This window comes from Tersicoccus phoenicis (assembly GCF_001968835.1).
GTDB lineage: Bacteria > Actinomycetota > Actinomycetes > Actinomycetales > Micrococcaceae > Tersicoccus > Tersicoccus phoenicis.
The window spans coordinates 1-57,671 of record NZ_MRDE01000053.1 but is presented as its reverse complement, the minus strand read 5'-3'; the positions used below and the strand labels follow the sequence as shown (position 1 = coordinate 57,671).

At 68.9% G+C, this 57,671-nt stretch carries 52 protein-coding genes, 1 tRNA gene and 1 rRNA gene (1 of these 54 running past the window's edge); 21 read left to right on the top strand and 33 right to left on the bottom strand.

Going from position 1 to position 57,671, the window contains the following annotated elements; translation table 11 throughout:
- The 3 genes in view from BKD30_RS08325 to BKD30_RS08315 are tightly spaced (each overlapping or abutting the next) and all read right to left on the bottom strand, a layout consistent with a single transcriptional unit that may run on beyond the window.
- Positions 1-10, bottom strand: the start of a protein-coding gene (locus BKD30_RS08325; protein WP_076703921.1) for an MFS transporter. Its footprint begins 1,244 nt before the window's first position; the window shows 10 of its 1,254 coding nt (coding positions 1-10); it begins with the start codon at positions 8-10; the stop codon falls past the left edge of the window.
- A complete protein-coding gene (locus tag BKD30_RS16500) occupies positions 7-873 on the bottom strand; it encodes a DUF3027 domain-containing protein (protein WP_076703920.1) in 867 nt (288 codons plus the stop codon). The genes BKD30_RS08325 and BKD30_RS16500 overlap by 4 nt, the downstream gene beginning before the upstream one ends.
- A complete protein-coding gene (locus BKD30_RS08315; protein WP_076703918.1) occupies positions 866-1,249 on the bottom strand; it encodes a cold-shock protein in 384 nt (127 codons plus the stop codon). The genes BKD30_RS16500 and BKD30_RS08315 overlap by 8 nt, the downstream gene beginning before the upstream one ends.
- A gap of 269 nt (positions 1,250-1,518) precedes the next feature.
- On the opposite strand from BKD30_RS08315, the gene BKD30_RS08310 reads away from it, so the two are divergent.
- From BKD30_RS08310 to BKD30_RS08285, 6 genes are all read left to right on the top strand, one after another.
- Positions 1,519-1,797: a hypothetical protein gene (locus tag BKD30_RS08310; RefSeq protein ID WP_076703917.1), complete on the top strand. Its 279-nt coding sequence runs from the start codon at positions 1,519-1,521 to the stop codon at positions 1,795-1,797.
- The gene (locus BKD30_RS08305) at positions 1,794-4,214 is read left to right on the top strand and encodes a helicase-associated domain-containing protein (RefSeq protein WP_076703915.1); all 2,421 of its coding nucleotides are present in this window, start codon (positions 1,794-1,796) and stop codon (positions 4,212-4,214) included. Before BKD30_RS08310 ends, BKD30_RS08305 begins: the two co-directional genes overlap by 4 nt.
- Before the next feature lie 52 nt (positions 4,215-4,266).
- Positions 4,267-5,913, top strand: coding sequence for a DNA repair helicase XPB (locus BKD30_RS08300; RefSeq protein ID WP_076703913.1), 1,647 nt, complete (start codon positions 4,267-4,269; stop codon positions 5,911-5,913).
- A gap of 73 nt (positions 5,914-5,986) precedes the next feature.
- On the top strand, positions 5,987-6,697 hold the full coding sequence (locus BKD30_RS08295; RefSeq protein WP_076703912.1) for a response regulator transcription factor: 711 nt from the start codon (positions 5,987-5,989) through the stop codon (positions 6,695-6,697).
- A 12-nt stretch (positions 6,698-6,709) separates the two neighbouring features.
- Positions 6,710-8,302 (top strand): sensor histidine kinase, encoded by a 1,593-nt coding sequence (locus BKD30_RS08290; RefSeq protein WP_076703910.1) that lies wholly within the window; start codon positions 6,710-6,712, stop codon positions 8,300-8,302.
- Between the two features lie 243 nt (positions 8,303-8,545).
- Entirely contained in the window at positions 8,546-8,839 is a 294-nt protein-coding gene (locus BKD30_RS08285; protein ID WP_076703909.1) for a WXG100 family type VII secretion target, read from the top strand.
- A gap of 125 nt (positions 8,840-8,964) precedes the next feature.
- Here BKD30_RS08285 and BKD30_RS08280 read toward each other — a convergent pair whose 3' ends face one another.
- The 4 genes from BKD30_RS08280 to BKD30_RS08260 all read right to left on the bottom strand — a co-directional run bounded on the left by BKD30_RS08280 (position 8,965) and on the right by BKD30_RS08260 (position 13,688).
- Positions 8,965-9,978 (bottom strand): ribonuclease HI family protein, encoded by a 1,014-nt coding sequence (locus BKD30_RS08280; RefSeq protein ID WP_076703907.1) that lies wholly within the window; start codon positions 9,976-9,978, stop codon positions 8,965-8,967.
- Between the two features lie 75 nt (positions 9,979-10,053).
- Positions 10,054-10,938, bottom strand: coding sequence for a DUF4031 domain-containing protein (locus BKD30_RS08275; RefSeq protein WP_076703906.1), 885 nt, complete (start codon positions 10,936-10,938; stop codon positions 10,054-10,056).
- Between the two features lie 393 nt (positions 10,939-11,331).
- On the bottom strand, positions 11,332-12,960 hold the full coding sequence (gene groL / locus BKD30_RS08270) for a chaperonin GroEL (protein WP_076703904.1): 1,629 nt from the start codon (positions 12,958-12,960) through the stop codon (positions 11,332-11,334).
- 431 nt (positions 12,961-13,391) lie between these two features.
- Positions 13,392-13,688, bottom strand: coding sequence for a DUF3263 domain-containing protein (locus BKD30_RS08260; RefSeq protein WP_076703901.1), 297 nt, complete (start codon positions 13,686-13,688; stop codon positions 13,392-13,394).
- Positions 13,689-13,871: 183 nt separating this feature from the next.
- Between BKD30_RS08260 and BKD30_RS08255 the strand changes: the two genes are divergently transcribed.
- Entirely contained in the window at positions 13,872-14,546 is a 675-nt protein-coding gene (locus BKD30_RS08255; protein WP_076703947.1) for a uracil-DNA glycosylase, read from the top strand.
- Positions 14,547-14,862: 316 nt separating this feature from the next.
- On the opposite strand, the gene BKD30_RS08250 is transcribed toward BKD30_RS08255, so the two are convergent.
- Together BKD30_RS08250 and BKD30_RS08245 are read right to left on the bottom strand one after the other, a co-directional pair.
- Positions 14,863-16,401, bottom strand: a complete 1,539-nt coding sequence (locus BKD30_RS08250; RefSeq protein WP_235861569.1) for a threonine/serine exporter family protein — start codon at positions 16,399-16,401, stop codon at positions 14,863-14,865.
- A 70-nt stretch (positions 16,402-16,471) separates the two neighbouring features.
- Positions 16,472-17,545: a lipid II:glycine glycyltransferase FemX gene (locus tag BKD30_RS08245; RefSeq protein ID WP_076703900.1), complete on the bottom strand. Its 1,074-nt coding sequence runs from the start codon at positions 17,543-17,545 to the stop codon at positions 16,472-16,474.
- Positions 17,546-18,037: 492 nt separating this feature from the next.
- Here BKD30_RS08245 and BKD30_RS08240 point away from each other — a divergent pair, with 492 nt between their 5' ends.
- Positions 18,038-18,688 (top strand): LysR substrate-binding domain-containing protein, encoded by a 651-nt coding sequence (locus BKD30_RS08240; RefSeq protein ID WP_076703898.1) that lies wholly within the window; start codon positions 18,038-18,040, stop codon positions 18,686-18,688.
- A 21-nt stretch (positions 18,689-18,709) separates the two neighbouring features.
- On the opposite strand, the gene BKD30_RS08235 is transcribed toward BKD30_RS08240, so the two are convergent.
- Complete coding sequence (locus tag BKD30_RS08235) at positions 18,710-19,126, bottom strand: arsenate reductase ArsC (RefSeq protein ID WP_076703896.1); 417 nt, start codon at positions 19,124-19,126, stop codon at positions 18,710-18,712.
- 155 nt (positions 19,127-19,281) lie between these two features.
- Here BKD30_RS08235 and BKD30_RS08230 point away from each other — a divergent pair, with 155 nt between their 5' ends.
- Positions 19,282-19,632 (top strand): ArsR/SmtB family transcription factor, encoded by a 351-nt coding sequence (locus BKD30_RS08230; protein WP_076703894.1) that lies wholly within the window; start codon positions 19,282-19,284, stop codon positions 19,630-19,632.
- Positions 19,633-19,697: 65 nt separating this feature from the next.
- Here BKD30_RS08230 and BKD30_RS08225 read toward each other — a convergent pair whose 3' ends face one another.
- Both BKD30_RS08225 and BKD30_RS08220 read right to left on the bottom strand, forming a co-directional pair.
- Complete coding sequence (locus BKD30_RS08225) at positions 19,698-20,210, bottom strand: GNAT family N-acetyltransferase (protein ID WP_076703893.1); 513 nt, start codon at positions 20,208-20,210, stop codon at positions 19,698-19,700.
- Positions 20,207-20,491, bottom strand: coding sequence for a type II toxin-antitoxin system TacA family antitoxin (locus tag BKD30_RS08220; RefSeq protein ID WP_076703944.1), 285 nt, complete (start codon positions 20,489-20,491; stop codon positions 20,207-20,209). The genes BKD30_RS08225 and BKD30_RS08220 overlap by 4 nt, the downstream gene beginning before the upstream one ends.
- A gap of 127 nt (positions 20,492-20,618) precedes the next feature.
- On the opposite strand from BKD30_RS08220, the gene BKD30_RS08215 reads away from it, so the two are divergent.
- The gene (locus BKD30_RS08215) at positions 20,619-21,671 is read left to right on the top strand and encodes an ATP-dependent DNA ligase (RefSeq protein WP_076703891.1); all 1,053 of its coding nucleotides are present in this window, start codon (positions 20,619-20,621) and stop codon (positions 21,669-21,671) included.
- Between the two features lie 3 nt (positions 21,672-21,674).
- Here the strand turns inward: BKD30_RS08215 and ligD are convergent, their stop codons facing one another.
- Positions 21,675-22,715, bottom strand: coding sequence for a non-homologous end-joining DNA ligase (gene ligD / locus BKD30_RS08210; RefSeq protein ID WP_076703890.1), 1,041 nt, complete (start codon positions 22,713-22,715; stop codon positions 21,675-21,677).
- A complete protein-coding gene (locus BKD30_RS15595; protein ID WP_083956146.1) occupies positions 22,663-22,971 on the bottom strand; it encodes a type II toxin-antitoxin system Phd/YefM family antitoxin in 309 nt (102 codons plus the stop codon). The genes ligD and BKD30_RS15595 overlap by 53 nt, the downstream gene beginning before the upstream one ends.
- Before the next feature lie 184 nt (positions 22,972-23,155).
- On the opposite strand from BKD30_RS15595, the gene fdhA reads away from it, so the two are divergent.
- The 6 genes from fdhA to BKD30_RS08180 all read left to right on the top strand — a co-directional run bounded on the left by fdhA (position 23,156) and on the right by BKD30_RS08180 (position 30,084).
- The gene (fdhA, locus tag BKD30_RS08200) at positions 23,156-24,370 is read left to right on the top strand and encodes a formaldehyde dehydrogenase, glutathione-independent (RefSeq protein ID WP_076703888.1); all 1,215 of its coding nucleotides are present in this window, start codon (positions 23,156-23,158) and stop codon (positions 24,368-24,370) included.
- 215 nt (positions 24,371-24,585) lie between these two features.
- The gene (locus BKD30_RS08195; RefSeq protein ID WP_076703887.1) at positions 24,586-25,935 is read left to right on the top strand and encodes a UDP-glucose dehydrogenase family protein; all 1,350 of its coding nucleotides are present in this window, start codon (positions 24,586-24,588) and stop codon (positions 25,933-25,935) included.
- A gap of 135 nt (positions 25,936-26,070) precedes the next feature.
- A complete protein-coding gene (locus BKD30_RS15890) occupies positions 26,071-27,246 on the top strand; it encodes a hypothetical protein (RefSeq protein WP_143588122.1) in 1,176 nt (391 codons plus the stop codon).
- 128 nt (positions 27,247-27,374) lie between these two features.
- On the top strand, positions 27,375-27,941 hold the full coding sequence (locus BKD30_RS08190) for a YdcF family protein (protein ID WP_076703885.1): 567 nt from the start codon (positions 27,375-27,377) through the stop codon (positions 27,939-27,941).
- An 86-nt stretch (positions 27,942-28,027) separates the two neighbouring features.
- Entirely contained in the window at positions 28,028-29,275 is a 1,248-nt protein-coding gene (gene wecB, locus BKD30_RS08185) for a non-hydrolyzing UDP-N-acetylglucosamine 2-epimerase (RefSeq protein ID WP_083956143.1), read from the top strand.
- Between the two features lie 20 nt (positions 29,276-29,295).
- On the top strand, positions 29,296-30,084 hold the full coding sequence (locus tag BKD30_RS08180) for a hypothetical protein (protein ID WP_143588121.1): 789 nt from the start codon (positions 29,296-29,298) through the stop codon (positions 30,082-30,084).
- Between the two features lie 45 nt (positions 30,085-30,129).
- Here the strand turns inward: BKD30_RS08180 and BKD30_RS08175 are convergent, their stop codons facing one another.
- The 17 genes from BKD30_RS08175 to BKD30_RS08095 form a co-directional block, all read right to left on the bottom strand.
- The gene (locus BKD30_RS08175) at positions 30,130-30,768 is read right to left on the bottom strand and encodes a hypothetical protein (RefSeq protein WP_076703882.1); all 639 of its coding nucleotides are present in this window, start codon (positions 30,766-30,768) and stop codon (positions 30,130-30,132) included.
- The gene (locus tag BKD30_RS08170) at positions 30,765-32,651 is read right to left on the bottom strand and encodes a glycosyltransferase family 2 protein (RefSeq protein ID WP_408033369.1); all 1,887 of its coding nucleotides are present in this window, start codon (positions 32,649-32,651) and stop codon (positions 30,765-30,767) included. Before BKD30_RS08170 ends, BKD30_RS08175 begins: the two co-directional genes overlap by 4 nt.
- Before the next feature lie 266 nt (positions 32,652-32,917).
- Positions 32,918-33,361 (bottom strand): hypothetical protein, encoded by a 444-nt coding sequence (locus BKD30_RS15885; RefSeq protein WP_143588120.1) that lies wholly within the window; start codon positions 33,359-33,361, stop codon positions 32,918-32,920.
- Positions 33,362-33,401: 40 nt separating this feature from the next.
- The gene (locus BKD30_RS08160; RefSeq protein ID WP_159440560.1) at positions 33,402-35,579 is read right to left on the bottom strand and encodes a glycosyltransferase; all 2,178 of its coding nucleotides are present in this window, start codon (positions 35,577-35,579) and stop codon (positions 33,402-33,404) included.
- Between the two features lie 121 nt (positions 35,580-35,700).
- On the bottom strand, positions 35,701-36,420 hold the full coding sequence (locus BKD30_RS08155; RefSeq protein ID WP_076703871.1) for a hypothetical protein: 720 nt from the start codon (positions 36,418-36,420) through the stop codon (positions 35,701-35,703).
- Entirely contained in the window at positions 36,417-37,670 is a 1,254-nt protein-coding gene (gene wecC / locus BKD30_RS08150; protein ID WP_076703869.1) for a UDP-N-acetyl-D-mannosamine dehydrogenase, read from the bottom strand. Before wecC ends, BKD30_RS08155 begins: the two co-directional genes overlap by 4 nt.
- Before the next feature lie 8 nt (positions 37,671-37,678).
- On the bottom strand, positions 37,679-39,367 hold the full coding sequence (locus tag BKD30_RS08145) for a CgeB family protein (protein ID WP_159440559.1): 1,689 nt from the start codon (positions 39,365-39,367) through the stop codon (positions 37,679-37,681).
- A gap of 227 nt (positions 39,368-39,594) precedes the next feature.
- Positions 39,595-40,491, bottom strand: coding sequence for an ABC transporter ATP-binding protein (locus tag BKD30_RS08140; RefSeq protein ID WP_076703866.1), 897 nt, complete (start codon positions 40,489-40,491; stop codon positions 39,595-39,597).
- Positions 40,478-41,365: an ABC transporter permease gene (locus BKD30_RS08135; RefSeq protein ID WP_076703865.1), complete on the bottom strand. Its 888-nt coding sequence runs from the start codon at positions 41,363-41,365 to the stop codon at positions 40,478-40,480. The genes BKD30_RS08140 and BKD30_RS08135 overlap by 14 nt, the downstream gene beginning before the upstream one ends.
- Complete coding sequence (locus tag BKD30_RS08130) at positions 41,352-42,731, bottom strand: glycosyltransferase family 4 protein (RefSeq protein ID WP_235861568.1); 1,380 nt, start codon at positions 42,729-42,731, stop codon at positions 41,352-41,354. Before BKD30_RS08130 ends, BKD30_RS08135 begins: the two co-directional genes overlap by 14 nt.
- Before the next feature lie 410 nt (positions 42,732-43,141).
- A complete protein-coding gene (locus BKD30_RS08125; RefSeq protein ID WP_076703863.1) occupies positions 43,142-44,395 on the bottom strand; it encodes a glycosyltransferase family 4 protein in 1,254 nt (417 codons plus the stop codon).
- A gap of 3 nt (positions 44,396-44,398) precedes the next feature.
- A complete protein-coding gene (locus BKD30_RS08120; RefSeq protein WP_076703862.1) occupies positions 44,399-45,214 on the bottom strand; it encodes an OCRE domain-containing protein in 816 nt (271 codons plus the stop codon).
- On the bottom strand, positions 45,207-46,253 hold the full coding sequence (locus tag BKD30_RS08115) for an LCP family protein (RefSeq protein ID WP_083956139.1): 1,047 nt from the start codon (positions 46,251-46,253) through the stop codon (positions 45,207-45,209). Before BKD30_RS08115 ends, BKD30_RS08120 begins: the two co-directional genes overlap by 8 nt.
- Before the next feature lie 93 nt (positions 46,254-46,346).
- Positions 46,347-47,138 carry a glycosyltransferase family 2 protein gene (locus BKD30_RS08110; protein ID WP_143588119.1) on the bottom strand — a complete coding sequence of 264 codons (792 nt, stop codon included), beginning with the start codon at positions 47,136-47,138 and terminating at the stop codon, positions 46,347-46,349.
- A 141-nt stretch (positions 47,139-47,279) separates the two neighbouring features.
- On the bottom strand, positions 47,280-48,071 hold the full coding sequence (locus BKD30_RS08105; protein WP_076703859.1) for a glycosyltransferase family 2 protein: 792 nt from the start codon (positions 48,069-48,071) through the stop codon (positions 47,280-47,282).
- Between the two features lie 50 nt (positions 48,072-48,121).
- Positions 48,122-48,195, bottom strand: a tRNA-Thr gene (locus BKD30_RS08100).
- 97 nt (positions 48,196-48,292) lie between these two features.
- Entirely contained in the window at positions 48,293-49,186 is an 894-nt protein-coding gene (locus BKD30_RS08095) for a DsbA family protein (RefSeq protein ID WP_076703857.1), read from the bottom strand.
- Positions 49,187-49,348: 162 nt separating this feature from the next.
- On the opposite strand from BKD30_RS08095, the gene otsA reads away from it, so the two are divergent.
- The 5 genes from otsA (at position 49,349) to BKD30_RS08070 (ending at position 56,253) form a co-directional block, all read left to right on the top strand.
- Positions 49,349-50,791: an alpha,alpha-trehalose-phosphate synthase (UDP-forming) gene (gene otsA / locus BKD30_RS08090; RefSeq protein ID WP_076703856.1), complete on the top strand. Its 1,443-nt coding sequence runs from the start codon at positions 49,349-49,351 to the stop codon at positions 50,789-50,791.
- 1 nt (position 50,792) lies between these two features.
- Positions 50,793-51,614 (top strand): trehalose-phosphatase, encoded by an 822-nt coding sequence (gene otsB / locus BKD30_RS08085; protein ID WP_076703854.1) that lies wholly within the window; start codon positions 50,793-50,795, stop codon positions 51,612-51,614.
- 176 nt (positions 51,615-51,790) lie between these two features.
- Positions 51,791-52,924, top strand: coding sequence for an ABC transporter ATP-binding protein (locus BKD30_RS08080; RefSeq protein ID WP_076703853.1), 1,134 nt, complete (start codon positions 51,791-51,793; stop codon positions 52,922-52,924).
- Positions 52,925-53,028: 104 nt separating this feature from the next.
- The gene (locus tag BKD30_RS08075) at positions 53,029-54,489 is read left to right on the top strand and encodes a DUF4032 domain-containing protein (RefSeq protein WP_083956138.1); all 1,461 of its coding nucleotides are present in this window, start codon (positions 53,029-53,031) and stop codon (positions 54,487-54,489) included.
- Between the two features lie 264 nt (positions 54,490-54,753).
- A complete protein-coding gene (locus BKD30_RS08070; protein WP_328586899.1) occupies positions 54,754-56,253 on the top strand; it encodes a sugar porter family MFS transporter in 1,500 nt (499 codons plus the stop codon).
- 88 nt (positions 56,254-56,341) lie between these two features.
- Here BKD30_RS08070 and BKD30_RS08065 read toward each other — a convergent pair whose 3' ends face one another.
- Together BKD30_RS08065 and rrf are read right to left on the bottom strand one after the other, a co-directional pair.
- Positions 56,342-57,502 (bottom strand): permease, encoded by a 1,161-nt coding sequence (locus tag BKD30_RS08065; RefSeq protein ID WP_235861567.1) that lies wholly within the window; start codon positions 57,500-57,502, stop codon positions 56,342-56,344.
- An 86-nt stretch (positions 57,503-57,588) separates the two neighbouring features.
- Positions 57,589-57,671, bottom strand: a 5S ribosomal RNA gene (gene rrf / locus BKD30_RS08060); the annotation flags it as partial.

Below are 57,671 nucleotides of genomic sequence, written 5' to 3'. Positions count from 1 at the left end.
TCGACCTCACGCTTCGGTGGCCTCCGCGGCCGCATCGGCGACGGCGTCCTCGGTGTCCGCTTCGGCACGGACGTCCTCGGCCTCGGCGGAGAGGTCCGCGGCAGGCTCGTCGTCCTCCTCGCCCGGCAGTTCCCGGTGGTCGACCTCCGGCCGGGACAGCAGGGTGGCGTCGTCGTCGACGATCTCGGTGCGGTCCACCCCGGCCCCCGGCGTCGCCGCGTCCGGATTCGCTTGGTCCGCGGACCGGTCCCCGGTGTGACCCGGCGCTGTGCTCTCCGGCTGCGGGTGCTCGGCTTCTGGGATGTCCGATGCCGGTTGCTCGGCTTCGCTAGTTCCCGGTGTCGTGTGCTCGGCGTCGGGAGCCGCTGCGGCTTCCTGGTCCTCGGGGCGTAGCCGGTCGGCCCACGGCACCCACGGCGGGGCCAATAAGGCGCCTTCCCCCGGCGTCAGCCCGATCTCGCAGACCGTGACCGTCCGGGACCGGGGCGTCCGGGCGAGCACCGCGAACCAGTTCCAGCCGACGTAGCCGGGCAGGAGGGAGGCGAAGGCGTGGGTCACGAGGCGGTCGCCGTCGATCGTCGTGCCCCGGTGCGCACCGATCTGCTCGTCCCGGGCGATGTCGGCCAGCGCGGCGCGGGCGACGTCCCGCGCCTCCATCAGGACGGCGTCCGGACGGGCACGACGGCGCGAGGCCACCCGGACCGACGCGGCCGCCGGCGTGCCGGTGGCGTCGTCCACGGGCGCGGCGTCAATGAGGTCGTCCACGGGCTCCACGGGAGCGAGCGTGTCGACCGGTTCGGGTGAGGCGACGGCCGCGGCGCCGGTCGGGTCGTCGGCGATGTCCGGCCGCTCCGGTTCGTGCGGCTCAGGCATCGAGGTCGTCAGCGACCTTGCGCAGCAGGGAGGCGACCTTGGTGGCGGACCCCTTCTCGGGATACCGGCCGCGACGCAACCCGTTGGAGACCTGGTCGAGCACCTTGATCAGGTCCTCGATGATCACCGCCATGTCCTCGGCGGACTTGCGCGACGCGCGGACCACCGAGGGCGGTGCGTCCAGGACCCGGACGGAAAGCGCCTGCGCACCCCGCTTGCCATCCGCGATCCCGAACTCCATCCGGGTGCCCGGCTTGACGTCCTTCCGGTCCGCGGGCAGCGCCGACGCGTGCAGGAACACCTCCTGGCCGTCGTCCGTGGCCAAGAACCCGAAACCGCGGTCCGCGTCGAACCACTTCACCTTGCCGAACGGCACGTCTACCTCACTCCTTCGGCGCACGTCCCCCGCACACCCGATCGTCGACGCCGGTACGCGTCACACGCGCACCGGCGGTAGCGGCCGCGCGTCCGGGATGGCGGACCCGAAGCCCGCTGCTGGCTGCGGGAGCCCCCGCAGCCCGTCCACCGACGGCGGCCCGCCGGATAAAGTCTGTGCTTCTACAGTAGCCGCTGTGACCGCCGGCACCGTAGCCGGCCACTGATAGCGTTACCGGCATGTCCTCGCGTTCTTCTGCACGCCGGACGATGCCGAGCACGGCCACCACCCCGGCACCGCCCCGGCCGGCGCGTCACGCCGTCGCAATCAGCGCGGCCGTCGTCGCTCTCGTCTCCGTCGCGGCCCTGCTCACCCTCCTCTTCACGACGATGGCGGGTGCCCAACCCTGGGCCGGCCTCACCTGGATCACGATGATCGGACTACCGATTGCCTTCCTGCTCGGGGTCGCCCTGGTGGTCGACGCCGTCGCCGGTCGCCGCAGCACCGCCGCGCGCGGCAGCACCGCCGGGAGGCGCGACCGGCCGTGAACGAGGTCACCGACCTCGCCGCCGACCTCGCGGCCTCCCCGGACCCCGAGTTGGTCCGGCTGCTCGAAGCCCGTCCCGATCTGCTCGCCGGAGCCACTGACGTTGCTGCGCTAGCGGCGCGAGCCCTGTCCCGCCTGTCCCTGCAACGCGCTGTCGAAGCGCTGGACCGGCCGCATCTGGGCGTGCTCGAGGCCGTCGTCGTCCTCTCCGACCTGCACGATGGCGCTCCGGTCGCCCTCGACGTCCTGGCCGACGCCCTGCCCGGAGTACCCGCCGATGCCTTGGCGGTCCTGATCACCGATCTGGGTGCCCTCCGGTTGCTGAGCCGGGTCGACAGCCATGCCGATGACGGCGGCGTCGGTGCGCTCCGGCCGGCCGGCACCCTCGTCGACGCGCTCGGCCACCATCCCGCCGGCCTCGGTCGCAGGACCGCCCGGCTCGCGGCCGTCTCGGCCACCGCGGCCGCTGCGCTGCAGCGCGTCCCGGCGAACCGCCGGGACGGGGCTCCGGGCTCCGTGGCCCGGGCCCGCGCGCTGCTGACCGCCGCACCGCCGGGCACCGCCGAGCTGCTCGACCGGTTCCGGACCACCCCGATCGCCGAACTGCGACATGCTCGGCCCGCCCTCGACTCCGCTGACGAGTCCGACGGTGAAGTGACGGACCCGGTCGCCTGGTTGCTGCACCACGGCGTCCTCCTGCCGATCGACGGCGAGCACGTGGAACTGCCCCGGGAGGCCGGCCTCGCCGCGCGGGGCGGTGCCGTCCATCCGCACCTGCCCCTCGACCCCCCGCGCATCGACGGCCCCCGGGTCCCTGCCGCGGTGCGCGACAATGCCGCGCTGGCGGCGGTCACCGCGTGTCTGCGCCTGATCACCGTGCTGCACGAGGAGACCGCCCGCCGCCCGCTGGCCACCCTGCGGGCCGGCGGGGTCGGCGTGCGCGAACTGCGGCGGGTCGCGCGCAGCCTGGGGGTCGACGAGCCCGCCGCGGGGGTGCTGGTCGAGTTGGCCGCCGTCATCGGTCTGCTCGTCCCCGACGAGGCGCGCCCCGAGCACCGCGCCGTCGAGGCTCACCCCTGGCTGGAGGCCGCCCGCGCAGAGCAGTGGACCCGGCTCGCGGCGGCCTGGCGGGCCTCCCGGCGGGTGCCCGCGCTCGCCGGCAGCACGCGCCCGGACGGGACCACCGTCGCGCCGCTGTCCGCCGAAGCGGGACGGCCGGACGCGAGCGCGGTCCGCGAGCGCCTGCTCGCCACCCTCGCCGACGTGTCCGCGGCCGAGCCGGGGATCGCGCTCACCGAGGACGTCGTCCGCGAACGGGTGACCTGGCGGTGGCCGCGGTCCGCCGCCCGGCTGGTGCCCCTGGTGCCGGCCGTCCTGGCCGAAGCACGGATCCTCGGCCTGACCGGGGCGGCTGCCCTGACCGACGCCGGGGAGCGGATCGCCGTCGGGGACGACGCCGGCGCCACGGCGCGGCTCGAGGCGGTCCTGCCCGCGCCGGTGGAGACCGTGCTGCTGCAGGCGGATCTCACTGCCGTCGCCCCGGGTCCGCTCAGCCGTGATGCGGTGCGGCTGCTGGCGGGCATGGCAGACCGGGAGGGCAACGGTCCCGCCGAGCAGTACCGGTTCTCGGCTGCGTCCGTCCAGCGGGCGCTCGACGCCGGGCACGACGCCGCGACGCTGCTGTCGGATCTGGCTCGGCTCAGCCCCGGCCCGCTCCCCCAGCCTCTGGTGTACCTGGTGGAGGACACGGCCGCGCGCAGCGGCCGGGTCCGGCTCGGCACGGCGTCCGGATACGTGAGCGTCACCGACCCGGCGGACCTGGACGCGCTGCTCTCCCTCGCCGACGGTCCCGTCGCCGATCGCCTGCAGCTGCGCCGGCTCGCACCGACCGTCGCCGTCAGTGCCCTGCCTCCGGAGGCGCTGCGCGCCGAGCTGGACCGGGCCGGCGTCCGCTCCACCCGCGACGACGCGCAGCGGCCGCTCGGGGCGCAGCGCCTGACGGCGGAGGCGGCCGCGACGCCCGACGTCGAGGCGCGGGCCGCGCTCCAGCCAGTCCGGGGAACAGATCCGCGAACCGGCCCGGACGCGGGGACGGACTCGGACCCGGACCCTGGGACGGATCCGGGGGCGCGGGCCGTCGCGGCGGTCGCCGCGCTGCGCCGGCGGGCCGCGGATCCGGCCCGGGCGGCCCGGCCGGATCCGGAGACGGCGACCCTGCTGGACCTGCACCTGATCCGCACCGCGAGTCGTGCCGGTCGGCCGCTGACCATCGTCACCGTCGACGCCGGGGGGAATCAGCGCCGCGACGTCCTGGTTCCCCTCTCGGTCACCGGTGGCCGGCTGCGCGCGTTCGACCCGCACCGGGACGCCGAACGAGTGATCAGCCTGCCCCGCATCGTCGAGGTGCTGCCCGCGTGAGGCGCCCCGCATCCGCCAGACCCGTCCCGTCGTCGACCCCGAGGTACCGCCCGTGAGCACCGGCCCCCTGATCGTCCAGAGCGACAAGACCATCCTGCTGGAGGTGGACCACGACCAGGCCGACGAGGCCCGGCACGCCATCGCGCCATTCGCCGAGCTGGAGCGGGCGCCCGAGCACATGCACACCTACCGGCTCACCCCGATCGGCCTGTGGAACGCCCGGTCCGCCGGTCTGGACGCCGAGCAGGTCCTCGACACGCTGCTGCGTTTCTCCCGCTTCCCGGTCCCGCACGCCCTGCTCGTCGACATCGAGGACACCATGTCGCGGTACGGCCGCGTCGTGCTGGAGCAGGACGAGCTGCACGGGCTGGTGCTGCGCAGCGACGACTACCCGGTGCTCGAGGAGATCCTGCACGCCCCGAAGATCGAACCGCTGCTCGGGCCCCGGATCGACGGCGAGACGGTGGTCGTCCACTCGTCCGGACGCGGGGCGCTGAAGCAGGCACTGCTGCGGCTGGGCTGGCCCGCGGAGGACCGGGCCGGTTACGTGGACGGCACGCCGCACCTGATCGGGCTCGACCAGGCGAACTGGTCCCTGCGCCCGTACCAGCAGCAGGCGATCGAGAACTTCTGGGCGGGCGGCTCCGGCGTCGTCGTGCTGCCCTGCGGCGCCGGCAAGACCCTCGTCGGCGCCGGCGCGATGGCGGTCGGCTGCACCACCACCCTGATCCTGGTCACCAACACCGTCTCCGCCCGGCAGTGGCGCGCGGAACTGCTGCGCCGCACCACGCTGACCGAGGATGAGATCGGCGAGTACTCCGGCGCCGTCAAGCAGGTCCGACCCGTCACCATCGCCACCTACCAGGTGTTGACCACCCGGCGTGGGGGCCTCTACCCGAACCTCGAACTGGTCGACGGCAACGACTGGGGCCTGATCATCTACGACGAGGTGCACCTGCTGCCGGCCCCCATGTTCAAGCTGACCGCCGATCTGCAGGCTCGGCGCCGGCTCGGCCTGACCGCCACCCTGGTGCGCGAGGACGGGCGCGAGGGCGAGGTGTTCTCCCTGATCGGGCCGAAGCGGTACGACGCCCCGTGGAAGGACATCGAGGCGCAGGGCTACATCGCTCCGGCGGAGTGCATCGAGGTCCGCGTCGACCTGCCGCGCGACGAGCGGATGGCGTACGCGATGGCCGACGACGCCGACAAGTACCGGCTGTGCGCGACCAGCGAGACCAAGCTCGGGGTGGTCGAGGCGCTGGCCGAGCGCCACCGCGGCGAGCAGACCCTCGTCATCGGCCAGTACCTGGATCAACTGAACGAACTGGGTGATCGGCTCGGGGCGCCCGTCATCACCGGCTCGACGTCGGTCGCGGCCCGGCAGCGGCTGTTCGACGCGTTCCGCGCCGGGGAACAACAGACGCTCGTCGTCTCCAAGGTGGCCAACTTCTCCCTCGACCTGCCGGACGCGACCGTGGCCATCCAGGTCTCCGGGTCGTTCGGCTCCCGGCAGGAGGAAGCCCAGCGGCTGGGCCGGCTGCTTCGCCCCAAGCCTGACGGGCGTGCCGCGCACTTCTACACGGTCGTCGCTCGGGACACCACCGACCAGGAGTACGCCGCCCGCCGACAGCGTTTCCTCGCCGAACAGGGTTACGCGTACTCCATCCTCGACGCGGACGACCTGCCCGCCGACCGTTGAATCCCGCCATGCCTCCAGGCGTCTCGCGAGTGGCATCCAGCTCATTCCCAGAGAAAACGGAGAAGATCGTGTCGTGAAAAGCGCCCAGCCCGAAGCCAAGCTGCTCGTCGTCGACGACGAGCCCAATATTCGCGAACTGCTGTCCACGTCGCTGCGGTTCGCCGGATTCGACGTCGTCGCCGCCGGCAACGGGCGGGACGCGCTGACCGCCGCCGAGACCCACGGTCCGGATCTGGTGGTCCTCGACGTGATGCTGCCCGACATGGACGGCTTCACCGTCACCCGGAAGCTGCGCGCCTCCGGTCGGCACTGCCCCGTGCTCTTCCTGACCGCCCGGGACGACACGGAGGACAAGGTCACCGGACTGACCGTCGGTGGGGACGACTACGTCACCAAGCCGTTCAGCCTGGACGAGGTGGTCGCCCGCATCCGCGCCGTGCTGCGCCGCACCCAGCCGCTGCTCGACGACGAGGCGATCATCCGCGTCGACGACTTGGAACTGGACGACGACGCCCACGAGGTGCGCCGCGGTGGGGAGGTCATCGAGCTCTCCCCCACCGAGTTCAAGTTGCTGCGCTACCTGATGCTCAATCCCAACCGGGTGCTGTCCAAGGCGCAGATCCTCGACCACGTGTGGGAGTACGACTTCAACGGCGACGCGTCGATCGTCGAGTCCTACATCTCCTACCTGCGCCGCAAGATCGACCGCAACCCGGACGTGCCCGCCCTGATCCAGACCAAGCGAGGCGTCGGGTACCTGTTGCGCACCGCCGACCGGCGGTAGGACGGCCGCTCGGTGCTGAACCGGTGGAAGAACGCGTCGCTGCGCAGCCAGCTCGTGGCGATGACGTCCCTGCTGATCGCCGTCGTCATCGCCCTGCTCGGCACGTTGACGGTCACCACCCTGAAGAACGTGCTCGTCCAGCGGGCGGACTCCGACCTGGTGAACTATGTGCAGCCGATGTCGGTGTACCTCTACCAGGTGAATCAGGGCACCGCTGATCCCTCGTTCAACCAGTTGGTGTTCAGCCGGTTCTACGGGGTGCTGATGGACGCCAACGGCAATCCCACCGCACAGACGTCGAGGACATCAGCCACCGCCGATGTGCCACGGATCCCGCGCATGACCATCGACCAGGTACGGCAGACCGGCGGCGGGTTCAACGTGGCAGGGTCCACCAATGGCAGCGCAGGGTGGCGGGTGATGGTCCGGGCGCTGCAGGCAGGTGATGGCTCCGTCGCTATCGCCACCCCGCTGACTCAAGTCAACGATGTGGTGGAGTCGGCGGCGTGGCTGATCCTGCTGCTCGGGATCGCCCTCGTCACCCTCTCCTCCGCGGTGGCGTACCTGGCAGTGACGCGCGCGTTCCGGCCGCTGGTCAAGGTCGAGCGGACGGCCGCCGCGATCGCCGCCGGGGACCTCTCCCGCCGGCTCGACCCGGCCGGCCCGCAGACCGAGATGGGGCGCCTCAGCCGGTCCCTGAACGCGATGCTGGCGCACATCGAGACCGCTTTCGCCGCACAGAAGGCCTCCGAGGTCAAGATGCGCCGGTTCGTCTCGGACGCCTCCCACGAACTGCGCACCCCCTTGGTGACCATCCGGGGCTTCTCGGAGTTCTACCGGCACGGTGGCCTGCGTACCGAGGAGGAGGTCGGCACCGCGATGAGCCGGATCGAGAGCGAGGCGACCCGGATGAGCGAACTGGTCGAGGATCTGCTGGTGCTGGCCCGGATCGACGACGCCCGGCCCACCCGGGCACGACCGTTCGACCTGCACCTGCTCGGCAACGACGCCGCCGTCGACGCGCGGGTGAACGCTCCAGACCGACGCGTCACGGTGATCGGGCTCAATGGCGGCAGACCGCAGCCGGCGCCGGTGCTCGGTGACGAGAGCAGATTGCGCCAGGTGGTGGGCAACCTGATGACCAACGCCCTGCGGTACACACCGGAGGGCTCGGCCATCGACATCGCCGTCGGCACCGCCGAGACCGTCGGCGGGGCACGGGACTCCGTGATCGAGATCCGCGACCATGGTCCGGGCATCTCCGACGCCGACGCCGCCCGCGTCTTCGAGCGCTTCTTCCGGGCCGACACATCCCGCGCCCGGGAGACCGGTGGCACCGGGCTCGGCCTGGCCATCGTCGCGGCGATCGTGGCCCAGCACGACGGGTCGGTGCGCCTCTCCGAGACGCCCGACGGGGGTGCGACGTTCAGCGTGCGGCTCCCGTTCTCCGACCACGAGGTGCCCGAGGACGAGGGCCCGCAGGCTCCGTCCGCCGGGCAGGACGTCGGCCGCGGCGGCGATCACGGTGGCCGCCCGGCCGGCAGCACCGCGGTCACGACCACGGGCCGGTTGCGGCGAGCGCTGCGGGGGCGCGGGGGCCGCTGAACCCTTCGAGGTACACCGCACCCGGTGACCTCGCCGCTTTCCCCCGAGTGGTCGTGGTTTTTCACCCGCTGTTCGTCAGAAACCGGCGAGCTCGGCACTGGTGGACACGCCGCAGTCTCCCTCCCCAGGTCGCCGGTCGCCTCCCGTTGTCCACATCCGTTGGCGCGCGGGCCAGCACGGATCTCGGTCGCTCCTATGTTCGGATCATCCCCGCAACACAGCACAGGAGAGGACGGGATCACGATGGCAGTGTTCACGGTCGACAGCGCCGCCCTGCAGGCCAAAAGCACGGCGGTACGCGGGACGATCGAGCGGATCCGCGCCGAGGTTGCCACCATGCACGCGGGCCTTCAGGCCCTCGAGGGCTCGTGGACCGGGCAGGCCGCTGCCCTGTTCCAGACGGTCGTGGCGGACTGGCGAACCACCGAGGCAACGGTCGAGGCGTCGCTGGAGTCGATCACGGCGGCGCTGAACGCGGCGGCCGTCGGCTACGAGGAGGCCGAAGCCCGCAACGCGGCGCTGTTCCTCGGCAGGTGACGGCGGCTCGCGTCCGGGCGGCGGGTGACCGGTGCGACGGGTCGCGTTTCGGCGACCGGTGGGTGCCAGCGGGTCGCGTTCGGGCGACGGTTGACCGAGGGGTGCTGGCCCGGTGCCGGGCGGCCCTAGGTCGAGGGCGTTCCCTGGTGGAACCGGAGACGCCACTGCTGCCCGTCCCGTACCCACCAGGAACTGCGGACCGCCGACTCGCCGTCGCGAGTGCTCCGCCACAGGAGCAGGATCGTGGACGGGTCGATACGGTCGAGCTGCAGCTGCTCGAACTGCACCAGCCCACTGTCGGCGTTGCTGACCAGGTCGATCATCGAGTCCCGGTCCCAGACCCGGCCGGAGGCGCCCACCTCGGTGAAATCCGGGTGCAACAGGGCCGCGAGCCGGGCGACGTCGGAGCGAACCCGCGGGTCGAGCAGTTCCTGCTCGTACTGGACGACCAGTTCCTCATCCTCCAGCTGCGCGATGTCGGTGTCGTCGGCGAGGACCGAGAACAGATCCGCTTCCAACTCGTCGGTCGAGGCGGAGAACCGGCCGGTCGCTTCGGGGCGCGGCGACGCGTCGGCGCGCGGGGCCGGCCCGACGCCCGGGACGCCGGCGGGCACGACGTCGCGCACGGCAGTCACCGTATCGGCGGGGCCGGCCGGAACGGTTCCGGCGGCAACGGGCGCACGGAAGCCCGGACCGGTGTCGACGGGCAGGGATCGCGCGTACGCCGTGGCGGCGGCGCGAGCACGCTCGTCGGCGGCCTCGTTGAGGTCATGACCGGCGTGGCCCTTGACCCAGTCGAACGCGATGTCACGGCCCACCATCGCAGCGTCGATCCGCTTGAGCAGGTCGACGTTCTGGACCGGCTTGCCATCGGCCTTGCGCCAGCCGCGGCGCTTCCATCCCGGCGTCCACTTCGTCACGCAGTTGATCACGTACTGCGAGTCGCACAGGATCTGCAGCCGCTCGGGTACGCCCGACGTCGACTCCAGCAGATCCAGCACGGCCATGAGCTCGCCCATGTTGTTCGTCCCGTGCGGCCACCCGCCCGCAGCCCAGCAGTCCTCGTCCACATACCAGGACCAGCCCGCCGGACCCGGATTACCGAGGGCAGACCCGTCGGCGGCAGCAATGATCGTCATGGTCTCCATCCTGACAGAGCACACCGACAGGTCCGCGACACGATGCGAGCCGGGTGGTGAAACCGCGGCCGCCGATCAACCGCGCAGCTCAGCGCTCAGGTTCCGTCGGGCGGCGTCGGCCCACCGTGAGGCACCGGTGCGGGTGCGGAACAGTGGGTCGAGAGCGAGCAACTGCTCGACGACGGCGCGGCGGCCGGCGGCGAACGTGGCGTCGTCCAGGTGGGCGTATTCGGCCCGCACGTCGGCCAGGTAGCGGCGGTAGCCCACGGGGTCGCGGCCGAGGACCGCCAGATCCGCGTCACACAACACCCGGCCCGCGGCGTCGTCCACGGCCGGGTCGTGTCCGGCGGTCACCCGAATCAGGCGGCCCACCTCGGCGATCTCTCCGACGACGAGTCCCGCCCTTGCCAGCTCCCGCTCGGCCAGACCTGCGGACTGCTCCTCGTCCTCACCGGCGACCCCGCGGTACATGGCGTCGTGGAACCACGCGGCGAGCCACACGGCTCGCGGCTGGGGCCCGAACTCCTCCCCGCCGTACTCCAGCGCTCCGAGGGCGTTCAGGCATCCGACCAAGTGCCGGGTGTCGTGGTAACGCCGATGCGGTTCGCTCCACCGGGCCAGCAGCCCGGCTCCCAGCTGCGTGTTGCCCGGCAGCAGAACGTTCCAGCGATGGGTGAGGACGAGGTTCAGGCGGCGAGGCCGGTCGACGGCTCGGATCCGCAGTCCGCTGGCGATCAACCGCCGAGTCAGTTCCTTGGCCTCGACCGGCACAACGCCGAGCGCGACGGCGCGGTCATGCAGCCGCGCCGGGACGTCGTAATGGTCGCCGTCGAAGGCGCGCTCGCTGAGCCCCAGCCGACGGGCGACGGCGTGCAACTCGGTCAAATCGGTGTCCGAGACCAGATGGGAGAACTCTGTGCCGTGGGCCGGCCAGCGAGGCGGATCGATCAACACGGTCACCGGTCGAGTCTAGGGGGCCGTCGTGGACCCAGAACGCCGCCGGGCACGGGGGCCCGAACAACAAGCCCACTGTCCGGGCCAGAACGCCAGAGCCCGGACAGGCTTCGCACGGGGGCCCGAACAACAAGCCCACTGTCCGGGCCAGAGCGCCAGAGCCCGAACTACAGGGGCACTATCCGGGCTAGCGTGCGAGCGTAGCCGAGGTCGATCATGGGCCGGCACCACGAACACGTGATGCGGTCGGAAGATTGCCGAACGCGACGGAGCCCCTGAACCACGTGGGTCCAGGGGCTCCGTTCAGCTTGTCCGATCAGACACTGCGCCGCTGCTGACGCCGCGCCGATCAGACCCTGCGCAACTGCGCCGCTCGCGAGGCCTGGTGACGCGGTCGGCTCAGAAGCCGCCCATCCCACCCATCTCGTCGGCACCGGGGCCGGCCGGGGCGGCCTTCTCCGGCTTGTCGGCGACGACGGCCTCCGTGGTGAGGAACAGGCCCGCGATGGACGCGGCATTCTGCAGCGCGGAGCGGGTCACCTTGACCGGGTCGTTGACGCCGGCGGCCAGCAGGTCCTCGTACTCGCCGGTCGCGGCGTTCAGGCCGTGACCGGAGGGCAGGGTGGAGACCTTGGCGGCCACGACACCGGGCTCTTCACCGGCGTTGAAGGCGATCTGCTTCAACGGCGCGGAGATGGCGACCTTGACGATGTTGGCGCCGGTCGCTTCGTCACCCTCGAGGGAGAGGTTGGCGAAAGCCTTCTCGCCGGCCTGGATGAGGGCGACCCCACCACCGGCGACGATGCCCTCCTCGACGGCGGCCTTCGCGTTGCGCACGGCGTCCTCGATGCGGTGCTTGCGCTCCTTCAGCTCCACCTCGGTGGCGGCACCGGCCTTGATCACCGCAACACCGCCGGCGAGCTTCGCCAGGCGCTCCTGCAGCTTCTCGCGGTCGTAGTCCGAGTCCGAGTTCTCGATCTCGGCGCGGATCTGCTTGACCCGGCCCGCGATCGCCTCGGCGTCACCGGCACCCTCGACGATGGTGGTCTCGTCCTTGGTGACGACGACCTTGCGGGCACGGCCCAGCAGGTCGACCGTCGCGTTCTCCAGCTTCAGGCCCACCTCCTCGGCGATGACCTGACCACCGGTGAGGGTGGCGATGTCGGCCAGCTGCGCCTTGCGGCGATCGCCGAAGCCCGGCGCCTTGACGGCGACGGACTTGAAGGTGCCGCGGATCTTGTTGACCACCAGGGTCGCCAGGGCCTCGCCCTCGACGTCCTCGGCGATGATCAGCAGCGGCTTGCCGGACTGCATGACCTTCTCCAGCAGGGACACGAGGTCCTTCACGTTGGAGATCTTGGAGTTGACGATGAGGATGTAGGGATCCTCGAGGACGGCCTCCTGGCGGTCCGCGTCGGTGACGAAGTAGCCGGAGATGTAGCCCTTGTCGAAGCGCATCCCCTCGGTGAGCTCGAGCTCGAGGCCGAAGGTGTTGGACTCCTCGACGGTGATGACGCCTTCCTTGCCCACCTTGTCGAGGGCCTCGGAGATCAGCTCACCGATCTGGGTGTCACCGGCGGAGATGGACGCGGTGGCCGCGATCTGCTCCTTCGTCTCCACCTCCTTGGCGGTGGCCAGCAACTCGGCGGTGACCGCGTCGACGGCCTTCTCGATGCCGCGCTTGAGACTCAGCGGGTCGGCGCCGGCCGCGACGTTGCGCAGGCCCTCCTTGACCAGCGCCTGCGCGAGCACGGTGGCCGTGGTGGTGCCGTCACCGGCGACGTCGTCGGTCTTCTTGGCGACCTCCTTGACGAGCTCCGCGCCGATCTTCTCGTAGGGATCCTCGAGCTCGATCTCCTTGGCGATGGACACACCGTCGTTGGTGATCGTGGGAGCGCCCCACTTCTTCTCCAGCACGACGTTGCGACCGCGCGGGCCGAGGGTGACCTTGACCGCGTCGGCGAGGGTGTTCAGGCCCCGCTCGAGACCGCGGCGGGCCTCTTCGTCAAAACTGATGATCTTTGCCATCTGGCTGTCGTCCCTCCCGGACAGTGTTCACTGTCGAGTCGTTGATGAACGTGGCTGCCCCGATGCCCGCGACGGACGATCTCGCGAGCCGGCACCATCTTCAGTGCGACCCGCCCGATCTCACCGTGGGCAGCCTTTCCCCGACCCACGACGACCCCGCCCCAGTGAACTTGAGACTGGCAGTCGACGTGACCGAGTGCTAACACCATCATTAGCACTCGGCATGGTCGAGTGCAAGCGCGGGGGCGGCAGCGTCCCGAGGTTCCGCCAACGGCGGCGAGCCGCGACGCGGTTGATCATCTCGGAAGCAGTTGATCATCCCGGAGGCGACGGCGGCGCCCGGCGAGGACGGCGCCCGGCGACGACGGCGCCCGGCGAGGACGGAGGCGAGGCCGGACATGCGGCGTCACGCGCGAGAAGCCCGGCGTCGATCAGGCCGAGCCGCCGAGCCGGCGCTCGGTGCGGGCGCGCTGCCGGGATGCGCGCTGCCGCCGCAGCCGCTTGACCAGCATGGGATCGTGCACGAGCGCGGCCTCGGTATCGATGAGGGAGTTGAGGATCTGGTAGTAGTGCGTCGCGGACAGGTCGAACGTCTGGCGAATGACCTGCTCCTTTGCCCCCGCGTACTTCCACCACTGACGCTCCAGGGTGAGCATCGCGGCGTCGCGCTCGGACAGCGCTGCGGTCGCGTCACTCTCGTCCCGCGGCGCGCGGTCGTCGGCGGTCATCGCACCCCTTCCCTCACCGGGCACGACGACGCCCGGCTCACCGGCCCAGACTACCGACGAATCACACCGCTGTCATTCGCCCGTTCGACGCAGTCGGCGCGGTCGAGGCGACACCGTCGGCGGGGCTGCGCCCGAGCCCGCGTCGACCACCGACCGGGCGGCGCTCCAGGCACAATGGTGACCATGCCCAGACCCCTCACCGATCTCGTCGCGCCGGACTGGGCCGAAGCCCTCGCTCCCGTCGAACCGACCGTGCACGCCCTGGGTGACTTCCTGCGCGACGAGCTGGCCGCCGGTCGCGGCTACCTGCCCGCGGGCAACCGCGTGCTGCGGGCCTTCGAGCAGCCGCTCGCCGACGTCCGGGTGCTGATCGTCGGGCAGGACCCCTACCCGACGCCCGGTCACGCGGTCGGGCTGTCCTTCGCCGTCGAACGTGACGTCCGGCCGCTGCCCCGCAGCTTGGCCAACATCTACCGGGAACTGCAGAACGACCTCGGCCAGGCGCCGGCCGAGCACGGGGACCTCAGCGCCTGGAACAGTCAGGGCATCATGCTGCTCAACCGGGTCCTGACGGTCCGGCCCGGTGCGGCCGGTTCCCACCGCGGCAAGGGCTGGGAAACGGTCACCGAGGCCGCGATCCGCGCCCTGGTCGCGCGCGACCGGCCCCTGGTGGCGATCCTGTGGGGTCGGGATGCGCAGAATCTGGCCCCACTGCTCGGTGACACCCCGCGGATCGCCTCCGCACATCCCAGTCCCCTGTCCGCCTCCCGCGGCTTCTTCGGATCACGACCGTTCTCCCGCAGCAATGCGCTGCTGGCGGAGCTGGGCGCGCCGGAGGTGGACTGGTCGCTGTCCTGACGCCGGCGCCCGCGATGTCTACGTGCCCCCGTCGCCGAGTGGCCGGAAATCGCCGTCATCCGGCCCGAATGAACGCCTCACCCGCACACTCGACACAGCAGACGCGTGACGACGCCGACTGCCAGACAGGCCCCGTCGCCGAGTGGCCGGAAATCGCCGTCATCCGGCCCGAATGAACGCCTCACCCGCACACTCGACGCAGCGAGCACTACCGGCGGCGGCCGATGTCTACGTGCCGCCTTCGTCGAGTGGCCGGAAATCGCCGTCATCCGGCCCGCATGAGCGCGCCACCCGCACACTCGGCACAGCGAGCCGGCTACCGGCGACGGTTGCGCCGTCGTCGTTCGCCCGGGCCCTTGGCGAACGGCCGGGCCAGGTTGTCACCCAGCACCACCCCCGCCGCCAGGGCGAGGATCACGGTCAGGGCGTTGAACAGCGCTGTCGCACCCGCCGCCAGATTGGATCCCTCGATAGCGATCCCGTACACCGCCTGGAAGATGCTCATGCCGGGGAACATGAACATGATGGACGGGATGGCGATCACCGAGGACGGGGCGTGCATCCGGAGGGCGACGACGCGGGCGGCCATGCCGATGAAGACGCTCGCGGCGGCGGGGGCGAGCCGGGCGCCGAGCCCCGTCCACCCGGCCCCCATCATCACGACGTAGGCCACCCCGGTGACGGCCGCCGTGGGCAGGAGTAGGTCCGGTCGGGTCTGCAGGGTGATCGCGATGAACACCGCCGAGAGCACCGACAGCACGAGAATCACCGGCCAGGGGAAGGTGCTGGCGATCATCACGTTGATGTCCAGCCGCGGCACCCCCAGGTTCACCCCCACCACCAGGGAGACCGCGATGCCCGCGGCGATCGCCGCGAACACGAGCATGGCCGACAGGTACCGTCCGGCCGCGCTGACCGGGAAGCCGTTGACCGCGTCCTGGGTGGCGGAGACCAGCCGCATGGTCGGCAGCAGCAGCACCAGGCCACCGGCGATGACGACGCCCTGGGTCACCGGAACGTGGGAGACCCACGCCACCTGGGCCAGGCCGGCGATCAGGGCGGAGGCGGCCGCCCGGCTGAAGAACTCGGGAATCCGCCAACTGCCCAGCCGCTGCTCGACGACGGTGACCAGCGCGGTGGTCACGAAGGACAGCAGCGCAGCGACCAGTCCCCCGCCCATGGTCAGCACCAGCATGGTGGTGAACCCGCCGGCGGCGAGGCGGACCGCCCAGCGCGGGAAGGGCTTGTGCCGGGAGGTGATCTGATCCATCCGGATCGCCGCGGTCTCCCGGTCCAGATCCCCGACGATGATGTCGGAGACCAGGCGGTGCAGGTCGGCGAGCGCCGCGTAGTTGTCCGACCAGGAACGGACCACGCGCAGCACGGTGATCGGGGTGATGTAGGGCCCGGCGTAGTTGATGGTGACGGACTGGTTGTTGATGTCCACGTCGACGTTGCGCAGCCCGAAGGAGGCGGTGACCGCGATGACGCTGGTCTCCACCTCGAGGGCGCCCGCGCCGTACCGGAACAGGGACTCGGCGAGCTCGAGGGCGAAGTCGAGCGTCTTGCGGGCGCTGTCCTCGACGGCGTCGACGCGGATCGTCGGGTTGGCGTACGGGCTGCCGGCGAGCCGTTCGACCAGGCTCATCGGCGCGGTGGGCGGGGCGTCCCCCTGGATCAACCGGCGCAGCACTCTCTTGGCGGCGTAGTTCGAGCGCGACTGCGCGGCGCCGGGCAGGGTGATCGGTCGGGTGGCCGGCCCCGGTTTGACGGCCATGATGCGCGTCGTGCGCCGGGTCGCCGGATCGCGGCTCTCGGTCCGGCGGGTCTGCCCGGTTTGCTGGTTCGCTGACACCTCGTCCTCTCCCGCGAGTATCCGTGCTTGCCTACCACAGGGCCGTCCCGGCGGCGGGCCGATCAGTCGATCAGTAGAACGGCTGGCGATGCCGGCGCCACCAGAGCTGCCGGAACGCCCGCTCGCCGATGCTGCTCCACGCCCGGTACGCCACCGGGTTGATCACCAGATCCCAGCAGCCGACGTAGTCGACCACGGTCTTCGTGAAGCTGGTCTTGAACAGGCCGAGCCCGTGATGCGGGTGGCTGGTGTCCTTGAGCCGGTCCGACGGCGGCGTGCCGCAGAAGTCGTAGGAGGTGACGCCCTCGGCCTTCAGGTCGTTGATGGCGGTCCACTGCACGAGGTGGGAGTCGCCGTAGGCCTTGCGCCGCGGGATCGAGCCGCCGTCCTTGTAGGTGCCCTTGTGGCCGTAGTTGATCACGAAGGCACCGACGGCCGGCGCTCCGTCCTCGAACACGAAGTACATCCGGCCCTGCCCGCGGTCGGCGAAGTTCTGCCAGAACCGGCGGTAGTAGTCGTAGGAGCGCAGTGCCACGTTGGCCTTGCCCTGCCCCACCTGCCCCATCATGGCGAACATCTGCCGGTAGGTGTCCTCGTCCGCCGGCATCCGGACCACCTCGACGCCCTCGCGCTGCGCGCGTCGGATGGCGTTGCGACCACGGGAATGCAGGGTGCGCAGCAGCTGCCGCTCGTCGGGGGCGACGTCGAGGACGGCGGTGCTGTCGTTCGGCTGGATGTTGAACGTCTTGACCAGTCCGGCGCGGGAGAACAAGGCCCGCGAGCGCTCGTCGTCGACGAGGTCCGGCTCGATCTTGACGGCGAAGACCCGCAGCCGCTCCCGGCGCACCAGCTCCTTGACGGCGTCGAGCGCGTCGATGACCGCCGCGGCATCCCCGACGTCGGGCCCCTTGATCAGGTACCAGAGCGTGCCGAGGACCGGGAACGTCTTCTCCAGGGCGAGGCAGGCGACGGTGGTCTCCCCGGACTCGAGCACCAGGTACCGCGGGGTCCAGCCGTACCGCTTCTTGACGTCGATGAAGGCCTCGGACTGCAACAGATTGCCGCCGCCGGGGTTGGCGAGCACGAGCTCGTCCCAGCGGGCGATCTCGCCGTCGGAGGCGAATCGGGCGGTGAAGGCGGGCAAGGAGAACCTCGGATCGTGACGGTGACGGGACGGCGTCCGCAGCCGAGCCGCCGAACAGTCTAGCGACGGGCGCGCACGGATCCCGTCAGGGTGGCACCGAGTCGGCCCCGCCGGCGGTCCGAGCCCCGTCGGCGGTCCGGCCCCGAGCCGCAGTCCCGAAGCGACGGTCCCGGCCGACCGCCCGGACCGCGCCGGCGAGAAGTCAAGGGTTTTCCCTCTACCGAGTCGCGGGCCCCGTCGGCCACGATGGTGCGACGGGGATATGACAACGAGTGGCGACGAGGGGTCGTCGTCGCTCGTGCGGGCGAGGGGGACCCGCCAGGCGGTGAACCGGTATGACGCGAACGCACGTCGTACCCGTTCACCGCCTCCCTCATGTCCGGCACCGGACGCACGGCCGCCGCGCGTCCCGTCCCTCCGGGTCCTCCCTCGGCGTTGGCTAGGGTGGCTCCTGCTGCCCGGACGACGAACGCCGGGCCGGGAGGAACGACCATGAGCGAGAACCTCGACGTCGGATTCGTCGAGGGCACGACGCCGGGCAAGTGGCTGCGCCGCTGGCGTGAACGCCATCCCGAGCTGCCCCTCACCGAGCACCCCCTCACCCAGCGGGACCAGCTGGCCGCCCTCACCGACGGCCGGGTCCGGCTCCTGCTCGGCCGAGACCTGCAGCGCACCGAGGCGATGCACGTGATCGACCTCTACGTCGAGGACATGGCCGTCGCCGCCGCCCGCGACCACGTCATCGCCGCCTTCGACGCCCTCACCCTCGCCGACCTGGCGCAGGAGACCGTGCTGGACCCCGGTGATCTGAGCACCGCCGCGCTGCTGGACGTGGTGGCCACCGGAGCCGGGATCGCCGTCCTGCCCCTCCCGCTGGCCCGCGTCGTCAACAACCGCGCGGTGGTGCTGCGACCCGTGATCGACGCCGAACCGACCCGGGTGGGCGTCGCGTGGTGGGCCGCGGACGAGGACCCGGTGATCGAGGAGTTCATCGGCGTGCTGCGCGGCCGTACGGCGAGCAGTTCCCGTCAGCCGTTGGCCGGGGGTGCATCCGATTCCGGGCGGAAGCCGCAGCCGCGCCGGTCTGACGGGCCCCGCACGGGAAAGGGCCGCAATCAACGCGGCCGGGGCCGACGTCGTTGATGTCGGGACTTCCTGACGCTCTCAGTTGCCCGTCGGCAGCAGTTCGGCGATGAGGGCTTCGACCCGGCGCTTGATGTCGTCGCGGATCGGCCGGACGGCGTCCACGCCCTTGCCGGCAGGATCCTCCAGCTCCCAGTCCTCGTACCGCTTGCCCGGGAAGATCGGACAGGTGTCGCCGCAGCCCATGGTGATGACGACGTCCGCGTCCTTGACCGCCTCGGTGGTGAGGATCGTGGGCGTCTCGCGGCGAATGTCGATGCCCTCCTCGAGCATCGCCTCCACCGCCGCGGGGTTGACCTGATCGGCGGGCTCCGAGCCGGCGGAGCGGACCTCGATACCGCCCGCGGAGAGGCGGGTCAGGTAGGCGGCGGCCATCTGGGAGCGCCCCGCGTTGTGGACGCAGACGAACAGGACGGCGGGCCTGGTGTCGGTACTCATGCTCTCTTCTCTCGATGCAGGCGGATCTCAAGCGACAGGCGCGATCAACGGGGCGGTGGCTCGGCGACGGCGAGCGCGCCTCAGGCTGGATCGATGCCCCGACGCTCAGCATCCGTGCTGTATCGAAGAATGTCAATCCAAGCCATACTGGGGAGATGCACGCCGCCGAGACGCTCGCCGCCACCGAGGAGATCCTCCCCTGCACGCCCACCCGCCTGGAGGCGCTGGACGAGGCGGCGGCTGCCCGGGCCGCCGCCGTGCTGAAGGCACTGGCCGACCCGACCCGGCTCCGGCTCGTGTCCATGGTGCGGTCGTCCGCCCGGGAGTGCTGCGTCTGTGAGTTGAGCGAGCCGTTCGACCTCAGCCAGCCGACCATCAGCCACCACCTCAAGCTGCTCGTCGATGCGGGGGTCCTGCGGCGGGAGCGCCGGGGAACCTGGAGCTACTACTCGATCGTCCCGGGCTCCGTCGAACCCGCCCTGACGGCCCTGCAGACACTGCAGTAGCCCGCGTCCCAGGGAACGGTCACCAGTCCACCGCGCCCCCGGTCGACATGCGGGCAGACCCGCGGTCACAGGCGGAGCGTGCGTTTGATGTCCTTGAGCAGCAGCACCAGGTGCAGCTCGTCAGTGGGACTCTGCTCGAACTCCGGCACCAGGTGACGGTAGAAGTCACGGGCGGTCTGCGACTCGGCATGCACCAGGAGGCCACGGCAACCGATGCCGTCCGACAGTGTGGCCAGCCGGGAGATGACGTCGATCAGGAGCCCGGCACCGAGGCCTCGCCCTTCGTGCTCGAGGTCCACACCGAGCCGCGCGAGCAGGGCAACCGGCTGCGGATATCGTCCGGCGCCCTTGCGCAGGCGTTCCGGCGCTTCGCTGATCGCCAGGTGAGCCATGCACCAGGCGTAGTACGCGACCACACGGTCCGAGTCGGATTCGGTGACGACGAAGACCTTGGTCGTTCCCGTCGACGTCGACTGCGCAGCGTTGCGCCGCAGCCACTCGGTCTGTTCGGCTGAACCGCATGCGAAGGCGTCGAGGACATGGGCCGGCCCCAACGGCTCAGGCTCCCGGTAGCTCATCCGCCGAACGGCGAAGGCCGGCGGAACAAGGCGGCCAGACCGGGCAGCTCACGCGCGGGTCGTGCGTTGAGGTCCTCCCACTGCTCGAGCGCCGTCGCGTCGAGCCCGAACGACTGACGGTCGGCCAGGACACGGCGGGCGGCCTCCGACGCGTGCGTGACGACGAATTCGGTCAGATCGGTGCCCGATACCGCCACTGCTCGGTCGATCAGCGCTCGCTCCTCGCCGGTCGTCCGCAGTTCCATCCGCCGACTGCGACGGCGGTCACCTGGGTCAACCATCGTCTCCTCCTGTACGTCCATCGTACGGCCGGCCGTCAACAGGAACCCGTGCCGCCGGCGTCGTGAACGTGGATCTCCCGGGGCCGGTGCGCTGGCGCCGTCGCCGGGCGCCGGACAGAATCGAGCCATGACCGCCGTCACCGCCGCGTCCCCCGTCGCCCCGATGCTCGCCAAGGCCGTCGCGGCCGTGCCCGAACCGGACAGCGTGCCGGGCGGCCTGCAGTACGAACCGAAGTGGGACGGCTTCCGGGCCATCATCTACGCCGACGGGAACGACGTGCAGATCGGCAGCCGCGGGTCGAAGATGCTGACCCGGTACTTCCCGGAGGTGGTCGCCCAGATCGCCGCGCAGGTCATCGTGCCGTGCGTGCTCGACGGCGAGCTGATCGTGCGGACCGGCGAGCGCGGTTCCGAACGGCTGGACTGGGAGGCCCTGAGCCAGCGCATCCACCCGGCCGCCAGCCGGGTCAACCGCCTGGCGGAGGAGACGCCGGCGTCGTTCGTGGCGTTCGACCTGCTGGCCGAATCGGGCACGAGCCTGCTGGATGAACCGTTGTCCGAGCGCCGCGCTCGGTTGGAGAAGCTGGTCGGCCCACTGGAAGCTCCCCTGCACCTGAGTCAGACCACGGACGACGTCGCGACCGCTCGGCGCTGGCTGGAGGAGTTCGAGGGGGCCGGCCTGGACGGCGTCGTCGCCAAGGGGCTCGCCTCGCCGTACACCCCGAACAAGCGGACCATGCTCAAGGTCAAGCACCACCGCACCGCCGACGTCGTGGCGCTGGGCTACCGCGTCCACAAGAGCGGGCGCGGTGTCGGGTCGATCCTCGTGGGCCTCTACCACGACGGGACGCTGCTGAGTGTGGGCGGGGTGTCCGCGTTCAGCGACGCGCGCCGACTGGAGCTGATCGACGAACTCGACGACGTCGTCGAGCGGGACGTGCACGGCGATCCGGTCACCGGCGAGGGTGAGCGCAACCGGTTCTCCTCGAACAAGGACACGTCGTTCGTCCGGCTGCGGCCCGAGCGGGTGCTCGAGGTCCAGTACGACCAGATGGAGGGGATGCGGTTCCGGCACACCGCCCAGTTCGCCCGATGGCGGCCGGACCGGGACCCGGCGTCCTGCACCTACGACCAGCTCGAGGTCCCGGTCGCCTGGGACCTGAACGACGTGCTGCTCTGAGCGTCAGTCCTGCACCGGGGCCGGCTTCCTCGCCCTGCTCGGCTGGACCCGCGGCGGCTCCCCCGGCATCTTCGGGAAGTCCGGTGGGAACGCCAGCTCGCCCAGTCCGGCGTCGAGGTCGCGCTGCCACCAGCCCAGTGCCGTGTCGAGCCGGCCCGGGGAGGCGTGCATGTCCGCCCACGGGTCGCCGACGGTGGTGACCCGGTTCGGCACGGTGGCGATGGTCAGCTCCCGCGGGTCGACGTCGTCGAGCTCGTCCCAGGTGACCGGGCACGAGACGGAGGCGTGCGGCAGGGCGCGGGGGCTGTACGCGCCGGCGATGGTGCGGTCGCGGTTGGCCTGGTTGAAGTCGACGAAGATCTTCGTCCCGCGCTCCTCCTTCCACCAGCTGGTGGTGACCGCGTCGGGCATCCGGCGTTCGAGTTCCCGGCCGATGGCGATGACGGCGTGCCGGACCTCGAGGAACTCGTGCGCCGGTTCGATCGGGGCGTAGACGTGCAGGCCGCGGTTGCCCGAGGTCTTCAGGTACCCGGTCAGGCCGGCCTCGGTGAGCACGGCGCGCAACGCGTGTGCGGCGGTGACCGCGTCGGCGAACCCGGTGCCCGGTTGCGGGTCGAGGTCGATGCGCAGCTGGTCCGGGTGGTCGGGGTCGACCGCGCGGGAGGCCCACGGGTGGAAGACGACGGTGTTCATCTGGGCGGCCCAGACGGCGGCGGCGATCTCGGTGAGCACCACCTGCGGGTGGGACCGGCCGCTCGGGTAGGTGACGGTGACGGCGTCGACGTAGTCCGGGGCGCCGCGCGGCGGGTTCTTGGAGAAGAACTCCTCCCCCGTCACGTCGCCGGAGAACCGCTGCAGGGAGACGGGCCGGCCGCCGTTCGCGGCCAGGAAGGGCTCGGCGACGGCGATCAGGTAGTGCGCCAGATCCAGCTTGGTCAGCCCGGCGTCGGGCCACAGCACCCGGGTGGGGCTGGAGATCCGCACCTGCCGGTCACCCTCCGGACCGGGCACCGTCAGGACGGTCGCGTCCTTCTCCTTCGCCATGGGTGTCTCCTGTTCGGGCGGCGGTCTCGCCGGCGAGATCGTCGAGATCGTCGCGAAGTCCGGCATCCGCTTGATGCCGGGAGAGCAGGCCGGCCAGGTCGGCCCTCGTGAAGAACTGTGGACGAGCGGCGCGCACGGGACTGATCTCGGCGACCGGCCTGCCGTGCACGGTGACAGTGATGCGGCTGCCGTCGGACACCCGACGCAGGACCTCGGCCGTGTGATTGCGGAGCTCCTGGACCGCGACCGTGCTCATGTGCGCGAGCGTAGCGCATCGGTCACGAGCCGAGCAGGTCCGGTTTCCCCGGCCTGCGTACTGTGAACCGCTTCACAGAAGGCGGTTTCCGGCCTAGGCTCGCAGGACGGGCGCCGATGCGTTGCTGGGCCGCAACCGACGTCTCGTTCCAGTACCAGTCAACGACGACGGTGAAGGAGACATCATGGCGGACAACCGCGGAGTCAGCTACATGAGCCCGGGGAAGGTCGAGGTCCACGACATCGACTACCCCACGTGGGAACTGAAGGACGGTCCGGGCGTCAACCCGGCGAACGTGGGCAGGAAACTGCCGCACGGGGCGATCCTGAAGGTCGTGACCACCAACATCTGCGGCTCGGACCAGCACATGGTCCGCGGCCGGACCACCGCCCCGCCGAACCTGGTCCTCGGCCACGAGATCACCGGTGAGGTGATCGAGACGGGGCCCGGCGTCGAGTACATCAAGGTCGGCGACCTCTGCTCGGTGCCGTTCAACATCGCGTGCGGCCGCTGCCGCAACTGCAAGGAACGCAAGACCGGCATCTGCCAGAACGTCAACCCGGATCGGCCCGGCAGCGCCTACGGGTACGTGGACATGGGCGGCTGGGTCGGCGGCCAGGCCGACTACGTGATGGTGCCCTACGCGGACTGGAACCTGCTGAAGTTCCCGGACAAGGACCAGGCGATGGAGAAGATCCTGGACCTGACCATGCTCTCGGACATCTTCCCCACCGGGTTCCACGGCGCGGTGACCGCCGGCGTCGGGGTCGGCTCCACCGTCTACGTGGCCGGGGCCGGACCGGTCGGGTTGGCCGCAGCCACGAGTGCGCAGCTGCTCGGGGCCGCCGTCGTCATCGTCGGCGACATGAACGCGCAGCGGCTGGAACAGGCCCGCAGCTTCGGTTGCGAGACGATCGACCTCTCCGAGGGTGATCCGGTCGACCAGATCGAGCAGATCCTCGGGGTGAACGAGGTGGACTGCGGCGTCGACGCCGTCGGGTTCGAGGCGAAGGGCCACGGTCGCGGCGCGCAGGAGGCGCCGGCCACCGTGCTGAACACGCTGATGGACGTCACGGCCGCCGGCGGGGCGCTGGGCATCCCGGGCCTGTACGTCACCGGCGACCCGGGCGGCATCGACGAGGCGGCGCAGAAGGGCTCGCTGTCCCTGTCCCTGGGCACCGGATGGGCGAAGTCCCTGTCCTTCACCACGGGTCAGTGCCCGGTGATGAAATACCACCGCGGGCTGATGCAGGCGATCCTGCACGACCGGGTGCAGATCGCCAAGGCGGTCAACGCCACGGTGATCAGCCTGGACGAGGCGCCGCAGGCCTACGCCGACTTCGATTCGGGCGCGGCCAAGAAGTACGTCATCGACCCGCATGGGTCCGTCGCCGCCTGACGCGGCGTCGGACGGGGGAAATCGGGGGAACAAGGGGGGACAGCAGGGGCCGGACGCAACGATGCGTCCGGCCCCTGCCGCCTGCCTGGAAGGAGTGCGGCGACCCCGTAGCACTGCCTTCCTCCTATGGAAGGCGCCTCCGAGCGCCACGCCGATTCGGGAACGGAGGCGAGGCGCCTCTACTGTGGTGCTTGCAGAAGGAGAGGGGACAGGCTGTGAAGATCTCGGTGATCGGGTGCGGGTATCTGGGGGTGGTGCACGCGGCGTGCATGGCCCGGCTGGGACACGACGTGGTCGGGGTCGACGTGGACGAGCGGAAGATCGCCGCCCTGCAGTCCGCGGCGGCACCGTTCTACGAGCCGGGACTGAACGAGCTGCTCGCCGACATCCAGGCAGGCTGCACCGCCCACGGTGCCGGTACCGGCGCCGGCGCCGGGAGTCTGCGGTTCACCACCGACCTGGAGCAGATCGCCGGGGCCCGGGCGCACTTCGTGTGCGTGGGCACCCCGCAGCGCAAGGGTGAGAACGCCGCCGACCTGCGGTACGTCGACGCCGCCTTCGCGTCCGCCGCCGCGTACCTGGCCCCCGGGGACCTGATCATCGGCAAGTCGACGGTCCCGGTCGGCACCGCCGGGCGCCTGGCCGAGGACCTGCACCGCACCGTGCCCGAAGCGCGGCTGGTGTGGAACCCCGAGTTCCTGCGCGAAGGCCACGCCGTCACCGACACCCTGCACCCCGACCGGCTCGTCTACGGCATCCCCGACGACGAGCACCGGGAGACCACCGCGGCCGTGCTGGACGAGATCTACGCCGCGCCGCTGGCCGGTGGGTCCGCCCGGCTGGTCACCGACTACCCCACCGCCGAGCTGGTCAAGACCGCCGCCAACTCGTTTCTGGCCACGAAGATCTCCTTCATCAACGCGATGGCCGAACTGTGCGAAGCGGCCGGCGCGGACGTCACCGAGCTGGCCGACGCGATCGGCCTGGACGACCGGATCGGCCGGAAGTTCCTCAACGCCGGGCTCGGCTTCGGCGGCGGGTGCCTGCCCAAGGACATCCGGGCCTTCATGGCCCGGGCCGGGGAGCTCGGCGCGGACCAGGCCCTGACGTTCCTGCGGGAGGTCGATTCCATCAACATGCGCCGCCGGATCCGGATGGTCGAACTGGCCCGGGAGGTGTGCGACGGCTCGTTCCTGGGCAAGACCATCACCGTTCTCGGTGCCGCCTTCAAACCCGAGAGCGACGACGTGCGGGACTCCCCCGCCCTGAACGTCGCCGCCCAGATCCAGCTCCAGGGCGGCAACGTCGTCGTCACCGACCCTCAAGCCCTCACCAACGCCGAACAGCGATATCCCGACCTGCGGTACGAGCCAGACCTGCAGTTCGCGCTCGCCGGCGCTGACGCCGTCCTCCTGCTGACCGAATGGGGGGATTACACCGGCCTGGACCCGGAGAAGACGGCGACCCTGGTCCGTGCCCGCCGGATCCTGGACGGGCGCAACGTGCTCGACCCCACCACCTGGCGGGCCGCCGGCTGGACCTACCGGGCACTCGGCCGCCCCTGACGAGATCCCCGGGTGCAACGGTGTTCGCCAAACCTCAGACACCGTTGCATTCGGCGGCCAGCTCTGTCACCCGTGGCCGCGCTGGCTCGCCCTCGTCACGGTGGAGCAATCCGGAACAGCAAAAAAAGAGGGATCATGGACAGAGCCAGCGTACGTTTTGGTGATCTTCGCGTAACGGACGCAACACGGATTGATGTGAACTGCGAACTCCGTGGCGGCCCGCAGGACGGATCCTACCCTCTCTGGTTTGAGTTCAGCCAGCCGATAGGACTCACGCAAGACTCGATCGCCATCGCACTTTCAACGTTGTGCGGAAGAGCGTTCGAGCGGATCGAATTGGATCTCAGCCCCTCGGACGAAACCGCGAGAGCAATCGAAAAGTTCACCCTCGCCGAAGTGAAGACTTCCGGGCGAAGGGCAATGCAGTCGTCAAAGCGAAAAGGCATTCTTCTGAGTTTCAGCGGAGGCTTCGACTCCTTGGCAGCGTACTCTCTCATGCCTCGTGACACAAGGCTCGTTTCGATGGACTTCGGGGGAAGGTTCGGTCGAGAGCGAGAATTCTTCCAGCATTTCGATACGCTCACTGTCTCGACAAACCTGTTGGAGACGCCGCTCAAGAACAACTCCTGGTCCTTCATGGGATGCGGAGCAATTCTCGCTGCTGCCCATTCACGTGCCAAGTACCACACATTCGGGAGCATCCTCGAGGCAAGTCCGGACAATCTTCGACAGACCCCGGCGGCCGCAGCCAACAAGACGTTCCCCCCTTTTCACATGGCTGGACTGACCAACGCCCCATACGTGGCTGGCCTGACTGAGGTGGGCACGCTGATCGTCCTGGCGCACTACCACCCCGACCTCATCGCACCATCTTTACGATCCCTCGCGAGCCCCGGTGAAGAAAAGCTCTACCGAAAGAAGGTCCTCGCTCGAGTGGTTTCTGCACGCTTCGGATGGGATATCACTACTCCGGACGTCACTAAACCCTCTACTCCACACTTTTCCTTCGGGCAGAACTTCGCTCTCGACTTCCTCTCTATCTATGTTGCTCGCCACGGTGGCCCAGATTTGGCGGACGAGTTGGTCTCAGGCATTCCAGATCACATCTTGGCCAGTTCCAGCAGGTTGCACCTCACGTTCTACGAACGCGCAGATACGACGCTCTACCTGAATTTTCCTGCCGATCTCGCGGCTGGGCTGGCACGGAATCTTGCGAGCGCCGGTGTGCGTCCATACACCGAATTGGACTGGGTAGAGTTTCAACAGGTTCGTTCGCTGCTCGCTCCCTACCACCCGGTTGTTGTCACTTGATCACCGGACCTGCACCAAGGTTCGCCAAGATTTTCGCGATTGTCCGCTGTCCACTACCGCCCGGTGACGGCGAGACGGACCCCACGGGACCCGGGCGCTGCAGCGCCGAAAATCCTTAGACTGATCGGATGCCCTCAGCCAACTGTCGTCCCCGTCGGCTCGTGCTTCGGGGCACCTGCGTTGTGGTGGTCACCTTCCTGGTGTGGCTGGTGGCCTGTCTCGCGCTCTTCGTCGGCGTCGAGTCGGGTTTCGCTCCGCATACCGATGCCGTGGTCATGTTGGGTGGCGCCAGCCGGGAGCGGTTGCCTGTCGCCGATGACGTCCGCGCCGCGACCGGCATGCCGATCCTCGTCCTTTCGCACACGGACACTCTCGGCAACGCAAGCGCCGACGCGCGATGTCGGCGCAGTCCTCAGCCCACCGGGGAGATCTGCTTCCGACCCGTTACCGATGACACTGGCGGCGAGGCGCGAGCGATCGGCAAGCTGATCGCTCAGCACCACTGGACCTCGGTCACCGTGGTGACATCCCGATACCACGCGACGCGCGCGCGGATGCTGATCGGTTCCTGCACCGACGCGCGGATCAGCATGGTGGTCAGCGAACCGCAGCTGAATCCGTGGCAGTGGTTCGAGCGATTCGTCTCCGAGAGCGGAGGGCTGGTCGAAGCCGTCCTCGCACCGCCTTGCTCCTGAGACCATCATGGCAGGTCAGGTGGCGAAAACGGGAAGAGTGCACTACGTTGAAATCGACGAAAATTTTCTCGGTTTCTGGGGGAACCATGTTCACGGTCATGCCCGTCTTTGGCACGCGTCCGGAGGCCATCAAGATGGCTCCGATCATCAAGGCGATCGAGGCTGCTGACGACCTCGAGTGCGTAGTCACGGTGACCGGTCAACATCGCGAGATGCTTGATCAGGTCCTCAAGTTGTTCTCCATCACGCCCGCGCACGACCTGAATATTATCCAGCCCAGCCAGACCCTGGCGGGCATCATGGCGCGGACTCTGACCGGTCTGGATCTCCTGTTCGCTACCGCGCGGCCCGACGTGGTCCTCGTGCACGGTGACACGACGACGTCCACGGCAGCAGCCCTGGCTGCATTCCAGCGGCAGATCCCCGTAGTACACGTCGAAGCCGGGCTTCGCAGCGGCGACCTGGCCTCGCCCTTTCCGGAGGAAGCGAACCGCCGGATCACCGGACAGATCTCGTCCCTGCACCTCGCCCCCACGTATACCAGCCGGGAGAATCTCATCCGGGAGGGCGTCGACCCTCGGCAGATCGCCGTCACCGGCAACACCGTCATCGACGCACTCCTGAGCACGGCCGGCCACCAGGTGGCCTTCACGGAGCCGAGGCTGGAACAGCTCGCTGCGTCCGGTCGCCGCGGCATCCTCGTCACCACGCACCGCCGGGAGAACCACGGGGAGACGATGCGCGGCATCGGCCGTGCACTGGCCAGGATTGCGCGCACCGAACCGGACGTCGTCATCGTTCTACCCATGCACAAGAACCCCGCTGTCCGGCAGGCTATTCGTCCTCACGTCACCGGCCTCGACAATGTCATCATCACGGAGCCGTTGGGCTACGCGGAGTTCACCCGCATGCTTTCTGTGGCCCACCTGGTCCTCACTGACTCGGGGGGCGTCCAGGAGGAGGCACCGAGCTTGGGCAAGCCGGTCCTGGTGATGCGGGAGAACACTGAACGTCCCGAGGCGGTCACCGCGGGGACCGTGCGTCTGATCGGGACCGATGAGCGAGCCATCGTCAACGAGGTGTCGCTTCTCCTCCACGACCCGGTGCACTATACGGCCATGGCGCAGGCGGTGAACCCTTACGGCGACGGCATGGCAGCCGAGCGGTCCGTGGCTGCGTTGCTGCACCTGCTCGGCCGAGGTACCCGGGTGCCCGACTTCCAGCCGAAGGCCGCCCTGGTAGGCGCGTCAGCGGCCACCATGGCGTCCGATTCCCTGGTTCTCGCGCCGGGCGCCGCCCTCGATGACGGATCGGGACTGTTGGCCGCGTCGTGACCGCACCCCGATCGCTGGCCGTGATCCTGCTGGTCACGGGAGTCGCCCTGAGCGGTTGTTCCGCCTCCACGGGCCGCCCCGGGGATTCTTCACGAGGGCCGCGTTCGGCCGGCGCGCACTTCCGGCTGTTCGACAACACGTACTACCGAGACAGCGACCTGAGCGCCTGCCGCACCTCGACGTCGTACACGGTGTACGAGAGTAGGGTCATGGCGTTGACGGGCCAGACATCAGCGAAGCAGGAGTTGGCACTGCCCGATCGCGCCGCTTACCAATCCATGCTGCGTCGTGCCGTCGACCGTGGCGGCCCGGTGATCCTCGACTTCGAGACACTCTATCTGAAGGGCGCGAGGCACGTGGCCGAGCGCCGGTACGACAAGCTGAAGCGCTTCCTGACCTGGACCCGGCAGGTCTTCCCCAATCGCATCGTGGGCGTCTACGGCGTCCTGGGCAACACCGACCCGGCGCATCGGGATCTCGCGAAGGCGCTGGCTCCGCTGCAGGATGCCTTCTTCCCGACCCTGTACACCACCCGCAGCTCGTTCACCGCTTGGCGGGCACATCTCGACTCCGTACGCGCCGAGGCCCAACGGGTGGATCCGGCCAAGCGGATTTATCCGTTCATCTGGCCGCAGTTCCACGCCGCCGCTTCCCCCACCAAAGCCCTGCTTCCCCGGGCTATGTGGCGAAGCGAGGTGGAGGCAGTGGCGCAGACGATGGATGGCGCGGTCGTGTGGTCAGGAGCCCGGAACGCCGGCTCCTCCACCTGGGCGCGAGACACCTGCGCGGTCATGTCGACGACGGCCTGAGGCCACCGTGCTCGCCGAGATCTCATCTCCCGGCGAGCGCAAGGGTCAGGCGGGCACCTGGGTGATCCCCAGACGTGCCGTGGCGAGAAGCCGGACCAAGTTGATCCACTCGTCGCTGGACTCGTCGAACTGGCCGCGGATGCGCAGGACGTCAGCGTTCAAGTCCTCCGCGAAGAGCACCGCCACGGCGATCAGCGGGAAGATCTGCACCAGCTCCGACCCCCGCGTGTCCGCGTGCAGCCACGCGTTGGACGACAGGGTCATGCGGTTGAGTCCGCGCATCGATCCGGCGCTGCGGTCGGATCGCTGGATGGCCAGCTGCGCTTCGTTTCCCAAGTTCAGCGACGGGGCTGGTTCGTCCGTCCAGTGCACGTCCAAGGTGCGCGAACCGATTGGAAGTGCCTTGGGGTAGTACTCGATCGGTGACGGCGTTGTCCACACGGGTTGCATGGACGCCTCGATCGCGTGCGCCACCACGGGGGAGAACTTGTGCACGACCTGGAACCGGCCACTGGCGTATCGCCCGAAGGTCAGCGCGAGCGCCACCGCTTCGCGGTCGGCATTCATAGCGACGGGACCGGCGTCGAACCACAGGGAACGGATCGGCGGCTCCGCGTCGTAGTCCTCGGGATTGGCAGTGAAGCCGACGTGCCCGATGTACTCGCTTCCCCACGTGATGATCATCGTGCCAGCTCCTGCAGATCGAATTCGCGTTCGGTGGTCATGTCGTGCAACGCGGTTTCCAGCTCTTCGGCGAGCAACAGGTTGACCACGGCCCACCCCTGCTCCGCCTGCAGTCGATCGGCTTCTCGTAGGTCCGCGAATCGCATCAGGCAGAAGATGCGTTCCCTCCCATCGCTGTCGAACCGCAGGACGCGGTGGTCGATCGTCTGCGCGGGTCGGTCAACGACGCTCTCCAGTTCGATCCAACCGAGCACCTGCCTCTTCGTCGCACCCACCTCCGTCGCATATTCCTCAAGGACGTTCTGGAGCGCGGTGACTTCGGGTGCGACTGCAGAGGTCCGGATCGCGGATTCCTGGGCGAGGGCCGACTGGTCCGCCGGACTGACCGGGAGACGGCGTGTCGTGCTGATCACACACTGAGCGCCGCTGGCTCGTAGCACGAGCATGTCGGCGAGCGTGGCGTCCTCCAGCTCTCCCCATAGCCTCCGTTGGGTCCCGTTCTCATCGCGTTCGATCAACCAGGAGCTCATCCGGTCGATGAAATCCCACGGCAGCTCGCCCTCTCCGGTCACCATCACACTGACGGTCCGTCGCACGAGGTGATCAGGTAGGTAAGGAAGAAGGGCCTCCAGGTCGTCCATGCCACGTACCGGCACGTAGTCGTCTTTGCGCTCCGCCAACATCTTGTCGCCGCCCCACTTCGTGGTGCGGTAGGTGAACATCAAGTTCGTCTGCCTGGCGGCGTTCCCCTGAGCAGCACCGTCCGTAACGGTGATGCGGCCGGCATGGGTGCGCCGGAGCATCATGATCTCGCCAGCGTGGTTCATCACGACGCCTGACCGGATCATGCGCAGGGCGAGGTTGTTGTCGACACCGCTCGTCAGCGATTCGTCGTACCTCAGTCGGCGGACGATGTCGGTCTGCACCAGCCAGGTGCCGTGGCCGGGTGCTCCGCCAGTCTCGAAGATGGTTCCACTGTTCAGCTTCTTCGAGGCGACGATCTCCATCGCACCGGTGTGGTCATCGAAATTGACGAACGAGCCGAAGGACCCGTGGGCACCCGAATGAATTGCCTGGAAGTGGCGTTCGAGCCGCCACGGCGTCATCAGGTCGTCGTCGTCGTGCACCGCGGTGTAGAACCCTCGCGCTTCATCGGCGGCCTTGTTGCGGGCAGCCGATATGCCACCTTGTTGCTGGTAGAAGTAGCGGATCCGTGGGTCACCGAATTGCTCGACCACCTCGCGGGTGTGGTCGGTGGAACCGTCGTCCACGACGATGATCTCGAAATCCTGCAGGGTCTGTGCCAGCACCGACTGGATGCTTTCGCGCAAGAACTCCGCTCGGTTGTAGGTGCAGATCGCGACGGTGACCAGCGGGGGCGCGTCCGGTAACCGGTACTGCCACACCGGCACATTCCGGGCGAACGTCTTGTCCTCGTACACGATCTTCTTGTTCGCTTCGACGGCCGCGGCGCCTTCGGGGGTCTGGACGACGCCCGCCCGGGTGGGAGCGTGCCACATGTGATACATCCGCACTCGGGGATCATCGATCCACAACAGGCGGTGGCCGGATCGTTTGACCCGATTGGCGAAATCGATGTCCTCCCCGCCATACGTGTGCATCCGCTCGTCGAAGCCGCGGACGCGCGCGAAGGCCTCTCTGGTTGCGGCCATCATCCCGCCCATACCCCACCGCGGACGGAGTCGCGATTCCCGTTCGAAGACCTGCCAGGGCTGGTCGTCGTCCGGTACGTCCGTGTCAGACCAGTGCTCGGGCAAGTCTCGACACTGCAGCAGCAGGGCGAGAGTCGGGTCAGCGAGGGACATCTGTCCGATGACCGCCATGGCCTCAGGACTGAAGATCATGTCGGCGTCGGTGGACACGAGAACCCGTCCCCGGGACACGGCGAATCCCGCGTTGAGAGCGCGTGATCGTGACCACGGGCCGTCGACGTCGGTGTACACGTAGCGCGCACCGAGAGACTCCAGACGCCGCTGGGTCTCCGCGTGTTCGGTCGACCCGTAGTCCGAGACGATCACCTCACCGGAGAGCGGACCGAAGGAGCGCTGGATCGACCGCACGGCCAGTTCGAGGCGACGGATCCCCCAGTCGCGGAAGCCGATCACCACGGACATGTCGATGGATGACGTCATCGTTCTCCTCCTTCGGGCAGTGCCGACATCACGTGGATCTGCGGCCCGTCCGAGCGGCCGAGAGCGGGGCCGAGCCGCAGCCATGCCCGGCCGAAGACGTCGCCGTGCAGCGGTTCCCGGCCCGGCCAGGACAGCGGGGTGATCTGCAGGCCACTGACCGGCTCATCGGAATGGAGGCGACCTACGGTGACCGGACCCACGCCACTGGCCGGAGGCGCGTAGACGTAGTGCTCGTCGAGTGCCGCCGACCAGAACACCTGCGGGCACGAGGCAGTGATGTCATCTCCACTCGGTGCCTGGACATGCACGATCAGCACCGCCGACTTCAGCTGCACCGGTCGCCGGTAGTCGAGCACGAGGTCAACCGCCTGTCGTGGCACATCCCAGTGGAAGACGAAACCAGACTCGGTACGGACGGGAGAGGATGCGCTGTGTTTCACCGCTGCCTTTCGGATCGGGTCGGATGGAGATGTCGTCAATTCAGGGTCCGGCCGTCGAAACGAGCAGACCGGAGTGGCCATCGTGGTCGGTACCGTCGCCGGCCGGGTCCTCCGCGTGCCGGAGTTCTCCCGCCAAGAAGGACCGAGTGATTTCCGCGAGAACTGCGCGTGCAGCCACCGCGTTCCCGGACTCCGAACGGAAGGCCAGCGGCTTTCGACTGAGGGGGCTGCCCTCGTCCACAAGTCCCCACACGGGCCGGCCGGACCCTGCGTAGTCCGAGTACTTGGACGGCAGGAACGGGTTGATGGGCAATTCCGCGCCGGTCGTCACGTCATTGACCAGAAGCACGTCGAACCGTCGGCAGAGATTGAGGAACTCCAAGTACGGTCGGTAAGAGTTGCTGATCACGACATCGTCGATGCCCATCGCCGCTGCCGCGGTCCGCAGTTGATCCGGTTGCTTGCTGAAGACATGCAGGCGGGTGTGCCTCCGGACGGATGCGGAGGAGTTGGCCAGAGCGGTGAGCACTTCGCCGAGGCCGCGATTGTCGTAGAACGCACCGAAGTACCCGATGTTCACCACTCGTGGGGACAGCACGTACGAGGACTCGGTGACCGTATACCCGTGAGCCGGCGGTGTCGGGTGGGGCCTGACGACCGCCCGTTCCCGCACTCGTGTGCGCAGCGACGGATCCTCGATGTACGAGACCATGAAGTCGAGCTGGTTCTCGTTCGTGAAGATCAGCTCGTCGGCCAGCGCATAGGCCAGGTACTCACACCACGTGAACAGACTGTCTTCGCGGGGGGGCGTGAATCCCGCTGCCTTGATCGCTGAGGAGAACCGCTTCCGCAGAACGTCCTTGGGCATCGTGCCGGGTCGCGGCGCCCCATCGGCGCCGAAGGACAGCGGATCGGAGAACTCCGCCGTCCATACGACGTCGGGGTGCTCGGCCTTGAACAGGCCCGCCAAGAAGTGCGATCCTGCCCACAGCACCCGGCTGTAGAGCGTCTCGTAGCCGCCCGCCTTGCTGGCGAGGCGATTCGCTTCTGCTAGCCCTTTCTCCACGAACTGCCGAATCGCCGGCCATCCGGCGAAAGAGGCCGGAGCGTCGATGACGGTCTCCGTGGCGATGTAACGGCCCGCGATCGTCCGCAGGCTCGGATCGGTGCGCCGCACCGAGCTCATGTCGTTGAGGATGACGTCCACCACTCTGCCGCGTTCAGCGATTGCCTTGGCGGCGACAGTGGCGCTCGTGTCCTCGAACGGAACGAAGCAGTAGCTGATGGCCAGGTGCTTCGCCAGACCAGCGTTCACCTCGCCCCAAGGGAAGTCCCGGATGCCCGTCGCGACCACGGCGTCGACGACATGCCTCCGTTCCCCGGGATTTGCCTGCAGGAACCGCCTGATAAAACCCACCTGGGCGCGGATGAGCGAGAGAAGCATGGCGTCGGCTCCCGCCCCGGTCCACGTACGCCGCTGTTCCAGGTCGATGATGACGTCGAGCCGCTGGCGCACCGCGAAGTCGAAGTCCTGGTGCTGGCGCGAGACGGAGCCGGCGCTGAGCTGCCGGAAGTAGGCGGACTCGCTCGCAATGTCACCGACGACGCCGGTGAACTCCCGGCTGAGGGCCACGGCCGCCATGTAGCAGATGTCCTCACCGCTTCGCAGGTGTTCCGCATAGCGATGCTGCCGGGCGACGGCGGTGGGGATCAGCTTGCAGGCGTTGAAGCCCAAGAGCGTGACCGCCGAGACGAGGGGGAACGGCCTCGCCGCTCGCGCCGTGATCTGGAGGTTCAGCGGGTTGTTCGCATCCTCGCCCCCACTGGGATCGACGTTGATGATCGGCGCGATGACGACCGTGTCCACAGCGGCACGGCTCATGAGGGTGGACAGGAAGCGCGGTCCCACGCGGTCGTCGTCGTCCACGAAGGTGAGGTACTGGTGCCGTGCCGCCGCGATGCCGGTGTTTCGGGCCGCCCCCGCGCTCCCTCGTTCCTGATAGATCAGCTTGAGCCGCAGATCCGGGTATACGGAGCGATACTGCTGCACGTGCTCGAAGGTGGCCGGGGACGTTCCGTTGATGACCACGATGACCTCGAACTGGGCCGAGGAAAGGTCCTGGTCCGCGAGCGACGCGAGGCAGCCGGCGATATCGGCCGCATCCCGTGCGGACGGGATGACGACCGACACGCCTGAAAGCAGTTCGGGTCCGGACACTGGCTCCTCACCGGGGCCAGCTTGGCCCAGCTCCCCCACGAGGCGCCGAATCTGTGCCGCGCGCTCGTCACGGTCATCGATCGCGGACCGGCCCGACTCCGAGCCAAGTGAGAACTCCGATTCAGTGCCCACGCTTGTACCTCCAGTACCGCAGGGTCAGGCGCCCCAGCCGGGACGAGGACAGCGCGTCATAGCGACGGCGAAGTATGCCGAGTTCCGCCTCCAGTCGCGGATCGGGTCCCGCCGCCGCGGTGGACGCCACCGGCCGAGTGTCGAGGGCACGGAGTAGAGAGAGGTGCCGACCCTGGAGGTCTGCGAGTTCCCGGGCCAGCCGCGCCTGCTGAGCGACCGCACCGGCGAGCGTGACGTCGTGCTGCACGCTCAGGCCGTCGCGGAAACTTCCGGGGTCGACGATCGGCCCGTCATACGGCCCGCTGACGGCAGCACAACCGCGCTGCCCCGCAATGAGGCCGACGACCGCATGCCCGGTGGGGAGCTGTACCGCGCTGACCAGGTCGAACGCGTCACCGAGTCCGCCGTCGACGCTCCACAGTACGGCGGGCACATCGTTGAATCGGCGCGTCCGGATCAGCTCCGCAGCCAGGTCGCGCCCGCCCGTCGTGACCAGGACCGCGAAATCGCGGCTGACCAGGCTGTCCCACCGAGCGACACTGTCCACCAGCAGAAGGTCGCGCTCGGACGCCAACGCGAACGCAACAGGGCTGGGCTCGCCGCCGCAGAGCACCAGCACGGGCGCATCGGGAAGAACGACGTCCGCCGTCACCTGGATGCCGCGAGCCACCCGCGGCGTCGTCGCGCCGCTCATGGTCTCGATGCTCATGAGATCAGAACACCCTTGGTGTCGACGACTGTCTTGTCCACCAACGACTCGCTCCTCACCTGTCGTACCTCATCGTGATCGACGAGGACCACGACAAGAGCCGAGCGCGTGATCGCGTCGTCGACCGGCGTGAGGTGAACATTGTCAAAGCCCGACAATGCCTGGGGCAGCGCATCGATGTTGGGCTCGGCGACATTGATGCGCCGGCCCGGAAGCCGCCTTGCCACGCTGACGGTGATGTCCACCGACGGTGACTCGCGCAGATCGTCGATGTTGGCCTTGAAGGCGAGACCGAGCAGCGCGATCTCGGCATCGGCCGGGAGCTGCTGGATCTCATGGAGAACCCGGTCGACCACCCAGCCGGGCTTCGCGTCGTTCACCTCGCGCGCGGTCCTTATCAGACGAGCATCCTCCGGCGCTTCCGCCACGATGAACCACGGGTCGACGGCGATGCAGTGCCCGCCGACGCCTGGGCCGGGCTGCAGAATGTTCACGCGCGGGTGGCGATTGGCCAATCGAATCAATTCCCACACGTCGATGCCCAGTCGCTCGCTGATCACCGAGAGTTCGTTGGCGAAGGCGATGTTGACGTCGCGAAAGGAGTTCTCGACGAGCTTGCTCATTTCCGCCGTGGTGGCGTCGGTTGTGTGTATCTCGCCCTGGCAGAATGTCGCATACAGCTCGGCGGCGCGTTCGGCGGCCTCGCGTGTGAGTCCTCCGACGATCCGGTCGTTCGTGACGAGTTCGATCATCACGCGACCCGGCAGCACCCGTTCGGGACAATGGGCCAGGAGGAGGGTTGGTCGGCCGTCGGCACCATCGAGGCTGAGGTCCGGGCGCAGCCCGATCAGGTAGTCGCCGAGGTGCTTCGTTGCTCCGGGCGGAGACGTCGACTCGAGCACGACCAATTCCCCACCGATGAGCCGCGGAGCGACCTCCCGCGCTGCCGCCTCGATGAAGCTCAGATCGGCCGTGTGATCGGTCGTGAACGGTGTCGGAACCGCCAGAATGTAGGCGGAGGCCGGCGGCATCTCGGTCGTGGCCGACAGCATTCCGCTGGTCACCGCCCCGGCGACATAGGTCGCCAGGTCGGGTTCGACGAACGGCACGCGCCCGTCGTTGACGGCGCGAACGGTGTCGGCGTCCACATCGACGCCCACGACGTTCACACCGTTGCTGGCCAGGATCGCGGCCGTCGGCAACCCGATGTATCCGAGTCCCACCACGGCCACGTCTACGGTCTGATTCACATTCCCCCCTATACCTGTGAGTGCTGCTCGGCATGACCGATCAACACGTTCTCGCTCCCGATCAGCAACGATTCTTCTGAGACCTGCCACGTGTGATCGGTACTACCGCGATATCGATAGTAGTTGAATCTGTCGGCTGAGTAGATCACACCGCCCGCGCGCGAGACGTCGGTCAGGAATCCGGTGTCCTCGCCTCGCGTCACCGCCGCGAAGGGATGCTGCCGGAAGATGTCACGAGCCCCCACCATGGTGGGTCCCGGAACCAGCGCAGTGAACCGGTGTTCGGCCTCAGGGGATCGCAGCACGGTCATCTCGCGATTCGGCAGGTACAAATAGTGGGCCTGCTTCCCGACGACGTTCGCGTGGGAGTAGGCGAGGGCGTGCAGCGCGTCGTGCAGGTAGTCCGGGCCGTAACCGTCGTCGTCGTCAATCTTGGCGATCACCGTCCCGTCGGCAGCTTCGACGCACCGGTTCAGGCACTCACCCAGGCTGACATCTCGCGAAGCGCTCAGGACGGTGATATGTCGGAGGCCGTGATTCTCGGCAATGGCCGTCCAGTGAGCACGGTCGATCTCGAAACCGTGGGTGAGCAGGACGACCTGCATATCGACGTCGCGCTGGGCGCCGAGCACGCGAAGCACATCCTCCACCCGGTGCGGTCGGAAGCAACTCACGACCGCACTCACAGTGGGTGAGGTCACGGGTCTGTGTCGGCCCGGCAGTGCGATGCGCACCACCTCTTCGGCGCGGTGGGCGTACGTGTGGTGGTCCCAGATCCGGCGCTGGATCCGGTGGAGAACCCGGTCGGCGTCCGCCGGCCGCCGCAGAATGTCGGTAACGGCGGACGCGGCTTCGCCCGCTGTCGTGACGGGGGCCAGTCCGGTGCCTGCGAAGAAGGTATCGATCGCGTCGCTCGGAGCCGTGACCATGGGCACCCCAGAGGCCGGCAGTTCGAACATCCGCCGCGCGCACATCGTCGGCGAGTCCGCGATCGTGTTGACGTTGAGGAAGACACGGTAGGCCCGGTAGGCGGTGAGCATCCGAGCGTAGTCGAGCGATCCCACCACGAACCGGTTGAACGGCTCGGGAAAGCGGTAACGATCATCCACGTCCGCGTGACGTGCAAAGATCTCCAACTGGTCACCGGTCGCCTCGGCTGATTTCATGGCCCCGGCCAGCAGGGCGTCGAGATGCCGACGCCGCTGCGGGAATTTGTGCCCGAAGTACATCCCGGCAAAGGCGATGCCGCGACTCCGGTGGCCCGCCATCGGACGTACCGGGTTGTGGATCGTCGGCTGCGCGGCGAACGGGAGAACCCCAACCTGCTGAGCCGGCGCGTCCTGTCGGTAACGGTCGACCATCGACGCATCGGTGGTCAAGACGACGTCGAACAAGTGAGCGGTCGAGCGGAAGTCGGCGTAGTGCGCGGGATCTTCCTTGTTCCAGAAGACGGTAGGGGTCCCTGCTTCCCTGCACCACGCGACGAGGTCCCGCAGTTCTCGCCCTGGTTCCCCGGGACCGGCGAGCAGATGCCGCCAGGCTCCGCCGTTACCGGCCCACGCCGCTTCCACGAAGAGAAAATCGACCGTCTGGAGACGCAGTTGTTCCCGCCACCGCTGCGGGTCCAGGGCGATGAGCGTCCACTCGGGAGCGAACGCGCGCATGGAGAACTCGTCGAGGATGACGCCGACGCGCACGTCAGGGCGACGGACGGCCCCGGTGATGGCAGTGAACGGCGCGAACGTGAGTCTGCGCCGACGACCGTGGCCGGTCCACCGGCCCTCCGCGCCGGCAAAGTCGAAGCTCCTTCCGCGGCCACCGGCCTCCGCGCGTCGGCGCCGTCGCCAGCGACGCAGTGCCGTCGGTCCACCCCGGCGGAGGTGCCACAGGCCCGTGCGCACGTGGCGGACGCGAAGACGGAGGCTCATCGAGCGCGCCGTCGGCTCTCGCGGCCCGCCATCCGGATATGAACGCGGCCAAGAGCGTCCATGGCCTCGCTCTTCATCTGGTCGGCTCCGGTGGTGTCGCCTGCGCTCAGCCGGACAGCGAAGTTTTCGTACTGCAGGGCGACCTCGGTCGGATCGCCGTCCATCACCAGGTCACCGCGGTCGAGCCAGAGTACGCGGGAGCACATGCTCCGGATGGTCGGGAGCGAGTGGCTCACCAGGACAACGCAACCCGCCTGGTCCCGCAGTTCGTCCATACGGGCCTTCGTCCGATCCACGAACTGAGCGTCACCGGTGTTCAACGCCTCGTCGATCAGCAGGATCTCGGGATCGATGCTGGTCGCGATAGCGAACTGCAGACGCGACGCCATGCCCGACGAGTAGGTGGCCATGGGCAGATTGATCGTGTCGCCCAGACCCGTGAGTTCGACGATCTGCTCGAACTTCTCATCGACCTGCTGCGGCGTCATCCCCATCGCCAGGCAGCCAAGCGTGATGTTCTGGTCTCCGGAGAGGGAGGGGACCAGAGCGGCGTTGACCCCGAGCATGGCGGGGGTGCTGGACGCGTAGATGGCTCCGGACGACGGCCTGGCCTGGCCGCTGATCAACTTGACCAGGGTGCTCTTGCCGGAACCGTTCCGCCCGATGACCCCGACGGATTCACCGTGATTGACCACGAGCGAGATCTCGTTGAGAGCACTCACTGTGACCTTGGTGGTCCGTCTGCGCAGGCGGTCGTACAGACCCGATCCCTGATGGCCTTCGTCCGCACGTTTGCTGGTGGTCGGAACCCGGTAGCTCACGGTGGCCCGGTCCACGACGACGCACGGCCGGGCCGCCGTCGGATCGGTCTCCGCCGGGTCAGTCGCGTCCATAGCTCTCCTCCCCGTGCCAGAAGAACAGGACGCCGATGAGCAGGGCGGCCAGGGACCAGATCGTCAGGTTGGCCCAACTCGTGAGCGGTGGGGTACGGGCGTACAGGATGCTGTCCCGCAGAATGTCCAGGACGCAGTACAGCGGGTTCGCCTTGAGCACCGCGAGGAGCGCGGGATCATCCACCATACGGTCGAAGGAGTAGAACACGGCCGAGGCGTACATCCACCCGCGCAGCGCGAACGGGATGACATGGGAGATGTCGTGGACACGGGTGATGACCCGGGCCAGGACCAGCCCGACGCCGAAGTTGAACATCCACTGCAGCGCGAGCGCCGGAAGGATGAGGAGCCAGCGCCAGGTCGGTTGTTCGAAGGGCGGAATGACCACGATCATCAGCAGCATGGCGAGTACCAGCGGCACGGCCGTGAGCGCCTCGCGCACGCTGGCCGCGACGGGCATGGTGATCCGAGGGAACGCGAACGACTGCAGCAGGGCCCGATTGCTCTGTACGGACCGCGCCCCCGTGGTGATGGAGCCGGCGCTGACCTGGAAGATGAAGACGCCGATGATGAGGTATCCGACGAAGTTGTCGATGCCTCGGCTCGTCCGCAGCAGCAGACCGAAGATGAGGTAGAAGGTCAGGGCGTTGAACACGGGGTTCAGGATCAGCCAAGCGCTGCCCAACCGGTCGCGTCGCGTCCCGGTGACCACGCGAGCGCGAGAGTCGTAGAACACGAACTGCCGGTAGTCCCACAGCCGTACCAGATATTCGCGGAGGCCCGGGCGAGCGCCGACCCGATGTAGTCGGTCACCGTCGATCTCCACGACGGTGTCCTGCTGGTCTCGGGAAGGGGCGACTTCAGTCGATGCCATCGCGTCGTCCATCGTTGCCCTGCCCTCTGCCTCTCACTTTTTCGTACGCGTCGGCACACGACCTCGCGTTCGCCTCCCAGGTGCGATGGGCCAACACGTGCGCCCGACCTGCGCGACCCATCCGGACCCGCTCCGCAGCGTCGCTCAGAAGGCGGCGCAGTCCCATGGCGAGCGCCGCAGCATCCTCGGGCGTGACCAGTAGACCGGATCGACCGTCCTGGACCACCTCACGGAGCGCCGGCAGGTCACTGGCCACCACCGGTCGAGCGCTCGCAGATGCCTCAACGGGCTTGAGCGGCGTGACGGTCCTCGTCACCGACAGGTCACGACGGGGAACCACGAAGATGTCCAACGCCTGATGGTAGGCCGCCGCTTCGGCGCGCGGTACACGCCCGACGAAGGTGATCCGATCGGTCAACCCTGCCCGGGCCGCCCGCTGGCGCAACGCGGCTTCCGCCGCGCCGGACCCGACGATCATCAAGTGTAGCGTCGGCCAGGACGGCGCCAGGACCGCCGTCGCGTCGATGAGCGTGTCGAGACCTTCGTAGTCGACCAGGCTGCTGACGGTGCCGATCACCGGCCCAGGAAGGTCCAAGCCGAGCTGCTTCCTCGCTTCGCGAGGTTCGAGCGGCTCCTCCAGGAAGGGCCCGCCGACGCCGTTGGGAGCGAGCAGGATGCGCGCGGGGTCCACGCCTGCCTCCATGATGCGTGCGCGCATCTCCTCGCCCAGAGTGATGACGAGATCGGCGGCGCACATCGCCTCCGCTTCCCGAGCGTTGGACAGACGGTACCTTTCGCTGTGGCGGGCCACCTCCCCGCGGGTCGAGGCCCAGGTATCAGCGAGCATCCCGCGGACCTCGTAGACCCAGGGCACTCCGAGCGACCGCGCGACCGCGCCGCCGACCAGGGCGTTCGTGAAATCGGTTGTGGTGTGTACCACGGCGGGGCGGAACTGCTCGCCGAGACGCAGGACCGCCTCGGCCTGTCGTTGCAGGCGTTGCTCCGTGGTGGCCGGGAGCCGCCCCTCCAGCAGACGCTGATACGGAACGCCGTCCACGACATCGCGGTCACTCGCGAGGGCGCGCCCGACCAGCACTGGGTACCCGATGCGCGTGACAGCGAGAGGATCCAGGCCGATGTGCTGCTGCGCCAGCAGAATCGAGTGGGAGCGTTGCGCGTAGCCGCTGCCGGTATGGGGCAGGGAGTTGGTCAGCAAGTGCAGTACCCGGCTACCGATCGGGTCAACGGGTGCCGATGGCAGCCGCGGGGCCCAACCGGAGAGGACCTGACGCTCGGAGATCAAGCGCTGCTGCAGTGCACGTGCCGCCCGGCCTTCTCCGTCCAGCGCCGAGATCGCGCCGGTCACGTCTCCGTCGTACCAGAGTCGGCGGGCCAGCGTTCGCGCAAGCGCGCCGTGAGCCGGAGCTGCAGCGCCGAGGAGGGGATCGGCCAGATCGGGCCGGCCTGCCACGACAGCGACCTCCGCAGCCCACCGACGACGACCGCCGTGAGACCGTCGAGCCGCGGATGCGCGGAGCCGACTTTCGAGACCCCGGTGATCGCCGGCAATGAGGCTCGCTGTCAGCGCGAGTCGGCTCCCGGCAGGGATCGGAGCGCCGTTGAGCACAGCGTGGGCCACCTTCCCTGCTACGGACGACGGCAGCCTACGCGACAGGAGTAACACGAAGAGGGCAGGATCCTCTCGTAGACGGCGGACCGTCGTGTCCGCCGCCAGTGCCAGATTGCAGGCCAGACGACGACCACGCGAGGCCAACGTCATCGGTGGGCCGCCTGAGCTTCCTTCGTCAGTGCTGTGAGCACCTCGGCGTAGCGGACCGCCAACGCGCCGTAGTCGGCGTTCTCCGCCACCCACCGTCGTCCATCACCGGTTACCCGCAGGCGATCACGGTCGGCGGCCAGTTCACGCCAGAGGTTCGCGATTGCGTCGGGGTCCGCGGGGACGACGTCGCCAGCGCCGGCGTCGCGGATGATCCGCTCCGCCTCCCCGCGAACCACGGCGGTCACGTGGCGTCCGACGGCGAGCACTTCGTACGTCTTGGAAGGGATTGTGGTGTCGAACGACTTCCAGTCGTCCCGGAGAGAGACGATGCAGGTGTCCGCTGCGGTGTACTGCTCGAGCACGGAAGGCCCGTGCTGCGCCTCGTGGAAGACGACCGGCGCGTCGAGTTCGTTGGCCAGGTCGATCAGCGCGGGCCGCTGAACTCCGTGGCCCACCAGGCGCAGTTCCATGTCCTTCCCCACGATGGCACTCGCACGGACGAGCACGTCCAGGCGTTGGCTCTGCCCATGATTGCCGAGATAGAGGGCGCGCAGCGGCCCCGGACCCGAATCAACCGGGGGCAGTTCGGGCACACGGGCAAGGTCTACCCCGTTGCTGATGGTCACGACGGGGTCGACTCCTCGCTCGCGCAGAGTGCGGGCGAAGCCATCGGTGACCGCGACGACGAGGTCCGATCGTTGCTGGATGAACTCGACGACGCGCTCGACGAGACTCTTGGCCGTGCCCTGAACCAGGCGTGCGTCTCGGGCGAGGTCCGGCCAGGCGTCGCGCATCTCGACTACGAGCGGCACACGGCGCAGCCGGGACACCACATGACCGGCCAGCAGGATGGGCAGGCTGGGAACCGTCACTACGAGGACGTCAGGGCGGCGACTGGCCAGGGCCACGGGAATCGAGAGAACGGCAGAGACCACCTGGTCCAGCAGACGGGCCAAGTGAGCGGTGCCCGCGTGCGGGACGAACGGGACACGGTGGACGCGCTCACCGTGCGGGCCCGGCTGGATGCGAAACGCGCGCCCGGCAAGTGACCGAGGAAGGCTGCGCCGTCCCTCGGGGAAATGAGCGACCGGTGCAATGACGTCGACGTCCCAGCCGCGACCCCGGAACGCCTGGATCAGGGTGCTCCACCGCCGCTGAGGCGGGCTGTGCTCCGGCCAGTAGGAGTGGCACAAAAGCTGCAGGCGCAGCGGCGCATCCGGTTCCGTCAGTCTGACTGAATCTCTCGTCATCCGTTACTTCCGCTCGCCCGCCGTGCGACGGCTACCACGACGCAGAAGTCGAAAATACAGAAATCCGAGGACCAGGAGACCGGCGACAGTGATCGTCTGCGTCGCGACGGTGCTCGTGTTGGTCGTGGTCCGCGCCTTCGCGACATCCGCCGTAGGCATCGAGGTCGCTGACTGCGGCGTCGCTGTTGCCGTCGGTGTCTGTGCGGCGGAAGGAGTGACGGTCGGAGTCGGGGTCGGCTTCTTCGTCGGTGTCGGCTCCTTCGTCGGTGCCGGAGTGGCCGTCGGCGTCGGGATGGCGGTCGGCGTCGGTGGCACCGGCTCGATGAGCTGTCCGGTGGCCGGGTCGATCAGCAGACCCGTGGTCGGGTCGATGAGGTATCCCGTGGCCGGATCGATCAGATACCCGGTTGCCGGGTCGATCTGGTACCCCGTGGCGGGGTCGATCTGCCTGCCGGTGACGGGATCGACCTGCGGGAGATTCTCCTGCGCGGGCGGTTGCTCGGCCGGAGCCGGCTGTGGCTCCGGCTGGGCCGGTGCCTGCAGGGCCGGTGCCTGCAGGGCCGGTGCCTGCAGGGCCGGTGCCGGCTGCACCGGTGCCTGGTGGACCGGTGCCGGCTGGACCGGCGCCGGCTGGACCGGTGCCGGCTGCACGGGTTGGGTGGCCGGGTCGGCCGCCGGGTCCGTCATGGGCACGGTCGGCGCGGCGGGATCTGTTGGCGCCGCCGTTGCCGCGGCCGAGCCGAACGGCAGGAGCAACCCGACCGCGAGCACCGCCGGCGTCACCCGGGCCAGGAGCGCGGCCGCGCGCCGGTCACTCACCGGAACTCCGCGAGCTCAGCCACTGCCCGAGGGTGTCGTCCCGCAGCGCCTTCCCCACCGCGCTGATGGCGGCGGTGTCGGGTAGGACGATCGACTGGCCGTCGGCGGAGGTGCCGATCCCCTTGGTCGGAAGCGTGAAGGACTGCACGTCGCTGGATCGGAGTCCGTTCAGGGAGACGGCGAGGGCGCCGACGGCCGCCGAGTCGAACGTCGTATCCACGCTCAGGTAGGGCGAGACCTTGTCGACGAGGTCGGTGACCTTGCCGGGGTTGGTCAACGTGCCGGCGCTGAGGATCTGGCCGAGCACGGCCTTGACGAAGATCTGCTGGTCCTTCACCCGCTGGTAGTCACCATCAGGGAAGGCCTTCCGCTCCCGCACGAAGGCGAGCGCGGCGTCGCCGTCGAGCGTCTGCATACCCTGCGGGAACGCGCGATCCTTGGTGGAGAACGCGATGGGGACGTTGACCGGTACGCCACCGAGGGCGTCGGTGACGGCCTTGAAACCGGCGAAGTCGATGAGCGCGATGTGGTCGAGCCGGGCGCCGAAGAGTCCTTCGAGCGTCTGGGCGGCCAGCGGGATCCCCCCGTAGGACATGGCGGCATTGATCTTCGCCGGGCCGCGCCCGGGAATGTCCACCCAGGTGTCGCGCATGACGGACATCAGGTAGACGCGTTTGCGGTCGGCGGGGATGTTCACCCAGATCATGCTGTCGGAACGTTGGTCGGAGGCGTTGCCGCCAGCCGCCTCGGACGGGGCCGCACCGCGGCTGTCGCTGCCGAGCAGCAGGATGTTCATGGCGCCGTTGGCGGAGGCTGACGGCCGCGTGGTCTCGGCCGGGAACGCACGTTCGATCTTCTGGGTCCTGGTGTCGAAGGACCGGCCGAGGTTGCCGACATACAGACCGACGACGAGGGCGACGACGGCGAACAGCGCGACGATGACCAGACCGATGCTCCACCACAGTTTCCGACGGGAATGCCGGGGCGGACCGGCGGCATCGTCGGACGGTCGATCCAGCAGATCGCTCTCGAGATTCACAGCTTGTTGTCCCACTTCCGAACCAGCACAGTGCTCATCACCACGCTATCGACAACCATCGGCAGGCAGACGCCGACGGTCAGGTGGCCGACCTCAGCCTGCCGCGCTGGCCAGCCGCTGCGCCCTTTCCGCGGCAGCAGTGTCCGTCACCCGGTACGGAAGCCCTTCGAGCGCCTGATCCGGGACTCGGTAGTGGTGGAGGCGGCCGACCTCCGGATCCACCACGATGAATTGGCCGCGGCTGATCGCATGCACCGAGGCGAAGGGAAGCAGCGCGTCGTGGCGAACGATGGCCTTGACCCGGCGATCCCATCCATGGCCGTAGGCATCGATGTCCTCCTGGTGCCAGCGCTTGACGCTGGAACCCAGAACTGAAGCACCCGGACGCCATGCACTGGTATCGAAGTTGTAGTTCTTGAACCGGAGGCGAGGAGCGTCGGATCCCGCGGTCAAGTCCTGGATGGACCCGCCCCCGGGGAGCACCAAGAACTCGTCGACGTCGAGAACGGACACCCAGCAGTCACCACGAACCGCATACAGATTCAAGACGCCGGCAAGGTAGAGAAGCTGCCGGTACGACAGTGCGTCGACGATCGGCAGCTTCCATCGAACGATGTCCTCGCCGTTCTCGTCGCGCCAAGCGCTCTCCAAAGCCTGGCGATCGGCCTGATTCGCCGGTGGATTGTCATCCCAGTACTCGCGGTACGGTCCGCGCTCGTCGACGGTGATGTCACCGGGCAGCCCGCGCAGGATCTCCGCCGAGTCGTCCACTGGGTGGTCCAGCACCACGTAGAACTCATCGAAGCCGAGGTCTTGGTGGTAGGTCACCCACTCGGCGAGCCGGGGGGCGTCCCCGCGGGACATGGTGACGATCACGTGTTCCACCACGTCAGAGTACCGTCGATGGACCTCGAACCCAGCTATGCGACGACTGCGCGCCGGTCAGCTTGTGCATGGGCTGTCGGCGCGGTCGAGGACCCTGAACGGGTTCCGCACGGACGAAATGTTCCTGTTCGGACGTCTATATCAGCGCGTCGACTCCGTCGAACGCCTTGTGATGTTCGCTGCTGCCGTGTCAACCACTCGGTACGGCAGCTCGGGGATCGCCTGGTCAGGGACCCGATAGTGATGCAACCGCCCGACGCCCGGGTCCACAACGGCGTATGGGCCACGGCTGACAGCATGCACCGACACGAACGGCAGCAGAGCATCGTGCCGAACCAGAGACTTGACGCGGTGCTGCCACCCCTTCCCGTAAGCATCGATGTCGTCCTGGTGCCAGCGATTAACGCAGGAGGCTAGGAGTGGAGTGCCGATCTGCCACTCACGGGTGTCGACGTTGTAGTTCTTGAAGCGAAGCCGGGGCGCAGTGGCGACGCCGGTCAGATCACGGATTGATCCGCCCGAAGGAACTACCAGAAATTCATCCACGTCAAGGACGGTCACCCAGCAGTCACCACGAACCGCATAGAGGTTGAGGACGCCTGCAAGGTAGAGCGTCTGCCGCAACGTTTGAGGGTCACCGATCGGAAGGTTCCACCGCTCGAGACCAGCACTTCGCTCCGCCCTCCACGCCTTCATCAAATCCCAGCGCCGTGGTTGGTCGACATACTCCTCCCCGCTCCAGTAGACGTCGTACGGCGGGCGCTCATCGACGACGATGTCGCCTGGCAGAGCGCTGAGGATGTCGGCCGAGTTATCGACGGGATTGTCCAGCACCACGTAGAACTCATCGAACCCGAGGTTCTGGTGGTAGTTCACCCACTCTGCGAGCCGGGGCGCATCCCCGCGGGACATGGTGACGATCACGTGCTGCACCTGGACAATGTATCGCGCGAGGTCCGAAAGCTACGTCGACCGTCTCATCGAGCCCCCTGCCGGATTCGAACCGGCGACCCTCTGTTTACAAGACAGATGCTCTGGCCGACTGAGCTAAGGGGGCGGGATGCCGGCGCGCCCGCGGGCGCGAACCGGCAGAGCCGCACAGATGAAGCCACCCAAGGGTAGCCCACGGCCGACGGCCGTGCGCTACACCGGGGTCACTTGCGGGCGGTAATGATCTTCTGCGCGAACGCGGTGAAGTCGCCGGAGTTGGACCAACGCTGCCCGTCGACGAACACCGTCGGGGTTCCGCTCACGCCGTCGAGCCGGCTCTGGTCCGTCACGTACTTCACGAACGGACGGTAGGTCCCGTTGTTGATGCAGCTGGACAGGTCCGGCGCGCCGGCGCTGGTGGCGATCTCGTTGAGCTTGTCGTCGGACAGTCCCCGCCCGCCCTCCTGCGGCTGCTGCTCGTAAGCGCTGGTGAGGAAGCGCTGGAACTTCGTCGGCGCCGTGTTGGCCACGCAGTACGCGGCGTTCGCGCCACGGGACGAGTAGTTCGTCGTCGATGCGGTGCCGTCGAGCAGCCCGATCACCCGGTACTCGACGGTGGCCTTCCCCTCCTTCATCCAGCTGTCCAGCTGGTTGGCGTAGGTCGCCTCGAAGTTCTTGCAGACGGGGCAGGCGAGATCGACGAACACGATGATCTGAGCCGGCTGACCGGCCGGAGCCTTCCCGACTCCGTGCGGCAGGGGCAGGACCGACCCGCTCGCGCTGGCGCTGGCGGTCGGCGACTGCGTGTCCGCCACGTTCACATCGCCCGCGGCCGGCGACGTCGCCAGCTGATTCGGCTTGGTCAGCGTCACCCCGCCGAAGGCGTTGGCGTTGGCCGGCCGCGGGCCGGAATCGGCGACCTGACCGCGGATCCCGTTCGCCACGACCAATCCGATCACCACGGCGATCACGGCGACCGCCGCCACGATGCCCCAGATGGTGAGCACCCGGGTCCGGCGTTCCCGTCTGCGCTGCTGTTCCCGCTGCACCCGTGCCCGCTCCCGGGCGGCGGCCTGGCGCTGGGCTTTGGTCAGGCGTGGTTCGTTCTGCGGACTCATGCATCCTCGACAATGGGAACGGCGACACGGCGCGGCGACCGGTGGACACCTCATTCTAGGCAGCCACCCTGAGTGCCCGCCGACGGCAAGTAAGCTGAGGAACAGGACCACTCCCCCGCGCAACCGTGCCCCTCGCGGCACGGGAAAGGACGTGCTCGCGCCATGGCCGTCACCGAATCCCAGCCCCAGCCCGGGGCGACGCCCACCGGGGACTACGACTTCATCGTCGTCTCCAACCGGCTGTCGGTCGACCGGGTGGTGGTCGACGGCGAGTCCGACTGGCGGCGCTCCCCCGGCGGCCTGGTCACCGCCCTCGCCCCCGTGATGGCGCAGGCCGACGGGGCCTGGGTCGGCTGGAACGGCGCCGTCGACGAACCGCTCGACGAGTTCGACCACAGCGGCATGCACCTGGTCCCCGTCGACCTGTCCCAGCAGGAGGTCGAGCTCTACTACGAGGGCTTCGCCAACGCGACCCTCTGGCCGCTCTACCACGACGTCATCGCCCCCCCGGAGTTCCACCGCACCTGGTGGGACGCCTACCGGCGCGTGAACCGCCGTTTCGCCGAGGCGTCCGCGAAGGCCGCCGCCGAGGGCGCGACGGTGTGGGTGCAGGACTACCAGCTGCAGCTGGTGCCGGCGATGCTGCGCCAACTGCGCCCCGACCTGCGGATCGGGTTCTTCAACCACATCCCGTTCCCGCCCCTGGAGATCTACGCGCAACTGCCCTGGCGCCAGCAGGTGCTGGAAGGACTGGTCGGCGCCGACCTGATCGGGTTCCAGCGGCCCGGCGACGCGCAGAACTTCACCCGCTGCGTGCGGCGGTTCCTCGGCACCGCGAGCCGGCAGGGCATCTTCACCGTCACCGACGAGGACGGCAGCGAGCGCCGGGTGGAGGCACGTTCCTTCCCCATCGCCATCGACGCCCAGCACATCGCCGAACTCGCCGCCGACCCCGACGTGATCGAGCGCGCCCGGCAGATCCGGCACGAGCTCGGCGACCCCACCACGGTGCTGCTCGGCGTCGACCGGTTGGACTACACGAAGGGCATCCCGCACCGGCTGAAGGCCTTCGGCGAACTGCTGGAGGACCAGCGGGTCAGCGTGGAGGACTGCACCCTGGTGCAGGTGGCCAGCCCGAGCCGCGAACGCGTCGAGCACTACAAGACGCTGCGGGAGGAGGTCGAGTCCACCGTCGGACGGATCAACGGCACCTTCGACACCCTGGAGAAGACCGCGATCCGCTACCTGCACCAGAGCTACCCGGTCGAGGAGATGGTGGCGCTGTACCTGGCGGCCGACGTCCTGCTGGTCACGGCGCTGCGGGACGGGATGAACCTCGTGGCCAAGGAGTACGTCGCGGCACGCACCCGCAACAGCGGCGTGCTGGTGCTCAGCGAGTTCACCGGTGCGGCCGAGCAGCTGCGCCAGGCCCTGCTGGTGAACACGCACGACATCGACGGCGTGAAGAACGCGATCGTGCGCGCCATTCACATGGAGCCGCGGGAGGCGGCGCGGCGGATGCGCGCGATGCGCAAGCAGGTGCTCGACCACGACGTCCAGCGCTGGTCCACGGACTTCCTCTCCGCGTTGCAGGAGCAGCGCTGACATGCCGGCCGATCCACGCCTGCAGCATGCCCTGGAGCGGCTGGCCTTCTCGCCGGTGCTGCTGGTCTGCATGGACTTCGACGGCACCATGGCCCCGCTGACCGACCGGGCCGAGGACGCGCGTGCGCTGCCGGCGGCCGGCGCGGCGCTGGCGGGGCTGAACGACCTGCCGCAGACCCGCACCGCCCTGGTGTCGGGCCGGGCCCTCGCCTCCCTCCGGAACGTCGCCGGCCCCGACGAACGGACGCTGCTGGTGGCCAGCCACGGCGCCGAGACCTGGTTGGGCCCCGACGCGAGACCGCTGGAACTGGACGAGCAGCAGCGGGGCCTGCTCACCGTCGTCACCGAGACGATCTCCCGCGTCGTCGAGGAGCACCCGGGCACCGGTCTGGAGCGCAAGCCGGCCGGCGTCGTGCTGCACACCCGTCGCGCCGCACCCGACGTCGCCGGGACAGCGACCGTCGCGGCCCTGCGCGCGCTGGAGGCGATCGACGGCGTGCACGTGATGCGCGGCAAGATGGTCGTCGAGGCGTCGGTCGTGACCGCGTCCAAGGGGGACGGCCTGGCGACCCTGCGCGACGTCACGGGCGCCACCGGCGTCCTGTTCGCCGGGGACGACGTCACCGACGAGACCGCGTTCACCGCCCTGACCCCCGGCGACGTCGGCGTGAAGGTCGGCGACGGGCGGACCTGCGCCGACTACCGGGTCCCGGACCCGGAGGATGTGGCGGACCTGCTCGGCGAGGTGCTGCGGTTGCGCCGGGAGGCGCTGGAGATGCCGCTCCTGGACCGGGACGGCCTCGGGCCCAGCATGGACGAATGAGTTCTTCCCGCTACCGTGCCGCAAGCGTTTACGTCCACTGTGCCATAATGGCTGCGGGTGCGTGAACCAGGTCACAACACGGTGCAGGAGCCGGCGTCGCGACCGGCCAGCGTGCCCGAACCCCGCTCACGACGGATCGTCCGGCACGTACCTGCCGGTGAAGGGAAGACACGACCATGGCTACGGTCAGATTCGAAAACACCACCCGCATCTACCCGGGCTCCGACAAGCCCTCGGTGGACAAACTCGACCTGGACATCGCCGACGGCGAGTTCCTCGTCCTCGTCGGCCCGTCCGGCTGCGGCAAATCGACGTCGCTGCGCATGCTCGCCGGCCTCGAGGACATCAACTACGGCAAGATCTGGATCGGCGACAAGGACGTCACGGACGTACCCCCGAAGGACCGGGACATCGCCATGGTGTTCCAGAACTACGCCCTCTACCCCCACATGACCGTGGCGGACAACATGGGCTTCGCCCTGAAGATCGCCGGGGTGGGCAAGGAGGAGCGGATGCGCCGCGTCCAGGAGGCGGCCAAGCTGCTCGACCTGCAGGATTACCTGGAGCGCAAGCCCAAGGCGCTCTCCGGCGGTCAGCGTCAGCGCGTCGCCATGGGCCGCGCGATCGTGCGCAGCCCGCAGGTGTTCCTGATGGACGAGCCGCTGTCCAACCTGGACGCCAAGCTTCGCGTGCAGACCCGCACCCAGATCGCGTCGCTGACGCGTCGGCTCGGCGTCACCACGGTGTACGTGACCCACGACCAGGTCGAGGCCATGACCATGGGTGACCGGGTCGCGGTGCTCAAGGACGGCCTGCTGCAGCAGGTGGACACCCCCCGGAACCTGTACGACCACCCGAACAACGTCTTCGTCGCCGGGTTCATCGGCTCCCCCGCCATGAATCTGCTGGAACTGCCCGTCGTCGACGAAGGGGTGAAGTTCGGCGACACGATTTACCCGGTGCCGCGGGACATCCTCAGCAACGCGGCCGGCAGCACGGTCACCCTCGGGGTGCGCCCGGAGGCCCTCGAGATGACCTCGGCGAATGACGGTCTCCCGGTGATCGTGGACGTGGTCGAGGAGCTCGGGGCGGACGCCTACATCTACGGTCACACGACGATCGGCGATCGGGACCACGAGATCGTGACCCGGGTCGACGGGCGCCGCCCACCGCGGGCCGGGCAGACCGTGCACGTGCTCCCGAAGCAGGGCAACGTGCACCTGTTCGACACCAGGACCGGCCTGCGCCTGGGTGACGGCGGCCCGGCCGCGGGTACTCCCCAGGCGAACCTCTCCGACGTCGTCGAGTGAGTCGGTCGGTGCGGCCGGGATCCTCCTCCCGGCCGCACCGACCGAACCGATCCTCGGACGACAGCTCCGCGAGTCGGCAGACAGTTCCGTCAGGAGGCGCACGCATGAACGGACCCGCCGGAACCCCCGCACCCGCCGAGGGCGCCGGCGGGTCCGCTGCGTCGGGCCGCGTCCCGGACGGCACGACGTCCGGGACGACGGCGACCGGTGCCACCGCGCCCGAGGCGGCGGACTGGGAGCCGCCCCAGGAGTGGTCCGCCGGAGGGCGGTTGCCCCGGTCCGACGGCGGTGACCGATCCCGGCCGGAGGACCGGAGACCGGCATCGCTGAACATCACGGCGGCCGCGACCGTGCCCGAACTGCTGGACCTGCCCTGGGACGTGCCGCTGGAGCAGTGGCCCGAACGCACCCTGGCGTCACTGCCGCGAGGCATCTCCCGGCACGTGGTCCGGTTCGCTCACCTCGCCGGCGCCGTCGTCGCCGTCAAGGAGACCAGCGACCACATCGCCCGGCATGAGTTCCACGTGCTGCGCCGGCTGCAGCGCCTCGACGTCCCGTGCGTCGAGCCCGTCGCGATCGTGAGCAACCGCCGCGGTACCGACGGGGCGGACCTGGCCACCGCCCTGGTCACCCGGCACCTGAAGTTCTCCCTGCCCTACCGGGCGCTGTTCTCCCAGCAGTTGCGGCCGGACACGCTGACCCGGCTGATCGACGCGCTGGCGCTGCTGCTCGTCCGGCTGCACCTCGTCGGCTTCTACTGGGGGGACGTCTCACTGTCGAACACCTTGTTCCGGCGGGACGCGGGCTCCTTCGCGGCGTACCTGGTGGACGCGGAGACCGGGGAGATCCACCCGGAGCTGTCCGCAGGCCAGCGCGAGTACGACCTGGAGATCGCCCGGGTCAACATCGCCGGGGAACTGATGGACCTGATGGAGGGTGGTCTGGTCGACGCGATCGACCCGATCGACACCAGTGAGCGGATCATGGACTCCTACCGGCGGCTCTGGTCGGAACTGCTGGACATCGAGTCGTTCCGGGCCACCGACAAGTGGCGGGTCGCCGAGCGGATCCGGCGGCTGAACGACCTCGGGTTCGACGTCGAGGAGTACTCGATCACCACCAGCCCCGAGGGCACCACCTTCGAGCTGCAGCCGAAGGTCGTGGACGCGGGTCATCACACCCGGCGCCTGCTGCGGCTGACCGGCCTGGACGTGCAGGAGAACCAGGCGCGGCGGCTGCTCAACGACATGGACAGCTTTCGGGCCGCCACCTGCCCGGGCCTGGACGAGGACTATGCCGCGCACACCTGGCTGCAACAGGTGTTCGAACCGATCGTGCGGTCCATCCCGCGGGACCTCGCGGGCAAACTGGAGCCGCCCGAAGTGGTGCACGAGGTGCTGGAGCATCGCTGGTACATGTCGGAGCAGCAACAGCGGTTCGTCCCGCTCTCCGAGGCGGTGACCTCCTACCTGGAGGACATCCTGCGGCACCGGCGGGACGAGGCGAACATCCTGCTCAACCCGGACACCCGCACCCTGGCGGTACTGAGTACCGAGGACGACTGACCGCCCTCCAGCGCGGGTCGGGCCGCCCGGGAATGCATGCGGCCGGCACCCCCCAGAGGTGCCGGCCGTCGTCGATCCTACCACCGCGTAGGGGTCGGTCCCGACCATCCGCTCGGCGGCGCTCAACCGGTCCCTCAGCTGCCATGTGCGGCGGGTACGACCGCAGGTCAGCGCGGACTCGGCGGGCATCGCGCGGCTGCGGCCTCAGGAGTAGGTTGGAGGCCAGCCAACCAACGACGACGACGTAGCGACGGAGGCGGAACGGTGAGCGATTCGACCAGTGCAGACGGGGTGTCCCCGGACCATTCGAGGTACGGCTACCAACCGGAGTCCCACGCCGGTCGGGCCGTCATCATCTCGGTCGCCGCCGCCGTCGGCGGCTTCCTCTTCGGGTTCGACAGTTCCGTCATCAACGGCGCCGTCGACGCTCTGGCGACGGACTTCTCCCTCGCCCCGGCGCTCACCGGCGTCGTCGTGGCCATCGCCCTGATCGGTTCGGCGATCGGGGCGTGGTTCGCGGGCCCGGCGGCGGACCGCTGGGGCCGGCTGCGCGTGATGTTCGTCGGCGCCATCCTGTTCTTCATCTCCTCGCTGGGCTCCGGTTTCGCTTTCGCCGCTTGGGACCTGGCGATCTGGCGGCTGGTCGGCGGCATCGGCATCGGCATCGCCTCCGTGATCGGACCCACCTACATCTCCGAGATCGCCCCGTCCCGACTCCGCGGCCGGTTGGCGTCCCTGCAGCAGATGGCCATCGTGCTCGGCATCTTCGTCGCGTTGCTCTCGGACGCCTGGCTGGCAGCCTCCGCCGGCGGCGCGGGCAGCACCTTCTGGGCCGGCATCGCCGCCTGGCGCTGGATGTTCCTCGTCGGCGTCGTGCCCTCGGTGGTCTACGGCATCATGGCGTTGAGCATCCCGGAGTCGCCGCGGTTCTTGGTCGGTCGGGGACGGGACAAGAAGGCAGCCCAGGTGCTCGAGGAGGTGCTCGGGGAGACCGGGCCGCAGGTCGAGCAGCGGGTGGCCGCGATCCGCGAGTCGGTGCGCCGGGAGAGCAAGCCGTCCTACCAGGACGTGCGGCACAGGAAGTACCTGTTGCTGCCGATCGTGTGGACCGGGATCCTGCTCGCCGCCTTCCAGCAGTTCGTCGGCATCAACGTCATCTTCTACTACTCCACCTCGTTGTGGAGTTCGGTGGGCTTCGACCAGAGCTTCTCGTTCACCGCCTCGGTGATCACTTCTGTGGTGAACGTCCTGGTCACCATCATCGCGATCGCCCTCGTCGACCGGATCGGGCGTCGGCTGCTGCTGCTGGTCGGCTCCCTCGGCATGGCGGTGTGCCTGGCGGTGATGGCGATGGGCTTCGGTACGGCGTCGATGGTGGACGGCTCGCTGCAGCTCGCACCGGGCTGGGGCCAGCTCACCCTGATCGGGGCCAACGCCTTCGTGGTGTTCTTCGGCGCCACATGGGGGCCGGTGATGTGGGTACTGCTGGGCGAGATGTTCCCGAACAGCATCCGCGGTTACGCCATGGCGATCGCCACCGCAGCCAACTGGATCGCGAACTGGCTGGTCACCCTGAGCTTCCCGATCCTGCGGGACATGTCCCTGTCGTTCACCTATGGGCTGTACGCGTTCTTCGCCCTGCTCTCCTTCTTCTTCGTGTGGTTCCGGATCCCGGAGACGAAGGGCAAGGAGCTCGAGGACATGACGACCGACTTCAAGGTGGAGCGTCGCGGGCGCAACCAGGCGACGGCCGGTACCGGCTGAGGCCCGGTACTCCCCGCACGGCGGCCGTTCACCTTCCGGCGGGCGGCCGCCGGCTGTGTGCCCGACGCGGCGATCGACGGAGCGGCCCTCAGCCGAGCGCCAGGAGCAGACCGCCCGCGGTGACACCGCCGGCGATCACGACGACGCCGGTCGCCAGCAGCGCACGCCAGCCGAAGCTGCGGGCGACCATGATCACCGACGGTAGGCTCAGGGCCGGTAGCGTGATGAGCAGGACTCCGGCCACCCCCATGCTGGCGCCCGCCACGACCAGCCCCACGACGACGGGGATCTCCCCACCGGTGGGGATCACCAGAACGGCCCCGACGACGCCGACGACGAGCAGCGCGAGCGGACCGGCGGCGTCGCCGAGGCCGGCCCAGTCGGAGAGCCAGCCGCTCAGCAGCCCGGTGAGGAAGACCAGGAGCACGTACTCGGGGGCGATGATGGCCACGTATCGGGCGAGGGTGACCGCGAAGCGGCGAAGCAGTTGCGGGATGGACGCCGGGTCGTCGTCGACGACCACCACGGACGGCCGCTCCGTTGCGCCGCGCGCCCACCGGGCGGCCAGCATGGCGGCAATCAGGACCACGGCGGCGCCGACGCCGGCACGGACGACCACGAACCGCCAGGGCAGCGTCAGGGCGATGAAGAGCAGGACCGCGGGGTTGAGCAGGGGGTTGCCGAGCCAGTAGGCGACGCTCGCACCGAGGGGAACGCCGCGGCGACGCAGGCTCGAAGCCACCGGCGCGGTGCAGCACGTGCACATCATCGTCGGTAAGGACAGCAGACCGCCCGCCACGCCCTGACCCCAGCGCGTGCGCCGTGAGAGCAACCGGACGAGCCAGTGCCGCGGCACCAGCGTCTCGAGCGCGGCGCCCACCGTGATCCCGACCAGGGCCGCCGGCCAGACGGCGGCGAGATAGGAACCGGTGAAGGCCAGCGCTCCGCCGAACGACGGGCTGGAGCCCGGTACACCGGCCGCGGAGAAGACGGCTCCACCGGACCAGGCGCGCGTGCCGACCAGCGTCTGTGCTCGGCTCGTGTACGGCACCCACTTCGCCCACGCCAGACCGGCGAGCAGGATGATCACCAAGAGCAGCACCCCGACGACGACGCTCCGGCGTCGCTGCGAGTCCGACCCCGCCGCCAACCCGAACCGGATGTCAGCTCGCGCCGGTCGCGGTACGAAATCGGATGAGATCTCGGCCTGGGTGTCGAACGGTCCCTCGGGCCGTAACTGTTCTCTCACCGTGCCCACGATAGTGCCGTTAACGTCGGATGACCCGGGCCGTTTCCGCGTCGTTGCGGGTGGCCCGGGTCGTCCGGTTACTGGTTGTCCGGCGGTGTCCTACTCTCCCACACCCTCACGAGTGCAGTACCATCGGCGCAGTGGGTCTTAGCTTCCGGGTTCGGGATGG

Bases quoted from the DNA above. Each gene is read 5' to 3' on its own strand.
- BKD30_RS16500 (WP_076703920.1), bottom strand. From the start codon at position 873: ATGCCTGAGCCGCACGAACCGGAGCGGCCGGACATCGCCGACGACCCG.
- BKD30_RS08310 (WP_076703917.1), top strand. From the start codon at position 1,519: ATGCCGAGCACGGCCACCACCCCGGCACCGCCCCGGCCGGCGCGTCAC.
- BKD30_RS08285 (WP_076703909.1), top strand. From the start codon at position 8,546: ATGGCAGTGTTCACGGTCGACAGCGCCGCCCTGCAGGCCAAAAGCACG.
- BKD30_RS08280 (WP_076703907.1), bottom strand. From the start codon at position 9,978: ATGACGATCATTGCTGCCGCCGACGGGTCTGCCCTCGGTAATCCGGGT.
- groL (WP_076703904.1), bottom strand. From the start codon at position 12,960: ATGGCAAAGATCATCAGTTTTGACGAAGAGGCCCGCCGCGGTCTCGAG.
- BKD30_RS08260 (WP_076703901.1), bottom strand. From the start codon at position 13,688: ATGACCGCCGACGACCGCGCGCCGCGGGACGAGAGTGACGCGACCGCA.
- BKD30_RS08255 (WP_076703947.1), top strand. From the start codon at position 13,872: ATGCCCAGACCCCTCACCGATCTCGTCGCGCCGGACTGGGCCGAAGCC.
- BKD30_RS08240 (WP_076703898.1), top strand. From the start codon at position 18,038: ATGAGCGAGAACCTCGACGTCGGATTCGTCGAGGGCACGACGCCGGGC.
- BKD30_RS08235 (WP_076703896.1), bottom strand. From the start codon at position 19,126: ATGAGTACCGACACCAGGCCCGCCGTCCTGTTCGTCTGCGTCCACAAC.
- BKD30_RS08230 (WP_076703894.1), top strand. From the start codon at position 19,282: ATGCACGCCGCCGAGACGCTCGCCGCCACCGAGGAGATCCTCCCCTGC.
- BKD30_RS08225 (WP_076703893.1), bottom strand. From the start codon at position 20,210: ATGAGCTACCGGGAGCCTGAGCCGTTGGGGCCGGCCCATGTCCTCGAC.
- BKD30_RS08220 (WP_076703944.1), bottom strand. From the start codon at position 20,491: ATGGTTGACCCAGGTGACCGCCGTCGCAGTCGGCGGATGGAACTGCGG.
- BKD30_RS08215 (WP_076703891.1), top strand. From the start codon at position 20,619: ATGACCGCCGTCACCGCCGCGTCCCCCGTCGCCCCGATGCTCGCCAAG.
- ligD (WP_076703890.1), bottom strand. From the start codon at position 22,715: ATGGCGAAGGAGAAGGACGCGACCGTCCTGACGGTGCCCGGTCCGGAG.
- BKD30_RS15595 (WP_083956146.1), bottom strand. From the start codon at position 22,971: ATGAGCACGGTCGCGGTCCAGGAGCTCCGCAATCACACGGCCGAGGTC.
- fdhA (WP_076703888.1), top strand. From the start codon at position 23,156: ATGGCGGACAACCGCGGAGTCAGCTACATGAGCCCGGGGAAGGTCGAG.
- BKD30_RS15890 (WP_143588122.1), top strand. From the start codon at position 26,071: ATGGACAGAGCCAGCGTACGTTTTGGTGATCTTCGCGTAACGGACGCA.
- BKD30_RS08190 (WP_076703885.1), top strand. From the start codon at position 27,375: ATGCCCTCAGCCAACTGTCGTCCCCGTCGGCTCGTGCTTCGGGGCACC.
- wecB (WP_083956143.1), top strand. From the start codon at position 28,028: ATGTTCACGGTCATGCCCGTCTTTGGCACGCGTCCGGAGGCCATCAAG.
- BKD30_RS08175 (WP_076703882.1), bottom strand. From the start codon at position 30,768: ATGATCATCACGTGGGGAAGCGAGTACATCGGGCACGTCGGCTTCACT.
- BKD30_RS08155 (WP_076703871.1), bottom strand. From the start codon at position 36,420: ATGAGCATCGAGACCATGAGCGGCGCGACGACGCCGCGGGTGGCTCGC.
- BKD30_RS08140 (WP_076703866.1), bottom strand. From the start codon at position 40,491: ATGGACGCGACTGACCCGGCGGAGACCGATCCGACGGCGGCCCGGCCG.
- BKD30_RS08135 (WP_076703865.1), bottom strand. From the start codon at position 41,365: ATGGCATCGACTGAAGTCGCCCCTTCCCGAGACCAGCAGGACACCGTC.
- BKD30_RS08125 (WP_076703863.1), bottom strand. From the start codon at position 44,395: ATGACGAGAGATTCAGTCAGACTGACGGAACCGGATGCGCCGCTGCGC.
- BKD30_RS08095 (WP_076703857.1), bottom strand. From the start codon at position 49,186: ATGAGTCCGCAGAACGAACCACGCCTGACCAAAGCCCAGCGCCAGGCC.
- otsA (WP_076703856.1), top strand. From the start codon at position 49,349: ATGGCCGTCACCGAATCCCAGCCCCAGCCCGGGGCGACGCCCACCGGG.
- otsB (WP_076703854.1), top strand. From the start codon at position 50,793: ATGCCGGCCGATCCACGCCTGCAGCATGCCCTGGAGCGGCTGGCCTTC.
- BKD30_RS08080 (WP_076703853.1), top strand. From the start codon at position 51,791: ATGGCTACGGTCAGATTCGAAAACACCACCCGCATCTACCCGGGCTCC.
- BKD30_RS08075 (WP_083956138.1), top strand. From the start codon at position 53,029: ATGAACGGACCCGCCGGAACCCCCGCACCCGCCGAGGGCGCCGGCGGG.